The 51,845-nt window shown below is 72.6% G+C and carries 46 protein-coding genes, 1 rRNA gene and 1 riboswitch; of the genes, 30 read left to right on the top strand and 17 right to left on the bottom strand.

Annotated features, from left to right (window positions below; translation table 11 throughout):
* The 11 genes from rrf to ACIBIW_RS36430 form a co-directional block, all read left to right on the top strand.
* Positions 1–74: ribosomal RNA gene (rrf, locus tag ACIBIW_RS36480) — 5S ribosomal RNA — on the top strand; the annotation flags it as partial.
* A 148-nt stretch (positions 75–222) separates the two neighbouring features.
* Entirely contained in the window at positions 223–843 is a 621-nt protein-coding gene (locus ACIBIW_RS36475) for a CDP-alcohol phosphatidyltransferase family protein (protein ID WP_399342799.1), read from the top strand.
* Positions 844–946: 103 nt separating this feature from the next.
* On the top strand, positions 947–3,442 hold the full coding sequence (locus tag ACIBIW_RS36470; protein ID WP_399342796.1) for a sugar phosphate nucleotidyltransferase: 2,496 nt from the start codon (positions 947–949) through the stop codon (positions 3,440–3,442).
* An 87-nt stretch (positions 3,443–3,529) separates the two neighbouring features.
* Positions 3,530–4,459, top strand: coding sequence for a DUF881 domain-containing protein (locus ACIBIW_RS36465; protein WP_399342793.1), 930 nt, complete (start codon positions 3,530–3,532; stop codon positions 4,457–4,459).
* The gene (locus ACIBIW_RS36460; protein ID WP_019708255.1) at positions 4,456–4,788 is read left to right on the top strand and encodes a small basic family protein; all 333 of its coding nucleotides are present in this window, start codon (positions 4,456–4,458) and stop codon (positions 4,786–4,788) included. The genes ACIBIW_RS36465 and ACIBIW_RS36460 overlap by 4 nt, the downstream gene beginning before the upstream one ends.
* Positions 4,789–4,793: 5 nt before the next feature.
* Positions 4,794–5,858, top strand: a complete 1,065-nt coding sequence (locus ACIBIW_RS36455) for a DUF881 domain-containing protein (RefSeq protein WP_399342791.1) — start codon at positions 4,794–4,796, stop codon at positions 5,856–5,858.
* A 148-nt stretch (positions 5,859–6,006) separates the two neighbouring features.
* Positions 6,007–6,885: an FHA domain-containing protein gene (locus ACIBIW_RS36450; RefSeq protein WP_399342805.1), complete on the top strand. Its 879-nt coding sequence runs from the start codon at positions 6,007–6,009 to the stop codon at positions 6,883–6,885.
* A gap of 19 nt (positions 6,886–6,904) precedes the next feature.
* Positions 6,905–7,645: a MerR family transcriptional regulator gene (locus ACIBIW_RS36445; RefSeq protein WP_399342789.1), complete on the top strand. Its 741-nt coding sequence runs from the start codon at positions 6,905–6,907 to the stop codon at positions 7,643–7,645.
* A gap of 107 nt (positions 7,646–7,752) precedes the next feature.
* On the top strand, positions 7,753–8,226 hold the full coding sequence (locus tag ACIBIW_RS36440) for a bifunctional nuclease family protein (protein ID WP_399342787.1): 474 nt from the start codon (positions 7,753–7,755) through the stop codon (positions 8,224–8,226).
* Between the two features lie 192 nt (positions 8,227–8,418).
* Positions 8,419–9,048 (top strand): MerR family transcriptional regulator, encoded by a 630-nt coding sequence (locus ACIBIW_RS36435; protein WP_399342785.1) that lies wholly within the window; start codon positions 8,419–8,421, stop codon positions 9,046–9,048.
* A gap of 64 nt (positions 9,049–9,112) precedes the next feature.
* Positions 9,113–10,507: a DNA polymerase IV gene (locus tag ACIBIW_RS36430; RefSeq protein WP_399342784.1), complete on the top strand. Its 1,395-nt coding sequence runs from the start codon at positions 9,113–9,115 to the stop codon at positions 10,505–10,507.
* A gap of 28 nt (positions 10,508–10,535) precedes the next feature.
* On the opposite strand, the gene ACIBIW_RS36425 is transcribed toward ACIBIW_RS36430, so the two are convergent.
* Entirely contained in the window at positions 10,536–10,913 is a 378-nt protein-coding gene (locus ACIBIW_RS36425) for a PRC-barrel domain-containing protein (RefSeq protein ID WP_399342782.1), read from the bottom strand.
* Between the two features lie 113 nt (positions 10,914–11,026).
* A riboswitch (glycine riboswitch) is annotated at positions 11,027–11,122 on the top strand.
* Between the two features lie 169 nt (positions 11,123–11,291).
* Between ACIBIW_RS36425 and gcvP the strand changes: the two genes are divergently transcribed.
* The gene (gcvP, locus tag ACIBIW_RS36420) at positions 11,292–14,177 is read left to right on the top strand and encodes an aminomethyl-transferring glycine dehydrogenase (protein WP_399342780.1); all 2,886 of its coding nucleotides are present in this window, start codon (positions 11,292–11,294) and stop codon (positions 14,175–14,177) included.
* Between the two features lie 67 nt (positions 14,178–14,244).
* On the opposite strand, the gene ACIBIW_RS36415 is transcribed toward gcvP, so the two are convergent.
* Positions 14,245–14,451, bottom strand: coding sequence for a DUF5999 family protein (locus ACIBIW_RS36415; protein ID WP_399342804.1), 207 nt, complete (start codon positions 14,449–14,451; stop codon positions 14,245–14,247).
* A 383-nt stretch (positions 14,452–14,834) separates the two neighbouring features.
* On the bottom strand, positions 14,835–15,413 hold the full coding sequence (locus ACIBIW_RS36410) for a hypothetical protein (protein ID WP_399342778.1): 579 nt from the start codon (positions 15,411–15,413) through the stop codon (positions 14,835–14,837).
* 551 nt (positions 15,414–15,964) lie between these two features.
* Between ACIBIW_RS36410 and ACIBIW_RS36405 the strand changes: the two genes are divergently transcribed.
* The gene (locus tag ACIBIW_RS36405; protein ID WP_399342776.1) at positions 15,965–17,470 is read left to right on the top strand and encodes a glutamate--cysteine ligase; all 1,506 of its coding nucleotides are present in this window, start codon (positions 15,965–15,967) and stop codon (positions 17,468–17,470) included.
* A 101-nt stretch (positions 17,471–17,571) separates the two neighbouring features.
* Complete coding sequence (locus tag ACIBIW_RS36400) at positions 17,572–18,372, top strand: CPBP family intramembrane glutamic endopeptidase (protein WP_399342802.1); 801 nt, start codon at positions 17,572–17,574, stop codon at positions 18,370–18,372.
* 15 nt (positions 18,373–18,387) lie between these two features.
* Here the strand turns inward: ACIBIW_RS36400 and ACIBIW_RS36395 are convergent, their stop codons facing one another.
* A complete protein-coding gene (locus ACIBIW_RS36395; protein ID WP_399342774.1) occupies positions 18,388–19,197 on the bottom strand; it encodes a PhzF family phenazine biosynthesis protein in 810 nt (269 codons plus the stop codon).
* A gap of 283 nt (positions 19,198–19,480) precedes the next feature.
* Between ACIBIW_RS36395 and ACIBIW_RS36390 the strand changes: the two genes are divergently transcribed.
* The 5 genes from ACIBIW_RS36390 to ACIBIW_RS36370 all read left to right on the top strand — a co-directional run bounded on the left by ACIBIW_RS36390 (position 19,481) and on the right by ACIBIW_RS36370 (position 25,478).
* Positions 19,481–20,299, top strand: a complete 819-nt coding sequence (locus ACIBIW_RS36390; protein WP_399342772.1) for a VOC family protein — start codon at positions 19,481–19,483, stop codon at positions 20,297–20,299.
* Between the two features lie 2 nt (positions 20,300–20,301).
* Entirely contained in the window at positions 20,302–21,120 is an 819-nt protein-coding gene (locus ACIBIW_RS36385; protein WP_399342771.1) for an alpha/beta fold hydrolase, read from the top strand.
* 135 nt (positions 21,121–21,255) lie between these two features.
* Complete coding sequence (locus tag ACIBIW_RS36380) at positions 21,256–22,704, top strand: aldehyde dehydrogenase family protein (protein ID WP_399342770.1); 1,449 nt, start codon at positions 21,256–21,258, stop codon at positions 22,702–22,704.
* Positions 22,691–24,469 (top strand): thiamine pyrophosphate-binding protein, encoded by a 1,779-nt coding sequence (locus ACIBIW_RS36375; RefSeq protein ID WP_399342768.1) that lies wholly within the window; start codon positions 22,691–22,693, stop codon positions 24,467–24,469. Before ACIBIW_RS36380 ends, ACIBIW_RS36375 begins: the two co-directional genes overlap by 14 nt.
* A 16-nt stretch (positions 24,470–24,485) precedes the next feature.
* On the top strand, positions 24,486–25,478 hold the full coding sequence (locus ACIBIW_RS36370; RefSeq protein ID WP_399342766.1) for an ABC transporter substrate-binding protein: 993 nt from the start codon (positions 24,486–24,488) through the stop codon (positions 25,476–25,478).
* Between the two features lie 62 nt (positions 25,479–25,540).
* Here ACIBIW_RS36370 and ACIBIW_RS36365 read toward each other — a convergent pair whose 3' ends face one another.
* From ACIBIW_RS36365 to ACIBIW_RS36350, 4 genes are all read right to left on the bottom strand, one after another.
* Positions 25,541–26,368, bottom strand: a complete 828-nt coding sequence (locus ACIBIW_RS36365) for an IclR family transcriptional regulator C-terminal domain-containing protein (protein WP_399342765.1) — start codon at positions 26,366–26,368, stop codon at positions 25,541–25,543.
* Positions 26,369–26,472: 104 nt separating this feature from the next.
* Positions 26,473–27,183 carry a class II aldolase/adducin family protein gene (locus tag ACIBIW_RS36360; protein ID WP_399342763.1) on the bottom strand — a complete coding sequence of 237 codons (711 nt, stop codon included), beginning with the start codon at positions 27,181–27,183 and terminating at the stop codon, positions 26,473–26,475.
* The gene (locus ACIBIW_RS36355; protein WP_399342761.1) at positions 27,180–27,503 is read right to left on the bottom strand and encodes a 2Fe-2S iron-sulfur cluster-binding protein; all 324 of its coding nucleotides are present in this window, start codon (positions 27,501–27,503) and stop codon (positions 27,180–27,182) included. The genes ACIBIW_RS36360 and ACIBIW_RS36355 overlap by 4 nt, the downstream gene beginning before the upstream one ends.
* A gap of 3 nt (positions 27,504–27,506) precedes the next feature.
* Positions 27,507–28,748, bottom strand: a complete 1,242-nt coding sequence (locus ACIBIW_RS36350) for a cytochrome P450 (RefSeq protein WP_399342759.1) — start codon at positions 28,746–28,748, stop codon at positions 27,507–27,509.
* A 180-nt stretch (positions 28,749–28,928) separates the two neighbouring features.
* Here ACIBIW_RS36350 and ACIBIW_RS36345 point away from each other — a divergent pair, with 180 nt between their 5' ends.
* The 4 genes from ACIBIW_RS36345 (at position 28,929) to ACIBIW_RS36330 (ending at position 32,875) form a co-directional block, all read left to right on the top strand.
* Positions 28,929–29,675, top strand: a complete 747-nt coding sequence (locus tag ACIBIW_RS36345; RefSeq protein WP_399342757.1) for an IclR family transcriptional regulator — start codon at positions 28,929–28,931, stop codon at positions 29,673–29,675.
* Positions 29,676–30,064: 389 nt separating this feature from the next.
* On the top strand, positions 30,065–30,904 hold the full coding sequence (locus ACIBIW_RS36340; RefSeq protein WP_399342755.1) for an ABC transporter permease: 840 nt from the start codon (positions 30,065–30,067) through the stop codon (positions 30,902–30,904).
* A gap of 55 nt (positions 30,905–30,959) precedes the next feature.
* The gene (locus ACIBIW_RS36335) at positions 30,960–31,724 is read left to right on the top strand and encodes an ABC transporter ATP-binding protein (protein ID WP_399342753.1); all 765 of its coding nucleotides are present in this window, start codon (positions 30,960–30,962) and stop codon (positions 31,722–31,724) included.
* Positions 31,725–31,882: 158 nt separating this feature from the next.
* Complete coding sequence (locus tag ACIBIW_RS36330) at positions 31,883–32,875, top strand: ABC transporter substrate-binding protein (RefSeq protein WP_399342751.1); 993 nt, start codon at positions 31,883–31,885, stop codon at positions 32,873–32,875.
* A gap of 36 nt (positions 32,876–32,911) precedes the next feature.
* On the opposite strand, the gene ACIBIW_RS36325 is transcribed toward ACIBIW_RS36330, so the two are convergent.
* Positions 32,912–34,237 carry an MFS transporter gene (locus tag ACIBIW_RS36325; protein ID WP_399342749.1) on the bottom strand — a complete coding sequence of 442 codons (1,326 nt, stop codon included), beginning with the start codon at positions 34,235–34,237 and terminating at the stop codon, positions 32,912–32,914.
* Between the two features lie 74 nt (positions 34,238–34,311).
* Entirely contained in the window at positions 34,312–34,821 is a 510-nt protein-coding gene (locus tag ACIBIW_RS36320; RefSeq protein WP_399342747.1) for a DUF2199 domain-containing protein, read from the bottom strand.
* Positions 34,822–34,995: 174 nt separating this feature from the next.
* Between ACIBIW_RS36320 and ACIBIW_RS36315 the strand changes: the two genes are divergently transcribed.
* From ACIBIW_RS36315 to ACIBIW_RS36305, 3 genes are all read left to right on the top strand, one after another.
* Entirely contained in the window at positions 34,996–35,637 is a 642-nt protein-coding gene (locus tag ACIBIW_RS36315; RefSeq protein ID WP_399342745.1) for a PadR family transcriptional regulator, read from the top strand.
* Between the two features lie 270 nt (positions 35,638–35,907).
* Positions 35,908–36,423 carry a Clp protease N-terminal domain-containing protein gene (locus tag ACIBIW_RS36310; protein WP_399342744.1) on the top strand — a complete coding sequence of 172 codons (516 nt, stop codon included), beginning with the start codon at positions 35,908–35,910 and terminating at the stop codon, positions 36,421–36,423.
* Positions 36,424–36,671: 248 nt separating this feature from the next.
* Entirely contained in the window at positions 36,672–37,649 is a 978-nt protein-coding gene (locus ACIBIW_RS36305; RefSeq protein ID WP_399342801.1) for a DMT family transporter, read from the top strand.
* Between the two features lie 22 nt (positions 37,650–37,671).
* Here the strand turns inward: ACIBIW_RS36305 and ACIBIW_RS36300 are convergent, their stop codons facing one another.
* The 3 genes from ACIBIW_RS36300 to ACIBIW_RS36290 form a co-directional block, all read right to left on the bottom strand.
* A complete protein-coding gene (locus tag ACIBIW_RS36300) occupies positions 37,672–38,430 on the bottom strand; it encodes an SDR family oxidoreductase (RefSeq protein ID WP_399342742.1) in 759 nt (252 codons plus the stop codon).
* A complete protein-coding gene (locus ACIBIW_RS36295) occupies positions 38,427–39,161 on the bottom strand; it encodes a TetR/AcrR family transcriptional regulator (RefSeq protein ID WP_399342740.1) in 735 nt (244 codons plus the stop codon). The genes ACIBIW_RS36300 and ACIBIW_RS36295 overlap by 4 nt, the downstream gene beginning before the upstream one ends.
* Positions 39,162–39,313: 152 nt before the next feature.
* A complete protein-coding gene (locus tag ACIBIW_RS36290) occupies positions 39,314–39,979 on the bottom strand; it encodes a pyridoxamine 5'-phosphate oxidase family protein (protein ID WP_399342738.1) in 666 nt (221 codons plus the stop codon).
* Between the two features lie 111 nt (positions 39,980–40,090).
* On the opposite strand from ACIBIW_RS36290, the gene ACIBIW_RS36285 reads away from it, so the two are divergent.
* Positions 40,091–41,425, top strand: a complete 1,335-nt coding sequence (locus tag ACIBIW_RS36285; RefSeq protein WP_399342736.1) for an aminotransferase class I/II-fold pyridoxal phosphate-dependent enzyme — start codon at positions 40,091–40,093, stop codon at positions 41,423–41,425.
* Here ACIBIW_RS36285 and ACIBIW_RS36280 read toward each other — a convergent pair.
* Positions 41,416–42,399: a DMT family transporter gene (locus tag ACIBIW_RS36280; protein ID WP_399342733.1), complete on the bottom strand. Its 984-nt coding sequence runs from the start codon at positions 42,397–42,399 to the stop codon at positions 41,416–41,418. The genes ACIBIW_RS36285 and ACIBIW_RS36280 overlap by 10 nt on opposite strands.
* A 74-nt stretch (positions 42,400–42,473) precedes the next feature.
* Here ACIBIW_RS36280 and ACIBIW_RS36275 point away from each other — a divergent pair, with 74 nt between their 5' ends.
* Complete coding sequence (locus ACIBIW_RS36275) at positions 42,474–43,418, top strand: LysR family transcriptional regulator (protein WP_399342730.1); 945 nt, start codon at positions 42,474–42,476, stop codon at positions 43,416–43,418.
* Positions 43,419–43,469: 51 nt separating this feature from the next.
* Here ACIBIW_RS36275 and ACIBIW_RS36270 read toward each other — a convergent pair whose 3' ends face one another.
* Positions 43,470–43,910: a Rieske (2Fe-2S) protein gene (locus tag ACIBIW_RS36270; protein ID WP_399342728.1), complete on the bottom strand. Its 441-nt coding sequence runs from the start codon at positions 43,908–43,910 to the stop codon at positions 43,470–43,472.
* Between the two features lie 278 nt (positions 43,911–44,188).
* Positions 44,189–44,743 carry a hypothetical protein gene (locus ACIBIW_RS36265; protein WP_399342726.1) on the bottom strand — a complete coding sequence of 185 codons (555 nt, stop codon included), beginning with the start codon at positions 44,741–44,743 and terminating at the stop codon, positions 44,189–44,191.
* A gap of 216 nt (positions 44,744–44,959) precedes the next feature.
* Here ACIBIW_RS36265 and ACIBIW_RS36260 point away from each other — a divergent pair, with 216 nt between their 5' ends.
* Entirely contained in the window at positions 44,960–45,457 is a 498-nt protein-coding gene (locus ACIBIW_RS36260; RefSeq protein ID WP_399342724.1) for an AtaL-like protein, read from the top strand.
* Between the two features lie 132 nt (positions 45,458–45,589).
* Here ACIBIW_RS36260 and ACIBIW_RS36255 read toward each other — a convergent pair whose 3' ends face one another.
* The gene (locus tag ACIBIW_RS36255; protein WP_399342723.1) at positions 45,590–46,633 is read right to left on the bottom strand and encodes an FkbO/Hyg5 family chorismatase; all 1,044 of its coding nucleotides are present in this window, start codon (positions 46,631–46,633) and stop codon (positions 45,590–45,592) included.
* Positions 46,634–46,895: 262 nt separating this feature from the next.
* Here ACIBIW_RS36255 and ACIBIW_RS36250 point away from each other — a divergent pair.
* On the top strand, positions 46,896–51,845 hold a 4,950-nt coding region (locus ACIBIW_RS36250), incomplete at its 3' end, for a beta-ketoacyl synthase N-terminal-like domain-containing protein (RefSeq protein WP_399342721.1).

Below are 51,845 nucleotides of genomic sequence, written 5' to 3'. Positions count from 1 at the left end.
ACCCGGAAGCTAAGCCCTTCTGCGCCGATGGTACTGCGAGGGGGACCTCGTGGGAGAGTAGGACACCGCCGAACTCTTTGTGAAGAAGTGCCCCGTACGGGCCCCTGATTGGGGAGCCGGTGCGGGGCACTTCTGCGTTCGTACCCCTGCGCGAGGCCGACGCGGGTCGGCGGGTAAGGTCAGGGGGTATCGTCGGCCCGTTTCACAGCAGGAGGCCCCCGGGTGGAGGTCCAGGAGACAGAGGTTCAGACGGACCGGGTCCTCACCATCCCGAACATCCTCAGCATGGCGCGGCTCCTCGGAGTACCGCTCTTCCTGTGGCTGATTCTCCGGCCCGAGTTCGGCGGACCGACAAGCGACGGATGGGCGCTGCTCGTCCTCGCGCTCAGCGGCGTCAGCGATTATCTCGACGGGAAGCTCGCCCGCCGCTGGAATCAGATCAGCAGCCTCGGCCGGGTACTCGACCCCGCGGCCGACCGCCTCTACATCCTGTCGACCCTCGCCGGACTCACCTGGCGCGAGATTCTGCCGATCTGGCTCACCGCGGTACTGCTCGCCAGGGAACTCATGCTTCTCGTGATGGTCGACATCCTGCGCCGGCACGGCTATCCGCCCCCGCAGGTGAACTTCCTCGGCAAGGCGGCCACGTTCAACCTCATGTACGCCTTCCCGTTGCTCCTCCTGAGTGACGGACACGGATGGATCGCGTCAGTCGCAACTGTTTTCGGATGGGCCTTCGCGGGATGGGGTACGACCCTGTACTGGTGGGCAGGAGTCCTCTACGTGGTCCAGGTCCGCAGACTCGTCAAGGCGGACACCACTGCCGAACTCGCTCAAGGTTGAGCGGCCCGTAGGCAGGGTGGGATGGCCCGTACCTGCGCAGTGCGGGACAATCAGACGGGTGAGGTCGGCAAGACAGTCGTCTCTCAAGGAGGACGCTTCCGACATGAAGGCCGTCGTGATGGCCGGGGGCGAAGGCACCCGTCTTCGCCCGATGACTTCGAGCATGCCCAAGCCGCTCCTGCCGGTCGCCAACCGGCCGATCATGGAGCATGTGCTGCGGCTGCTGAAGCGGCATGGGCTCAATGAAACCGTCGTCACCGTTCAATTCCTGGCCTCCCTGGTCAAGAACTACTTCGGCGATGGCGACGAACTCGGCATGGAGCTGACCTATGCCAACGAGGAGAAGCCACTCGGTACCGCCGGTAGCGTCAAGAACGCAGAAGCCGCCCTCAAGGACGACGCATTCCTTGTCATCTCGGGCGACGCCCTCACCGACTTCGACCTCACCGACCTGATCAACTTCCACAAGGAAAAGGGCGCCCTGGTCACGGTCTGCCTGACCCGCGTGCCTAATCCGCTGGAATTCGGCATCACCATCATCGACGACGACGGCAAGGTCGAGCGTTTCCTGGAGAAACCCACCTGGGGCCAGGTCTTCTCCGACACCGTGAACACCGGGATCTACGTCATGGAGCCCGAGGTGTTCGACTACGTCGAAGCCGACGTCCCCGTCGACTGGTCCGGCGACGTCTTCCCCCAGCTCATGAAGGACGGCAAGCCGGTCTACGGCTATGTCGCCGAGGGCTACTGGGAGGACGTCGGCACCCACGAGAGCTATGTGAAGGCCCAGGCCGACGTCCTCGAAGGCAAGGTCGACGTCGAGATCGACGGCTTCGAGATCTCCCCAGGCGTCTGGGTCGCCGAAGGCGCCGAGGTCCACCCCGACGCCGTGCTGCGCGGGCCCCTCTACATCGGCGACTACGCCAAGGTAGAGGCCGACGCCGAGATCAGGGAACACTCCGTCGTCGGCTCCAACGTCGTCGTCAAGAGCGGTGCCTTCCTCCACAAGGCCGTCCTCCACGACAACGTCTACATAGGGCCCCACAGCAACCTGCGGGGCTGCGTCATCGGCAAGAACACCGACATCATGCGCGCCGCCCGCATCGAGGACGGCGCCGTCATCGGCGACGAGTGCATGGTCGGTGAGGAATCGATCGTCCTCGGCAGCGTCCGGGTCTACCCGTTCAAGACGATCGAGGCGGGCGCCTTCGTCAACACCTCCGTGATCTGGGAGTCCCGCGGCCAGGCCAACCTGTTCGGCGCCCGCGGCGTCTCCGGCATCCTCAACGTCGAGATCACACCCGAACTCGCCGTACGCCTCGCGGGCGCCTATGCGACCACCCTGAAGAAGGGCTCCACGGTCACCACCGCCCGCGACCACTCCCGAGGCGCGAGGGCGCTCAAACGGGCCGTGATCTCCGCGCTCCAGGCCAGCGCCATCGACGTGCGCGACCTGGAGAACGTACCGCTGCCCGTGGCCAGGCAGCAGACCGCGCGCGGCAGCGCGGGCGGCATCATGATCAGGACGTCCCCCGGGGTGCCCGACTCCGTCGACATCATGTTCTTCGACGGCCGCGGCGCCGACCTCTCCCAGGGCAGCCAGCGCAAGCTCGACCGCGTCTACGCCCGCCAGGAGTACCGGCGCGCCTTCCCCGGCGAGATAGGGGACCTCACGTTCCCGTCCAGCATCTTCGACTCCTACACCGGCTCCCTGATGCGCAACGTCGACATCACCGGCGTCGCGGAGTCCGGCCTCAAGGTCGTCGTCGACGCCTCCAACGGCAGCGCGGGACTCGTCCTGCCCAGCCTCCTCGGAAAGCTCGGCGTGGACTCCCTGACGATCAACCCGGGACTCGACGAGTCCCGGCCCACCGAGACCCCAGACAGCCGCCGCTCCGGGCTCGTACGGCTCGGCGAGATCGTGTCCTCCGCGCGCGCTGCCTTCGGCGTCCGGTTCGACCCCGTGGGGGAGCGGCTCTCGCTGGTCGACGAGAAGGGCCGCATCATCGAGGACGACCGCGCCCTGCTCGTCATGCTCGACCTCGTCGCCGCGGAACGCCGCAGCGGCCGGGTCGCGCTGCCGGTGAGCACCACCCGTATCGCCGAGCAGGTCGCCGCGTACCACGGCACCCAGGTCGAGTGGACGACCACCTCGCCCGACGACCTCACCCGGGTCGGCAGGGACGACGCCACGATCTTCGGCGGCGACGGCAGGGGCGCGTTCATCGTCCCCGAGTTCAGCAGCGTCTTCGATGGCACGGCGGCGTTCGTACGGCTCATCGGGCTCGTCGCGCGCACCCAGCTCACCCTCAGCCAGATCGACGCCCGCATCCCGCGCGCCCACGTGCTGCGCCGCAGCATGGCGACCCCCTGGGCGGTCAAGGGCCTCGTGATGCGGCGGATCGTGGAGGCCGCGGGCGACAGGTCGGTGGACACCACAGACGGCGTACGGGTCGTGGAGACCGACGGGCGCTGGGTCATGGTGCTGCCCGACCCGGCGGAGGCGGCCACCCACCTGTGGGCCGAGGGCCCCGACGACGCCTCCGCGCAACAACTGCTTGAGGAGTGGTCGGCGGTCGTCGACAGCGCGGGCAACTGATCCCGCGGCCCGCAGCGGCGGCCCTCTCCCGAGGGCCGCCGGGTGGCACGGGGGGCCATTCGGAGGATGCGCCCCCGACGTGCGAATATGTGCGGCATGCCACAGCCGCCCCCCGTTCGGAGTACGGCGCCCGCCCGTTCACGCCTCGACGCGTCCATGTCGCTGATCACCAACGTCATGGACCACAGCCTCGACGAGGGCTACGCCGAGGCCGCCGCGCGCAGACGCGCCGCCGTCGAGGAGGGCAGGCCGCTGCCGCGCACCGTGTCGGCGAAGCTGTGGCTGGCCGCCGGCCTCGTACTGGCCGCCGTCGTGGTCACCGTCGGCGCCGCCCAGACCAGGGTCGCCGCCCCCGCCGTCGCCAAGGAGCGCCAGGAGCTGATCGACCGCATCGACAGTGAGACGGACGCCGCTGACGAGCTGGAGTCCCGCGTCGACGACCTCAGGGACGATGTGACGGACCGCCAGCGCGAGGCGCTGAAGACGGCCGGTGGCGCCTCGAACGGCACGGACAGCCTGGTCGGACTGCTCTCCGGAGCAACCCCCGTGCACGGTCCCGGCGTCAGACTCGTTGTGGACGACGCGAAATCGGCCCAGAGCAGTGACGGCGGTCCACGCGAGAGCGACGACTTCTCCGACACCGGCCGGGTACGCGACCGCGATATGCAGCGGGTCGTGAACGGCCTGTGGCAGTCGGGCGCGGAGGCCGTCTCGATCAACGGCCAGCGGCTCACCGCCCTGTCGGCGATCCGCGCCGCGGGCGACGCCATACTCGTCGACAACAGGCCGCTGGTGCCGCCGTACACGGTGCTCGCGGTGGGGGACGGGAAGAAGCTGGCCGAAGCGTTCCAGAACAGCGCGGACGGCATCTACCTCCACACCCTCGAAAAGGACTTCGGCATCCGCACCGGCACCACGGTCCAGAGCGACCTGAAGCTGCCCGCGGCGCCGAGCGTCATCGTCCGCACCGCGCGACCCCGCGCGGCCACCCCGCCATCGCAGAAGGGCACATCGTGATCGCCGTACTGGGCCTCGTCGTGGGAGTCGTGGTCGGACTGCTCGTCCGTCCCGAAGTCCCGGCCGTGGTCGAGCCGTACCTCCCGATCGCCGTCGTCGCGGCGCTCGACGCCGTCTTCGGCGGCCTGCGGGCCATGCTGGACGGGATCTTCGACGACAAGGTGTTCGTCGTGTCCTTCCTGTCGAACGTGGTGGTGGCGGCGCTCATCGTGTTCCTCGGCGACAAGCTCGGCGTCGGCGCCCAGCTCTCCACCGGCGTCGTGGTGGTCCTCGGCATCCGCATCTTCTCCAACGCGGCCGCCATCAGGCGCCACGTCTTCCGGGCGTGACGCCGATGGACCCGAGGCAGCCGAGCGACCCGCCCGAGCCGGACGAGGGGGCCGGGCAGCGCCCCGAGCCCGAACCGAAGCACACGTCCGACCCCAAGCACTCCGCGGGCCCGCGCCACCCCATCGGCCGCAGGCACCCGCATTCCCCGCACCACGCCGCGGCGGCGCACCCCGAGGGCGAGGGCGCCCCGCGGCGCCCCCGGCCCGCCGGCGCCACCGGGACGGGCGCCGTACCGCACACCGGCCACCACCTGCGCAGGGAATTGCCCGCCGAGGTCGAGGTCGCGCCGTCGGGGGACGAGACGGACGAGACCCCGGCCGAGGAGCGGCGCGCCGCGCCGGACGGCGGAGGCGGCAGACAACGGCTGCTCCAGGCGCTCTGGCCGCCCCGGATCAGCAGGGCACAGCTCATCGTGGCGCTGCTGCTGTGCGGGCTCGGCTTCGGGCTCGCCATCCAGGTCGCCTCCACCAGCGACACCAGCCCCCTGCGCGGCGCGCGTCAGGAGGACCTGGTGCGCATCCTCGACGAGGTCGACGGCCGCACCCAGCGGCTCGAAGACGAGAAGCAGAACCTGGAGGACCAGCGCACGGAGCTGGAGAACAGCTCCGACCAGGCCGAGGAGGCCCGCAAACAGACCCAGGAGAAGGAACGCGAACTGGGCGTGCTCGCGGGTAACGTCGGCGCCGAGGGCCCGGGGATCACGCTCACCATCGACGACGCCAAGGGGCGGATCGGGGCGGATACCCTGCTTGACACGGTCCAGGAGCTGCGGGCCGCGGGGGCGGAGGCGATCCAGATCAACGACGTGCGGGTGGTGGCCAGTACCTATCTCACGGACGCCGACGGCGGCGGGGTCGCCGTGGACGAGCACGAGGTCGGGCGCCCGTACCACATCAAGGTCATCGGCAAGCCGGAGGATCTGGAGCCCGCCCTCAACATCCCGGGCGGCGTGGTCCAGAGCCTGGAGAAAGAGCAGGCCACCGTTGACGTGCAACGCGAGGAGAAGGTGGTTGTGGACGCCTTGCGACCGGCGAAGCGCCCTGGCTACGCTCGGTCGTCCTCACGGTGAAGAGAAGGTGCATGGAGGGTGCGGCCCGGGGGCATGAGGATGCGGGGGGTCGACGCACGGGAGAAACGGTGCGTGGTGGAAACTGTCTGGCAGGTACGGACGTTGTGAGGATGTCCGGATCAGCCGGTGTGTGCAATGAGGGTTCGTCCTGCCCCACGGGCGGGTCTGTTTCGGTCAAGGGGAATCGCCCGTGAAGTTGTTTTCGAAATTGTTCGGCAAGAGCACCCGCGACGGCGGTGGTGGCTCCGCCAGACACCGTGCCGCGCGCTACGGAGAGCCCGAGGGGCAGGAGGCCGAGCGGCCGCTGTTCCGCGACGAGGTCGCTGCTCCAGGCGGAGACAATTCGGGCGGGCGGGGCGCGCCCGCTGTTGACCCTGCCGTGCAGGGACGCATAGGTTTCCAGGAACCTTCAACCTCAAGTGGAGGTGGAGGGTTCGCACCCGATCCGTATGCGTCCCAAGCCCCTGGTGGGCAGCCACGGCAGGAGGACCCCTCGATGTCGTCCCTGGTGTGTACGAGGTGCGGCAACCGCAACGCGGAAGCCAGCCGTTTCTGCTCGAACTGCGGCGCGCCCCTGAGGGCGGGCGCCACGAGCGAGCGCCCGTCGGAGACCACGTCCACGATCTCCATCTCCGGCCTTGAGGCGTACGACGCCGAGGCCACCGGGCAGACCCAGATCCCGGCGCTCTCCCCGGAGGCGCAGGCAGCGGTGGACGCGCTGCCGCTGGGCTCCGCGCTCCTGGTGGTGCGCCGCGGGCCGAACTCGGGCAGCCGCTTCCTGCTCGACGGGGAGCTGACGACCGCGGGCCGCCACCCGCAGAGCGACATCTTCCTCGACGACGTGACGGTGTCGCGGCGGCACGTGGAGTTCAGGCGCGGCCCCGACGGCGCGTTCAGCGTCGCCGACGTCGGCAGCCTGAACGGCACGTACGTCAACCGCGAGCGGATCGACTCGGTCGCACTCGCGGGCGGTGACGAGGTCCAGATCGGCAAGTACCGGCTGGTCTTCTACGCCAGCCAGCACTGACCCGACAGGGAAGAGGCGGATGCTGCGAACATCGGGCGGCGCCGGCGACGGCGCCGCCGCGGCGGACGGGCGCCCGATGAGCATCGGCGCCGTGCTGAACGTCCTGCGCACGGAGTTCCCCGAGGTCACCATCTCCAAGATCAGGTTCCTGGAGTCCGAGGGCCTTGTCGAGCCCGAGCGCACCCCCTCGGGGTACCGGAAGTTCCGGCCCGCCGACGTGGAGCGGCTCGCGCGGGTCCTGCGGATGCAGCGGGACCACTACCTGCCGCTGAAGGTCATCCGCGAGCACCTGGACGCCCTGGAGCGCGGCGAGCCGCTTCCCGCGGCCCCGGGCGGCACGGCGGAGCAGCAGGAAGCGGGGCCGCCCGCCGCCGAAGCGCCCGAGCCGCCGCCCGCCCGGGTCGGCCGGGCGGAGCTGCTGACCACCGCGGGGGCCGACGGCGCCCAGCTCGCCGAGTGGGAGTCCTACGGCCTCGTCACACCGGTGGCCGAGGGGGAGTACGACGCCGGATCGGTGAAAGTCGCCGAGCTGGTGGCCGAACTGGCCAGGTTCGGCATCGAGGCCCGGCACCTGCGCGCCCTCAAGGCGTCCGCCGAGCGGGAGGCCGGCCTCGTCGAACAGGTCGTGGCGCCGCTGCGGCGGCACCGGAACCCGCAGACCAGGGCGCACGCGGAGGACACGGCCCGGGAGATCGCGGGCCTCACGGAGCAGTTGCACAGCGCCCTCGTGGGCGCCGCCCTCGGCCTCAGGCTGCCGTGACACACCCGCCCGCGCGCGCCCGGGAAGCCGGGATATCGACCGGGGAATCGCCGGTGTGCCGGGTGCCCGACTACCCAAAGGTGCCGGGCACGGCCTAGGGTTGCTGTGTGAACGAGCTCGACGTCGTAGGTGTCCGGGTCGAAATGCCCTCCAACCAGCCGATCGTGCTCCTGCGGGAAGTGGGAGGCGATCGCTACCTCCCCATCTGGATCGGCCCCGGGGAGGCGACCGCCATCGCCTTCGCACAGCAGGGCATGGCTCCGGCGAGACCGCTGACGCACGACCTGTTCAAGGACGTGCTCGAAGCCGTGGGCCAGGAGCTGACCGAGGTGCGCATCACCGAGATGCGCGAGGGGATCTTCTACGCCGAGCTGGTCTTCGCCAGCGGGGTCGAGGTGAGCGCACGCCCCTCCGACGCGATAGCGCTGGCGCTGCGCATCGGCGCCCCGATCTACGGCAGCGACGGAGTCCTTGAGGACGCCGGAATCGCCATCCCGGACGAGCAGGAGGACGAGGTGGAGAAGTTCCGCGAGTTCCTCGACCAGATTTCGCCGGAGGACTTCGGGACCAACAGCCAATAACGCGTCCGTCCGGGCGGTCCTGGCCGCCCTGAGTCGGTCTCGCCCGGCATATTCGGCTAGCCTTTCCCCGGCGACGGGCGCGGAAAACCACCCGCAGGGTGATTATCACTCGGCGTGCCGAGTGTGGCGATCGTTGACGCACCCCTGGTGACTGCCTACCGTCGACAAGGCAGGTCAAGGACGGAGGTCGGCGTGAGAAGCAGCGGCGACGGTACGGCGGGGGGAGCCGGACCCAGTCCGGTGGAGAGCGGTCCGTACCCGCTACACGGCCCATCGGCCGCCCCATCCTCGCACCCGGCCGTGGTCACGGCCGACGGCGGGCCGGGGGCGGAACAGATTGGTTATCGGGGCCCCGCGGCGTGCGCGGCAGCGGGCATCACCTACCGGCAGCTCGACTACTGGGCGCGCACCGGCCTGGTCGAGCCCAGCGTCAGGCCCGCCTACGGCTCGGGCACCCAGCGCCTCTACAGCTTCCGCGACGTCGTCGTGCTGAAGATCGTGAAGCGCTTCCTGGACACCGGCGTCTCCTTGCAGAACATCAGGACCGCCGTCCGCCATCTGCGCGGCCGCTCCCTCGCCGACCTGGAACGCATGACGCTGATGAGCGACGGCGCCACGGTCTACGAGTGCTCCTCGCCCGGCGAGGTCCACCAGCTCCTCCAGGGCGGCCAGGGCATCTTCGGCATCGCCGTCGGGGTCGTCTGGCACGACGTGCAGACCGCCCTCTCCCAGCTCCACGGCGAGCGGGTCGACACCGGTGAGACCCTCGTCGGCCGCCATCCCACCGACGAGCTGGCCCGCCGCCGCAACCGCGCCGTCTGACCGCCCCCGCCCGTTCGCGCGGCGGGCGGGCGCGATGTCAGTGGCATACGGCAGCATCTGAGGCGTGCGACGCGAGCCCACCATCATGCATCTCGACATGGATGCCTTCTACGCCTCGGCGGAGCAGGCGGCCAAGCCGAGCCTGCGCGGCAAGGCCGTGATCGTGGGCGGCCTCGGGCCCCGGGGCGTCGTCGCCACCGCCTCCTACGAGGCCCGCAGGTTCGGGGTGCACTCCGCGATGCCCATGGGGCAGGCGAGGCGCCTCGCACCACACGCCGCGTACCTCGTGCCCCGCTTCGGGCTCTACCGCGACATCAGCGAGCAGGTCATGGGCCTGCTGCGGAACCTGTCCCCGCTGGTCGAACCGCTCAGCCTGGACGAGGCTTTCGTCGACCTGGAGGCGTCGGGGGCCGCGGACGACGCCGCGTCGGCCCGCGCCATCGGCGAACGGCTGCGCGCCGACATCAGGGCCGTCACCGGCCTCAGCGGCTCCGTCGGGCTCGCCGTCTCCAAGATGCTCGCCAAGATCGCCTCCGAGCGCGCCAAGCCCGACGGCCTGGTGCTCATTGACGCGGGCAGCGAGCGCGAGCTGCTGGGACCGCTCCCGGTGCGCACCCTGCCGGGCGTCGGCCCCGCCACCGGCGACCATCTGCGGCGGGCCGGGATCACCACCGTCCAGGAGATCGCGGACGCCGGAAAGGACGAGCTGGTGCGGCTGCTCGGCAAGGCGCACGGCGCGGGGCTCTACGCGATGGCGCTGGCCAGGGACGAGCGGCCCGTCGTCGCCGAGCGCGACACCAAGTCCGTCTCCGTCGAGGACACCTACGACACCGACATCCACGACCGGGTACGGGTGCGCGGCGAGGTGCAGCGGCTCGCCGACCGCTGTGTGCGGCGGCTGCGCGAGGCGGGGCGCTCGGGGCGCACGGTGGTGCTGAAGGTCCGCCGCTACGACTTCTCCACGCTCACCCGCTCGGAGACGCTGCGCGGCCCCACCGACGACCCCGCGGTGGTGCGGGAGGCGGCCGCGCGGCTGCTGGAGTCCGTGGACACCACCGGCGGGGTGCGGCTGCTCGGCGTCGGCGTCACGGGACTCGCCGGGTTCACCCAGGAGGACCTGTTCGCACAGGCCGCTTCGGGCACCGCGGAGGAGCCGCACCCCGAGCCCGAGGACACCGGGGAGCGCCCCGAGGCGCCCGAGAAACAGGACGACACGCCGGTGCCGAGGCGCTGGCTCGCCGGGCACGACGTGCGGCACGCGCGGCACGGCCCCGGCTGGGTGCAGGGCAGCGGCCTCGGCCGGGTCACCGTGCGCTTCGAGACCCCGGGCTCGGCCCCCGGCCGGGTCCGCACCTTCGCCGCCGACGACCCCGACCTCACGGCCGCCGGGCCGCTGCCGCTCGTGCCCGACGGGGCGCGGGCCCCGAAGGACGCGCCGGGCCCGGAGACCGCCGGCTGACGGCACCGGGTGCCGCCGCGCCCCGGACTCAGTCCCGTTCCTCGCCCGCGATGTGCCCGAAGTCGCGGTCCGGGGGCCAGGTCTCGCGCACCCCCTCCACCATGATCCCGTAGTGGTGGCAGAGCTGTAGCTCCTGGGCGGGGGAGAGGTGGCGTCCGACCCCGAGGTCCGGCGCGTGCCGGATCAGGGAGCGGTCGAAGGGCACCCGCAGCACCCCGCCCACCAGCCTGCTCTGCTCCAGCGGCACGAAGGCGTCCCGGGTGAAGAATCCCGTCCTTATGGCCGCCCATTCGGGTGAGCCGGTGGCATCGTCGAGATAGACCTCGTCGATGGTCCCGATCTTCGAACCGGTGCGATCGAACGCTTTGCGGCCGATCAGGTGGCGCGGGTTCACATCCGTCTGCACGCTGTCTCCCGACTGCCGAAGAACCATCCGTCACCCCTACGAAAGGGTACGAACGGGGTGTCGGCCAGCCGAGTGCCGACCGCGGGGCCGCTGGTAGGCTTGCTGATGGCCGCAGAACCCGAGCGGGAGAGTCCTCCGGCGGCCGCCGGAGGCGCCGAAGGAGCAAATCCTCCCCGGAATCTCTCAGGCTCACGTACCGCGCGGGTGAGGCCACTCTGGAAAGCAGAGCGGGCATGGTCGGTCTTCCGCTCTCACCGACGGTGCAAGCCGGGCGTCCCCAGGGCGTGCCGGTGAAGCTCTCAGGTCGTATGACAGAGGGGGAGGCCGTCCGGGCACCCCGTGCCCTCACAGGTCGCAGCAGACCAGGAGGCCCCCGCCATGAACGCCCACCGCACGCCGCTGTCCCGTCTTGAGCGCGCCGCCCCCTTCGAGCGGCGGCACATCGGTCCGGGGCCCCAGGAACTCGCCAAGATGCTGGCGCACGTCGGCTACGGCTCCCTCGACGAGCTGACGGACGCCGCCGTGCCCGAGGTGATCAGGAGCACCGAGCGGCTGCCGCTGCCCGAGGCGGGCAGCGAGGCGGAGGTGCTGGCGAGCCTGCGGGGCCTCGCCGAGCGCAACACCGTCCTCGACTCCATGATCGGCCTCGGCTACTACGGCACCTTCACCCCGCCGGTCATCCTCCGCAATGTGCTGGAGAACCCCGCCTGGTACACCGCGTACACGCCCTACCAGCCGGAGATATCGCAGGGCCGCCTCGAAGCGCTGCTGAACTTCCAGACCACGGTCGCCGACCTGACCGGGCTGCCCACGGCCGGCGCCTCCCTCCTCGACGAGGGCACGGCCGCCGCCGAGGCCATGGCGCTCTCCCGGCGGGTCGGCAAGGTCAAGGACGGCGTCTTCCTCGTCGACGCCGACACCCTGCCGCAGACCCTCGCCGTGCTCAGGACCAGGGCGGAGCCCTCCGGTGTGGAGATCGTCGTGGCGGACCTCGCCGACGGGGTGCCCGACGCCGTCGCCGAGCGCGGCGTGACCGGCGTGCTGCTCCAGTACCCGGGCGCCTCGGGCGCCGTACGCGACCTGCGGCCGCTGGTCGAGCGGGCGCACGAGCTGGGCGCCGTGGTGACCGTCGCCGCCGACCTGCTCGCCCTCGCCCTGCTCACCCCGCCGGGACAGCTCGGCGCCGACATCGCCGTCGGCACCACCCAGCGCTTCGGCGTCCCCATGGGCTTCGGCGGCCCGCACGCGGGCTACATGTCCGTACGCGAGGACTTCGCCCGCAGCCTGCCGGGACGTCTCGTCGGGGTCTCCCAGGACGCCGACGGCAACCGTGCCTACCGGCTCGCGCTCCAGACCAGGGAGCAGCACATCCGCCGGGAGAAGGCCACCAGCAACATCTGCACCGCCCAGGTGCTGCTCGCCGTGATGGCCGGGATGTACGCCGTCTACCACGGCCCCGAGGGGCTGCGGGCCATCGCCGCCAGGACCCACAGGTACGCGACGCTGCTCGCGGCGGGGCTGCGCGCCGGGGGCGTGGAGGTGACCCACGGGACGTTCTTCGACACGGTGACCGCCCGGGTGCCCGGGCGCGCCGCGGAGGTCGTCGCGGCGGCCCGCGGCGGCGGGGTCAACCTGCGGCTGACCGACGCCGACCACGTCGGCATCGCCTGCGACGAGACCACCACGAGGGACCATCTCGGCACGGTGTGGAGCGCGTTCGGCGTCGAGGCGGAGGTCGCCGCGCTCGACGAGGACACCGACGACGCGCTCCCGGCCGGGCTGCTGCGCACCGACGCCTACCTCACCCACCCGGTCTTCCACGAGCACCGCTCCGAGACCTCGATGCTGCGCTACCTGCGCCGCCTCGGGGACCGGGACTACGCCCTGGACCGCGGCATGATCCCGCTGGGCTCCTGCACCATGAAGCTCAACTCCACCACCGAGATGGAGCCCGTGACCTGGCCCGAGTTCGGGGCGCTGCACCCCTTCGCGCCCAGCGAGCAGGCCCAGGGCTATCTGTCCCTCATCGGGGAGCTGTCCGGCTGGCTCGCCGCGATCACCGGCTACGACCGTGTCTCGCTCCAGCCCAACGCCGGCTCCCAGGGCGAGCTTGCGGGGCTCCTCGCGGTACGCGGCTACCACAGGGCGCGTGGCGAGGCCGGCCGCACCGTCTGCCTGATCCCGTCCTCCGCGCACGGCACCAACGCGGCGAGCGCGGTGCTCGCCGGGATGCGGGTGGTCGTGGTGAAGACCGCGGGCGACGGCGAGATCGACGCCGACGACCTGCGGGCCAAGATCGAGCAGCACCGTGACAGGCTCGCGGTGCTCATGATCACGTACCCGTCGACGCACGGCGTGTTCGAGGAGCACGTGTCCGAGATCTGCGCCGCCGTGCACGACGCGGGCGGCCAGGTCTACGTGGACGGGGCCAATCTGAACGCGCTGATGGGGCTCGCCAGGCCCGGCAGGTTCGGCGGGGACGTCTCGCACCTCAACCTGCACAAGACGTTCTGCATCCCGCACGGCGGCGGCGGTCCCGGCGTCGGCCCCGTCGCGGTGCGCGAGCACCTGGCCCCCTACCTCCCCGGCCACCCGCTCCAGCCGCTCGCGGGCCCCGAGACCGGCCCGGGCCCCGTGGCCGCCGCGCCCTGGGGCTCGGCCGGTATCCTCCCGATCTCCTGGGCGTTCGTACGGCTGATGGGCGGCGAGGGGCTGCGGCGCGCCACCCAGGTCGCGGTCCTGAGCGCCAACTACATCGCCAGGCGGCTCGAACCCCACTTCCCCGTGCTCTACACGGGGCCCGGCGGCCTCGTGGCGCACGAGTGCGTGATCGACCTGCGCCCGCTGACCAAGGCCACCGGGGTCAGCGTCGACGACGTCGCCAAGCGGCTCGTGGACTACGGCTTCCACGCGCCCACGATGTCGTTCCCCGTCGCCGGAACGCTCATGATCGAGCCCACCGAGAGCGAGGATCTTACGGAGATCGACCGCTTCTGCGCGGCGATGATCGCGATCCGGGCCGAGATCGAGAAGGTCGCGGCGGGGGAGTGGCCCCGCGAGGACAACCCGCTGCGCAACGCCCCGCACACCGCCGCCGTCCTCGCGGGCGACTGGGACCACCCGTACGGGCGCGAGACGGCCGTGTTCCCGACCGGGGTGCACGCGGCGGACAAGTACTGGCCGCCGGTGCGCCGCATCGACCAGGCGTACGGGGACCGCAACCTGGTGTGCGCCTGCCCGCCGCCCGAGGCGTACGACGACTGACCCGGGACGCGAAAAGGGGCCGGTCCGCAAACACGGGACCGGCCCTGGTGGCGCGTGGGGCGTGGCGCTAGGCGGCGGTGATCACCCTGGAGGTGCCCAGGGGGCGGTGCGGAGCGATGACCTTGCCGTCCGGCAGCAGTTCACCGGTGTCCTCGAAGAGGAGGACGCCGTTGCACAGCAGGCTCCAGCCCTGCTCCGGGTGGTGCGCCACCAGGTGGGCGGCCTCCCGGTCGGCTGAGTCCGCGGTCGGACACGGTGGTTGGTGCTGGCACATGTCGGGGATCTTTCGCTCTGTCGTGACGTCGGTGTCGGTCGATGGTGCGGTCTGTGTGCTGCGGCTGTTCATGGCCGCTCCCCCGTGGTCGGATCGGTGGGGTCCTGAGCCCCGCCGTTCAGTTGTGTGTGTCCAGTCTCACCCCCGCGGAGCGGACTCCGCAGGTATTTCGCGACAGTGCGTCTCACTCGTTGGAGACGCGTTACACACCTGTGCGGTTCACTGGCGCTCAGGGTCGCGCCCAGCTCACCCCGTGTGACACGGCGGGGGTGGCGGCTGCGGGCCGTGGTGGGGCGGTGGCCCGTGGTGGCCGGGCGCACGGGAGGCGCCGCCCCGTGCGGGACGGCGCCTCGGGCAGGGGTGCCAGGCGCGGTGCGCTCCGCTCACGCGGTCAGCAGCGCCGCGGCGGCGAGCCGGTCGGTCAGCGTGGGCAGCAGCTCGGCGGCCCGGTGCGGGCGGTGCGCGGCGATGCCGGGCGGCGCGGGCGCGAGCGGCACCAGCAGATCGTCCGGCGCCGGCTCCCCGGCCTCGGGGTCGGCCGACGGGTCGCCGTGCAGCCACAGGGTCAGCATGTAGAGGCCGGTGACGGAGAGCAGCCTGGGCTGGTACGGGGCGGCCAGGGTCTCGGCCTGGGCGAGCGCCCGCTCCGTGGCGGCGGCGTACGGGCCCTCGAAGAAGTGCGAGAACACCCAGCCGTCGGGGGTCGGCACCGCGTCGGCGGCGGCCACCGGGCGCCCGGCCGAGCGGATCACGAAGCGCCAGGCGGCGAGCCGCGGGGCGAGGGGACCCTCGGCCGGTGGACGGTCGATCACATGCACCGGCAGTGGCAGCTCCGCGGTGGGTGGCGACTGGGGGGAGCGCAGCGCCGGGATGCGCGCCTCTCGTACGGCGGACGGGGAGCCGAGCGCCGCGAGGACACCGCGCAGGGCGGGGGCGGGAGCCGGGGGAGCATGCAGGGGCATGATGGGGTCGCCTCTCATTCGACAGGCATGAGGAAGCGGGGCAAGTGCAGACGTCACTGTCGGCTGGCGGGGGTCGGGAAGGCGGAGATGTCCGCGAGCACCAACTCTCTGCCCCGTGGGCGGAGTTTATACGACATACGTTCTAGCCGCGTTTCGGCTAGCGGTCGTCCGTATTGCGGGCAAGAAACTATTCGGTCACCATGATGGGGCACGCCACCTCATTGCGCGCGAGGAAGCACGCCCTGACCTGTCGGAATTGGCACCGCCTGTACGGCTCGATTTAACCGGCGATTACCGGCACATACGCGGCGTGAATGTGCCGTTCTGGTGCCGCACCGCCCGCCTGCCCGGAGCCATTGCCGCCGCCGCCCCGTCCCCTGTGCCCCGTGAATGGGCCCCGTGAATGTGCTCCAGGACACCATGAGCGTACTCGGTCCACGTGCCCGCCGTGGCGTTACGGACACATTGTCCGGGGCACCCTCCCTGTCACGACGCAGCCACGACGGCTCCCGCCGAAGCGCGGAGCCCCGGAAACCGAGGAGGGTGCCGCGATGGGGGAGAAGGTCTCCGCGGGCGAGGGCACGATCAGCGGCCGCGATCGGCAGCGGTTCCGCGACAAGCTGGGGCAGTGCCTGACGGCGCTGGCCCGGCTGCTCGACGAGGGCCGCTTCGAGGGGCCCCGGAACCTGATGGGCCTGGAGATGGAGATGAATCTCGCGGGGTCCGACGGTATGCCGCGGATGCTCAATGAGCAGGTTCTCGAACGGGTCTCAGGTATGGATTTCCAGACCGAGCTGGGAATGTTCAACCTGGAAGTCAATATCCCGCCGAGGCGTTTTGAAGGTGCCGTTCTCGAAGAGTTGTCCGCGGAACTTGACGCGGCTCTCGCACATGCCCACGAGAAGGCTCAGGAGGTCGACGCCGGGATCGTGATGATCGGTATTCTTCCGACTCTCGCCAGACAACACCTGGTTTCCGCGAACCTCTCCGACATCGACCGCTTCGCGCTTCTCAACGAGCAGATTGTCGCCGCCCGCGGAGAGGACTTCGCGCTGGACATCGACGGTGTGGAACGGCTCAGCACCACGTCCGCTTCCATTGCCCCCGAGGCCGCCTGCACCTCCGTCCAACTCCATCTCCAGGTGCGGCCCGAGCGGTTCGCGGACGCCTGGAACGCCGCCCAGGTGGTCGCCGCGCCGCAGATCGCCGTCGCCGCCAACGCGCCCTTCCTCTTCGGCCGGGAGCTGTGGCGCGAGTCGCGCCCGCCCCTGTTCCAGCAGTCCGTGGACACCCGTCCGCCCGAGCTGAAGGCCCAGGGCGTGCGCCCGCGCACCTGGTTCGGCGAGCGCTGGATCGGCTCCGCGTACGATCTCTTCGAGGAGAACGTACGCTACTTTCCCGCCCTTCTGCCCCTGTGCGCCGAAGAGGATTCGGCACGCCTCCTGGCGGAGGGCGAGGTACCGCAACTGTCGGAGCTGGTTCTGCACAACGGCACCGTCTACCGCTGGAACCGGCCCGTCTACGGCGTCACCGACGGCGTCCCGCACCTCAGGGTGGAGAACCGGGTGCTGCCCGCGGGCCCCACCATCGCCGACGTCGTCGCCAACGCCGCCTTCTTCTACGGCCTGGTGCGCGCCCTCGCCGACGAGCCGCGCCCGGTGTGGACCCTGCTCCCGTTCGAGGCCGCCGCCCGCAACTTCGACGCCGCCTGCCGGTACGGCATCGACGCCCGGCTGGTCTGGCCCCGCAGGCGGCGCAGCGGCACCGAGGAGGTCGCCGCCACAGAACTGGTCCGCGAGGAGCTGCTGCCGCTGGCCGCGGCGGGGCTCGACGCCTGGGGCGTGAAGCCCGACGAGCGCGACCGCTACCTGGGCATCATCGAGCAGCGCTGCGACCGCAGGGTCAACGGCGCCTCCTGGCTCGCCGACACCTTCCACCGCGCCCTGGACGCGGGCGCGGACCGCGAGGACGCCCTCGCCGCCACCACCCGGCGCTACAGCGAGCTGATGCACCTCGGCGAGCCCGTGCACACCTGGCCCACCGGAGTGCCGGGGTGAGCCCCGGCGGCCCCGGCGACACCCGAGCCGGGGCCGCCGGGACCCATGCCGCACCGGGTGCGAGGATGGGGGCCGGGCAGCGCGGTCAGTGGGAGGCGTACGTGCAGGCGGAGGCGGGACCGGGGGCGCGGGAGCTGCCCGACGACGGGCCACGGCGCCGCACCTGGCGCCACGAGACCCTGCTGGTGCTCGCCCTCTCCCTGGGCGCGAGCGGCCTGTCGGCGCTGATCTCCTTCGTCGGCTCCGTCACCAGGCCGGGAGGGCTCAAGGACCAGGCCGCCACCCTCAACGCCTCCGCCGCCCCTGGCCGCCCCTGGCTCGACCTCGCCTGGCAGCTCTTCGACATCGCCACCGCGCTCGTGCCCGTACTGCTGGTGTTCCACCTGCTGACCCGGGAGGGCGCGGGGCCGCGCACCCTCGGCTTCGACCGGACGAGGCCCTGGCCCGACCTGGGCCGCGGCGCCGGGGTGGCCGCGGTGATCGGCGGCATCGGCATCGGGTTCTACCTCGCGGCACGCGGCCTCGGCTTCAATCTGACCGTGGTGCCCGAGGCACTGCCGGACGTGTGGTGGAAGTTCCCCGTCCTCGTCCTGTCCGCGGTGCAGAACGCCGTGCTCGAAGAGGTCATCGTGGTCGGCTATCTGCTGCGGCGCCTCGGCCAGCTCGGCTGGGGACCGATGGGCGCCCTCGCGGCGAGCGCCGTACTGCGCGGCTCGTACCACCTCTACCAGGGCGTCGGCGGGTTCCTCGGGAACGTGGCGATGGGCGTGGTCTTCGTGCTGCTCTACCGGCGCTGGGGCCGGGTGGGACCGCTGGTCGCCGCGCACTCCCTGCTCGACATCGGCGCGTTCGTCGGCTACGCGCTGCTCGCGGGCAAGGTGGGCTGGCTCCCGACCGCCTGACCCGGCCGCCGGGTTTCACACCAGCAGCTCGCCGTCGATGACGGTGACCGCGGTGCCGGTGAGCAGCGTCCGCTCGCCCCTGACCTCCGTACCGACCAGGCCGCCGCGCGCCGACGCCTGGAAGCCGACGAGCGAGGAGCGCCCCAGGCGGCCCGCCCAGAAGAGGCCGAGCGAGGTGTGCGCGCTGCCGGTGACCGGGTCCTCGTCGATGCCGACGTCGGGGAAGAAGCAGCGGGAGACGAAGTCGTAGCCGGCGCCGGGGTCGTCGGCGCGCGCGGTCACCAGCACTCCCCGCTTCGACGCCCCGCGGAGGGCGCGGTGGTCGGGGGCCAGCTCCCGTACCGTGCGCTCGTCGGCCAGCTCCACCAGGATGTCGTCGGTGGGGCCCGCGGTGGTGTGGGCGCTCAGCGGCGTGGCGCCGAGGGCGTCCGCGAGGCCCGCGGGCGGCGCCACCCCGGTCAGCGGGGCGGTGGGGAAGTCGAGGGTGATCCGGCCCCCGGCGCCGGCACGCGCGGTGAGGAGCCCGCCACGGCTGGCGAAGCGCACCGGCCCCCCGGCGCGGCCGTCCGCGGCGAGTACGTGCGCGGTGGCGAGGGTGGCGTGCCCGCACAGGTCCACCTCCGTACCCGGGGTGAACCAGCGCAGCGCCCAGTCGGCCTCGCCGCCGGGCGGCAGCGGGTGGGCGAAGGCGGTCTCCGACAGGTTGACCTCGGCGGCCACCCGCTGGAGCCGGTCGTCAGGGGGGAACGCGTCGAGCAGCACGACCCCCGCGGGGTTGCCCCCGAAGGGCCGGTCGGTGAAGGCGTCCACGATCCGAATGCGCATGCCGGAAGCGTAGAAGCCGCGCCGTGGCGCGACCAAGGCCAATCCGCTCCGACTGGCCCTTTCCCGGTCCGCCGCCGCGCCCCCGGCGCCGGAGCACCCACCGCCCCGATGCACGTACCCCAAGTCCCTTTTTCCCGGGGCCCGATGGGTGGCGGTGCGCCCACCGGCGAGGCCCGCCACCTCCCTTGACGGTGTCAGCCGCCTGTGCCACGCTGACGTTCGCATGGTGGACTTAAGTTCACCTAGTGCACTGAAGGGGTCCATCAGCAACAGGAGCGCGCCCATGGCCACCCGTATCAACCACATCGCGATCGTGAGCGACCAGTTCGCGCTGATGGGTACCTTCTACGCCGCGGTCTTCGGGCTCCAGGGGCCCAGCGACCTGAAGAAGTCCGCCGCGGCCGCCAACCTCACCGACGGCTACGTGGGCCTCAACATCAACCCCCGCAAGCCCGGCAGGCAGGCCGGGCTCGACCACTTCGGCTTCGAGGTGGACGACCTCGACGCCACCCTGGCACGGGCCCGCGAGCTGTACCCCGACCTCGACGCGGTCAAGCGCCCGAGCAACCGCCCCTTCGCCGCCTACAGCGCCCACGACCCCGCGGGCAACGTCTTCGACCTCTCCCAGGCGGGCCTGAGCAACCGCGGCGGTGTCTACGCCGAGGAGCACGAGCAGTCGGGCCCCAGCCGCTTCAGCCACTTCATGCTGCGCACCATGCGGCACACCGAGGTCGCCTCCTTCTACCAGGACGTCCTGGAGCTGAAGCGGGTCGAGCCCCCGCGGGCCGCGGGCGACGCCGTCACCCTCACCGACGGCACCATCGAGATCGTCATCGTGCCCTGGACCATCGGCCACTTCCTCGGCACCGGCATCGCCCGCCCCTCGATGGACCACTTCGGCTTCGTGGTCGACTCCCTCGACGACTTCAAGGCCGAACTGGCCAAGCGGATCAAGGCCAACCCCTCCCTCGCGCCCCGTACCTACGAGGTGAGCCCCGAGGCCAACCGCCGGGTGCGCGACATGGCCGACTGCCCCGCCGGGTCCGACTACCAACTCGCCGACCCGGACGGCATCCTGCTCGACGTGCGTGCCGCGGCGTAACGGTGCACACCGACGTCGCGGGCGCCCGCACCCACTGGGTCGAGGCCGGGACGGGCGGGACGCCGGTGGTGCTCGTGCACGGCGCCTCGCTCGGCTCGTCCCTCGCCACCTGGGAGCGCTGCCTGCCCCGTCTGGCCGCACGGGGGCTGCGGGCCGTCGCCTACGACCAGCCCGGGTTCGGCGGCACCGACGCGTCCCCCGGCCACTCGCTGCCCGAACGCGCCGCGTTCCTGGGGCAGTTCCTCACAACCCTCGGCATCCGGACGGCCCATCTCGTCGGACACTCCCAGTCCGGCGGCATGGTGGTCGGGCACGCCCTCGAACACCCGGACACCGTACGCACCGTCACCGCCGTGGCCACCGGGAGCCTGCTGCCGCCCGCCACCGGGCCCGCACCCGCGGGCCACGCCGAGGGCCACCAGGGCGACCCGGGGCGCGAACCCACCCTCGACGAGGTACGCGCTCAGCTCGAAGCCAACCTCCACGACCCCGCCCTCGCCACCGACGAGGCCGTGCGCGCCCGGTACGCGCTCAGCACCGGCGCCCACTTCACGGCCTTCCAGGAGCGCGACAGGATCGCCCGCGCGGGCGGCGGAGGCAACAAGGGGCTCCGCGCCCGCCTCGGCGAACTCACCGTCCCCGCCCTCTTCCTGTACGGGGCGGCGGAACCCGGCCGGGTCGGCGAGCGCGTCGAGGCCGCCCGCGCCGCACACCCCGGCGGGCACTACGCGCTCGTGCCGCACGCGGCACACCTGCTGCCCTGGGAGGCGCCGGAGGAGTTCGCCCGTGTCGTCGGGGACTTCGTCACCGGACACGGCTGAGCCGCGCCCGGGCCGCCACGGCCCGGTGCACCGGCACCCCCCGGGGTCCCGCGTCGGCGCCCCGGGGGAGCGGGGCGCCGACGCACCCACACCGGCGCACACACCGCCGTACGCGAGAACGAACGAGGAGCTTCAGTGAGTGCACCTGCCCCGTACCCGATGCTGATCGGTGGCGAGCTGACCGGCAGCGACTCGGGAGAGTGGCTCGACTCGGTGAACCCGGCCGACGAGCAGGTCATCGGACGCACCCCGGCGGGCACCGCCACCGACATCGCCCGCGCCGTCGGCGCCGCACAGGACGCCTTCCCCGGCTGGCGGGCGCTCTCCGCACAGGAGCGCGCGGGACACCTGCGGGCGCTCGCGGCGAAACTCGCCGAACGCGGCGAGGAGATCCTCGAACTCGAAGTGCGCGACACCGGCAACACCATCCGCAAGATGCGCAGCGACGTCAGCCGCGCCATCGAGAGCCTGGAGTACTACGCGGGGCTCGGCCTCGAACTCAAGGGCGAGACCGTGCCCGCCACCGCCTCGGGCCTGCACTACTCGGTGCGCGAGCCCTACGGGGTGGTCGCCCGGATCATCCCCTTCAACCACCCCGTCCAGTTCGCCGCGGCCAAGCTCGCCGCGCCCCTGGCCGCGGGCAACACCCTCGTCATCAAGCCGTCGGAGCAGTCGCCGCTGTCCGCGTCCCTGCTCGCCGAGGTGTGCCGCGAGGTGCTGCCGCCCGGCGTGGTCAACATCGTCACCGGACTCGGCGCCGCCACCGGCGAGCCGCTTGTGCGCGACCCCCGGGTCCGCCGTATCGCCTTTATCGGCTCCGCCGCCACCGGCATGCGCATCCAGCGCACCGCCGCCGAGTCCGGCGTCAAGAACGTCACCCTGGAACTCGGCGGCAAGAACCCGATGATCGTGTTCCCCGACGCCGACCTCGCCAAGGCGGTGCCCGCCGCCGTCGCGGGAATGAACTTCGCCTGGGCCGGGCAGTCCTGCGGCTCGATGAGCAGGCTCTTCCTCCACGAGGATGTCCACGACCGCGTGGTCGAGGAGATCACGTCGCTCGTCGAGGGCCTGCGCATCGGCGACCCACTCGACGAGGCGTCTGACATGGGCCCCGTCAACTCCCGTGCCCAGTACGACAAGGCGCTCCACTACATCGAGGCGGCCCGCGAGGACGGCGCCCGCATCGCCACCGGCGGCCGCGGTCTGAGGGGGGATCAGTTCCCCGCCGGGTACTGGGTGGCGCCCACCGTCTGCACCGAAGTGAAGCCCGGCATGCGGGTGTTCGGGGAGGAGGTCTTCGGGCCCGTGCTCTCCGTCGTGCGCTGGTCGGACCCCGACGAGGTCATCCGCATGGCCAACGACGTCGAGTACGGCCTCACCGCCTCCGTCTGGACCCGCGACCTCGACACCGCCCTCACCACCGTGCGCCGGGTCGACGCCGGATACGTCTGGGTCAACGACGTCTCCAAGCACTTCACGGGGACCGGCTTCGGCGGCGTCAAGAACAGCGGCCTCGGCAGGGAAGAGGGCATCGAGGAGCTGTACAGCTACACGGAGAGCAAGTTCGTCCATGTCAACATCTGAGCAGCGCGGGACCACCGCACGCCCCGGCACCGCACCCTCCGAGATCCCGGCAGGAGAGCCCGCCACCGCCCAGGAGTGGGCGAGCGACGTCGTCGCCGACACCCTGCGCGCGCTGTCGCTCCGCTACGTCGCGCTCACCCCCGGGGCCACGTTCAGGGGCCTGCACGACAGCATCGTCAACCACCAGGGCAACCACCACCCGCAGCTCGTCCTCTGCCTCCACGAGGAGCACGCGGTCGCCGTCGCCCACGGCTACGCCAAGGCCGCGGGGCGCCCCATGGCCGTCGCCCTGCACAGCAACGTCGGCCTGATGCACGCGAGCATGGCCCTGTACAACGCCTACTGCGACCAGGCGCCCCTGCTCGTCCTCGGCGCGGGCGGCCCCGCCGACACCCACCACCGCAGGGCCTGGACCGACTGGGTCCACACCTTCACCGACCAGGCCGCCCTCGTCCGCCCCTTCCTGAAGTGGGACGACCAGCCAGGCTCCCTGCCCGCGGCGGTACGCTCCCTGCTGCGCGGCGCCCAACTCGCCGCCGGGGCGCCCAGGGGACCCGTCTACGTGTCCCTGGACAGCGAACTGCTCGAAGAGCCGCACGACGGCAGCGACCTGCTGGCCGACGCCCACCGCTTCCCGCCGCTGCCCGCACCCGTGCCCGCCGACGCGGAACTCGACCGCGCCGCACGGCTGCTGGCCGGGGCCGAGCACCCCGTCATCCTCGTCGGACGCACCTCCACCAGCGGGGAAGCCTGGGACCAGCGGGTCGCGCTCGCCGAACTCCTCGGCGCCGAGGTGGTCACCGACCTCAAACAGACCGCGTCCTTCCCCACCCGGCACCCGCTGCACCACCGCGACACCGGCATCAGGCTGACGGCGCGCGGCCGGGCCGCGGTGGCCGCAGCCGACGTCGTCCTCTCCCTCGACTGGCTCGACCTGGGCACCGCGCTGCGCGACGCGGGACAGGAGCACACCACGGTCGTCCACGCCACCCTGGCCCACCAGAACGTCCGCGGCTACACCCAACTCGACTTCTGGCCGGGCCCCGTCGACGTCACCCTCACCGGACACCCCGACGACGTGGTCGGCCCGCTCCTGGAACGGCTGCGCACACTGCGCACCCCCGCCACGCCGCCGTACCCGACACATCCCGAGCCTCGGCCCGAGCCGGAGACCGAGCGGCCGGACGCCGCCGCGCCGCTCACGCTCGACGCGCTGGCCAGGACCGTGCATGAGGCGTGCGCCGCGCAGCCGGCCACGCTCATCAGGGCCACCCTCAACTGGCCGGAGGACGCCTGGCCGTTGACCGGGCCGATGGACTACCTCGGCATGGACGGCGGCGGCGGTCTCGGCTCCGGGCCCGGCATGGCCGTCGGCGGCGCGCTCGCGCTGCTCGGCAGCGGGCGCCTGCCGGTGGCCGTGCTCGGCGACGGCGACTACTCCATGGGCGTCACCGCGCTGTGGACCGCCGCGCACTACCGGCTGCCGCTGCTGCTCGTCGTGGCCAACAACATGGCCTATCTCAACGACGTCACCCACCAGTCCAGGGTCGCGGCCACCCGCGCACGGCCCGACGCCAACCGGGGCATCGCCACCACCCTCGTCGACCCGCCGCTGGACGTCCTCGGCCTGGCCACCGCCCAGGGGGCGCGCGGCTTCGGCCCGGTGGAGAGCGTCGGCACCCTGCGCACCGCGCTGGGCGAGGCCATCGCCGAGGTCAGGGCGGGCGGCGTGGCCGTCGTCGACGCCCGGATGCCCCGGCCCTGACGAATCGAGCCGAACCATGACCGACCTTGTTGTGACCATGGGCCTGGGCCACTACGACCATGTGATGGACCTCGCCTCGGGCGCCGTGCGGTGCGAGGGCGTGCGCATCCGCCATCTTGACCTGCCCGTCGAGGAGGTGTTCCACCGCTTCATCAAGTACCGCGAGTGGGACGTCTCCGAGATCTCGCTCGCCAAGTTCTCCGCCCTGGTCTCCCAGGGCGACACCTCCCTGGTGGGCATCCCGGTCTTCCCCTCCCGGATGTTCCGGCACTCCTCCGCGTATGTCCTCGCGTCCTCCGGCATCCGCACCCCGGGCGACCTGGCGGGCAGACGGGTCGGGGTGCCCGAGTGGGCGCAGACGGCCGCCGTCTACAGCAGGGGCCTGCTGACCCACGGCTACGGCGTCGCACTGGAGGACGTCGCCTGGTTCCAGGCGGGTGTCAACGAGCCGGGACGCGCAGAGAAGGTGCGGGTCAGCCCGCCGGACGGGGTGGAGCTGACCCGGGTCGCGGACCGCAGCCTCAGCGGCATGCTCCTCGACGGCGAACTCGACGCCGTGCTCAGCGCGCACCCGCCGCGCTGCTTCGAGGAGGACCCCGGGCGGGTGGTACGGCTCTTCCGCGACGCGGGTGCCGCGGAGGCGGCGTACTGGCGGGAGACCGGGGTGTTCCCCATCATGCACATGGTGGTGGTGCGCGCCGACGTCGTCGAGCGGCACCCCTGGCTGCCCACCACTCTCCTCAAGGGCTTCGAGCAGGCCAAGGAGCGCAGCGTCGAGCGGCTGACCAACATGTCGGCGTCGCTGTACCCGGTGCCGTGGCTCCAGGACTACACGGCCGTCACCACCGCGGGCTTCGGCGCCGACGGGCCCTGGCCGTACGGGGTCGCGGCCAACCGGCACACACTGGCCACCTTCCTCCGCTACGCGCACGAACAGGGCGTACTGCAAAGGGCGTTGGAACCCGAGGAGCTGTTCTGGCCGAGCACCCTGGACACCGTGCGTATCTGACGGCGCACGGACACGGGGGCCGCGACCTGCCGGGTCGCGGCCCCTCGTGGTGTGCGGCCGGGTCAGCCGGTGGAGAGCGGGGGCAGCGCGGGCACCCGCTTCAGGTCCTCGCCGAGCTGGCGGGCGGCCTCCCGCAGCGGCGGCAGGATCTCGCGCTTGGCGGCGGCGAGGGAGCCGAGGACCGTCGGCAGCGAGATGTTCATGGCCGCCACCGTCGCGCCCGTGCGGTCGTGCACCGGCACCGCCATGGAGCGCAGACCGGTCTCGAACTCCTGGTTCACCAGCGCCACTCCGCTGCTTCTGACCTGGTCGAGCGCGGTCCGCAGGGCGTTCTCGTCGGTGACCGTCTTGGGGGTGCGCGCCGCCAGCTCCACCTTGGCGAAGTAGCCGTCGAGCTGTTCGGGGGAGAGCGCGGCGAGCAGCACCCTGCCCATCGAGGTGCAGTACGCGGGGAACCGGGTGCCGACGGTGATGCTCACGGCCATGATCCTGGCGTGCGCGGTGCGGGCGACGTAGACGATGTCGGTGCCGTCCAGGATCGCCAGCGAGGCCGAGCGGTGCACCTGGTCGACCAGTTTCTCCAGGTGCGGCTCGGCGAGGCGGGGCAGCGGCACGCTGGACAGGTACGCGTACCCCAGTTCGAGTACCCTGGGGCGCAGGCGGAACAGCCGTCCGTCGCTCTGGATGTAGCCCAGCTCGATGAGGGTGAGCAGGAAGCGCCTGGCCGCCGCGCGGGCGAGTCCCGTGCGGCGTGCGACCTCGCTCAGCGTCATCTCCGGGTGCTCGTCGTCGAACGACCGGATGACCGCCAGACCGCGTGCGAGCGACTGCACGTACCCCTGGCCGGGAGCGGGCTGACCGGTCCCCGCGTTCTCGCCATCGTCTGCCATGGCGCGACGATACACCAGATGAACTTTCGTTCACAGTACGGACGTGGGGTCAAGTTTTCGTCAGGTCTCGGGGGTTGTACGTCCGCCGCCGCGGCCCGTGGCGGCTACCGTCCCATGCGTCCCGTGCGCTCCGCGAGGCGGCACAGATACCGGTAGCCGGCGTGGAGTTGGGACGCCGGCCAGGTCTCGCGGAGCTTGCGGGCGATCTCCTCGTCGTCGGACCAGCGCCGCAGCGGGCCCGCCGCCATCGCGGTCAACTGGGTGCGGCAGGCCCGGTCGAGCAGCACCGCGTACATCACCGCGCTCGCCGCGTCGGGCCCCACCGTGACGAGCCCGTGCTGCGGCACCAGGCACCCGGCCGCCTCGCCCACCGCCGCGGCCAGCTCACCGCCGAGCGCCCGGGTCATGACGAGGCTCCCGGTGCCGGTGAACCGCGGCACATCGGGGCGTACGAAGGGCACCGCGTCGTGCGAGAGGGCGCGCAGCGGCACGTCGAGGGCGGCGAAGGCGACCGCCGCCGTCGAGTGGGTGTGCACCACCGCCCCCGCGTCGGGCCGCGCCGCCAGCAGTTCGGTGTGGATGGGGTACTCGATATGCCGTCTGCCGCCGCCGGAGAGGACCTCCCCGTCGGGCGAGACCAGCACCACCCGGTCCGCGTCGATCTCCTCGAAGCCCCAGCCCGACGCCTTCATCCACACCCCGCGCCCCTCCGGGTCACGCACCGAGGCGTGCCCCCACACCATGTCCGACTGGCCCGCGGCGGCGAGCGCGGTGTTGGCGCGCACGGTCTCGCGCACCGGGTCCACCTCGTTCACTGCTGGCACTCCGGGGTGTCGACCACGATGCCGTCGGTGTCGGCGCCGAGGACGATCTGGCAGGAGAGGCGGCTGGTGGCACGGCGCGGCGCGGCGGTCGAGTCCAGCATCTCGTCCTCCACCTCCTCGATCGGCGGCAGCCGCGCGGCCCATGCGTCGGCCACGTAGACATGGCAGGTGGCGCACATCATGGAGCCGCCGCACTCGGCCACGATGCCCTCGACCCCGTGGAGCACGGCGGCCTGCATGACGCTGGTGCCGGTGACCGCGGTGTGGGTGACGTGGGAGCCGTCGGGCTGCCGGTAGGTGACCTCGGGCAATGCTCAGACCTCCATGGCGGGGGCGGGGACGGAAGGCGCCGGGGCCGTGGCGGGCTCGACGCGTACGGGCAGCCTGGCGAGGCCGCGCAGGGTGTTGTTCAGCCGCACCTCGGGCTCGCCGTCGAGGTGCCAGCGCGCCACCCGGGACGCCAGCGCGCCGAGCACGGCCTCGCCTTCGAGGCGGGCCACCATCTGCCCGACGCAGCCGTGGATGCCGGACCCGAACCCGGTGTGCCCGACGGCGCGGCGCCTGATGTCGAAACCGTCCGGGTCCTGCCAGCGGCGCGGGTCGCGGGCGGCGCCGGAGAAGAAGACCAGCATCTTCGCGCCCCGGGGTATGCGGGCGCCGCCCACCTCGGTGTCGGCGACCGCGGTGCGGAAGAAACCGATCACCGGTGACTCGATCCGCACCACCTCCTCGAAGGCGGAGCGCGCGAGTGAGGGGTCGGCGCGCAGCAGGTCCCACTGGTCGGGGTGCTCCGCGAACCGGCGCACCGCGAAGCCGAGCGCGCCCACCGTGGTGTCCACCCCGGCCGAGAGGAACGAGCGCACCAGCAGCGCGGCCTCCTCCTCCGTCAACTCGCCTGCGTCCACGGCGTCGTAGATCCGCGAGCCGAGCCCGCCGGGGGCGAGCGCCGAGCGCGCGCACCGCCCGGTGATCCACTCCCTGACGTCGTCGGCGCCGCTCATCGCGGCCTCGAAGAGGTGGTTGCGCGGGCCGTGCCCGTTGAACGTCATACCGCCGTACACCAGCAGGTTCTCCCGCCCCTCGGCGGGCAGTCCGACCGCGTCGGGGAACACCTTCAGCGGATACGCCTCGCCGAGGTCCTTGACCGCGTCGAACCGGCCCCGGGCCACCAGGCGTTCGGCGAGCGCGGTCGCCTCACGGGTGAAGGTCTCCTTCATCTCCCGCAGCGCACGCGGCGCCAGCAGCCGCGACAGCACGCCCCTGGTCCTGGTGTGCAGCGGCGGGTCGGCCTCCAGGATGAGGCTCGGGGTGCGCCAGGGCCGCTCCCTCGCGAGGTGGGTGTATCCGACGCCGTACCCGGAGGAGAAGGTGGTGTGGTCGGCGAGGACCGCCCTCACCTGGTCATGGCGCGCCACCCCCCACACGTGGTACTTACGCAGATAGCAGACCTCGCCCAGCTCCCGCAGGTGTGCGAGCGGGGGAAAGGGGTCGGCGAGGAATCCGTCGGAGAACGGGTCCACGTCCGAGACGGGGCAGTCCGTGGGTGCGTCAGCCACTCGGGCCTCCTGTGCTCGCGCCTGTTCAAGCGACCGTCACAAGAGAAGACATCGCCTTCGCCGGGACATTCAACGCGGCTTCCATATGTCGGAAGCCGGGTGTGGCGGCGGTGGGTGTGGCGCACCTCGGCGCCGCCCGGCGCGGTCGGGTGCGGCGGCGACACCCGATGGGAGAGCGGAATGCCGACGAAGAACGCCAAACTGCTGTCCGTGCTCGCCGCGTTCAGCCACGAGCGGCCCGCCCTCACCCTCTCCGAGATCAGCCGCGCCACCGGCCTCCCGCTGTCCACCGCACACCGGCTCGCCGACGAACTGCGCTGCTGGGGCGCTCTGGAGCGGGACGGGCGGCAGCGGTACACGGTCGGCCTGCGGCTGTGGGAGGTGGGCTCGCTCGCGCCGCGCGCGTACGGACTGCGCGACAGTGCACTGCCGTTCATGGGGGACCTCTACGAAACCACGCGGGAGAACGTGCAGTTGGGGGTGTTGGACGGCGGCGAGGTGCTGCTCATCGAGGTGCTGTCGGGACACCGCGCGGTGGAACTGGTCGCGGGGATGGGCGGCCGGCTGCCGCTGCACGCGAGCGGCCTGGGACACGTGCTCCTCGCCCACGCGTCCGCGCAGTTCGTGGAGCGGGTGCTGAGCGGTCCCCTGCCCGCGTACACCCCGCACACCCTCACCGCACCCGCTCGGCTGCGCTCCGCGCTCGCCGCGATCCATGAGACCGGGGCCGCCGTCTCGCGCGAGGCGCTCGGCCTCGGGTCGATCTCGGTGGCCGCGCCGATCACCGGGCGCCGCGGCGCCGTGGTGGCGGCGTTGTCCCTGGTCGTGCCGGTGGACGGGGCGCACACCGCGGCGCTTGTCCCGGCCGTGCGCACGGCGGCCAACGGCATCTCACGGGTGCTCGCGTCGGGCCCGGGTGAGCGCTGAGGGACACCCTGCCACACCTCCCAACACCCCCCGCGCGCACCCCCCGTGCCCCTCGGGACGGGGGCTGACCGGCGGCCGGGCAGGGCTTGCGCCGGGGCCTTGACGCGCTCAGTGCGGCGTGCAACGGTGTCGTTCACCTAGCGGACCCCCGTTCGTCAGTCGTACACACGCTCCGCACAGATCGAACGTGCGGGCGAGGCGGACGGGGTGCGTCGGCACCGGAGGCGCCGAGAGCGCCGGGTCGGGACGCGACCGGTCCCGACGGGTCCTCACATGCGCAGGGAGAGAACGATGAAGACCGTAGTGGCGGCCACCGCCACGAGCGAGGCGGGGCTGGCGTCCCGCCGCCACCGGGGGCACCGCAGGTGAGCGGCAACGGGACCCGGGCCATGAGAAAGCCGGCGGGCGCCCCGGCCGCGCGCCCGGGTGGCGGCGGGGGAACGCCGCGGCGCGCACGCACCCGGCGGCGGGGGAGCGCGGCGGGGCCGCTGACCGGGGTCGCCACCATCGTCGTGGTGCTCGTGGTCTGGGAGATCTCCTCACGGACCGGCGCCGTCGACCCGGCGTTCGCGTCGCGGCCCACCAAGGTCGCCCCCGCCGTCTGGGACTACGTGACGTCCAGCCAGTTCGCCACGGACGGCAAACACAGCGGGACAGCCTTCCTGTTCGGGCTGCTGCTGTCCGTCGCGGTCGGCGTCGTCCTCGGCATCCTCATGGGCTGGTTCCGCTGGGTGCACCGCGCCCTCGACTACTCCGTCAGCCTCGCCTACGCCGCCCCGCGCATCGCGCTCGTGCCGATCCTGGTCCTCTGGTTCGGCATCGGGACGCAGACCGAGGTCTACGTCATCTTCCTGATGTCGGTGTTCCCGGTGCTGATCAACACCATCTCGGGCATCCGCACCGTCGCCCCCGAACTCATCGAACTGGCAAGGGCGTTCAACGCCAGGCCGTGGCAACTGCTGTGGACCGTGCTGCTGCCCAGCTCGCTGCCTTCGATCCTCGCCGGGGTCCGCATCGCCATCGGCACCTCGCTCATCGGCATGGTGGTCGCGGAGTTCCTGGCCTCCACCTCGGGCGTCGGCTACATGATCAACAGCGCCGCGAGCAACTTCCAGCCGGACCAGGTGTTCGCCGGGGTGGTCATCGTGACCGTGGTCGGCCTGCTGCTGAGCGAGCTGCTGAAGTGGGTGGAGTCCCGTGCCGAGCGGTGGCGCCCGGCCAACCACTGAACCCAAGGCCCACCCTCACGAGAGCCCGGCAGAGCGGCCGGGCGAAGGACGAACCATGGACAAGCTCGTCGCGCAGAACGTCGCGATCCGCTACCACAACAAGCACAGCGCGACCGACCACCTCGCCGTCGGGAACGCCTCGTTCGCGGTGCAGGAGGGCATGTTCGCCTCCATCATCGGGCGCAGCGGCTCCGGCAAGTCCAGCCTGCTGCGCGCCATCGCGGGGCTCATCCCGTACTCGGGGGGCAGCCTCAGCCTGGCCGGGAAGCCGATCTCCCGGCCGGGCCCCGACCGTGCGGTCGTCTTCCAGTCGGCCCGGCTGCTGCCCTGGCGCACCGTCAGCCGCAACGTGTCCTACGGGCTCGAACTCCAGGGTATGAAGAAGGAGACGAGCCGGGAGCGGGCCGCCCGCGCCATCGACCTCGTGGGTCTGACCGAGGTCGCCCACTCCTACCCGGCCACGCTCTCCGGCGGTATGCAGCAGCGGGTCAACCTGGCCCGCGCCCTCGCCTTCGACCCCGATCTGCTGCTGCTCGACGAGCCGTTCTCCGCGCTCGACGCGCAGACCCGCGAGTCGATGGGCAACGAACTCCTGCGCGTGTGGGCGATGACCCGCAAGACCAGCGTCTTCATCACCCACCAGATCGACGAGGCGGTGTTCCTCTCCGACCGCGTCATCGTGCTCTCCGCCGGCCCCGCGAGCACCACCACCAGGGTCATCGACATCGACCTGCCGCGGCCGCGCACCCCCGGGACCAGGGACCTGCCGCGCTTCACCGAGTACGTGCACACCCTGCGCGCCGAGATCTCCGGCGAGTAGGTGGACGCGCCCACGCGGGCGGCGGCAGTCAAGGCCGCCGGGACCACCCGACGCAACCCGAACGAACCGACCCTCACATGACACCGTCCTTACCGCATTCAGCCAAGGGGAAGCCTGTGCACTACCTCCGGACCACTCCCGCAAGAACCGGACGCGTCGTGGGGGTGGGCACCGTGGCGGTCGCCCTCGTCTCCCTGGTCTCCGGCTGCTCGGACAGCGACTCCGACTCCCCGTCGAGCGCCTCCGCCGACGTGGAGGTGAGCAAGATAAACATGGGGGCCATCGAGGGCGCCGACTGGGCGTGGCTCTACGTGGGTGTGGACAGCGGCATCTTCAAGAAGAACGGCCTCGACGTCACCATCTCCACCCCGTCGCCCTCGACGATCCCGGCCGCGGTGATGCGCGGCAGCCTTCAGGCGTCGGCCCAGGTCGGCACCTGTGAGCGCGCCCACGGGGAGGGTGTGAAGGTGATCGACGTCGGTGTGGCCGGTATCCGCGACAGTCACACCCTGCTGGCCCGCAAGGGCATCGGCTCGGTGAAGGGCCTCGCGGGCAAGACCCTCATCGTGCCGCAGGGCAACTCCAGCCCGACCGCCCGTATCAAGGCCATTCTCAAGGAGCAGGGTGTCCTCGACGACGTGAAGCTGCTGCCGGTCGCGGCGGCCAACAGCCAGGTCGCGCTCTTCAAGTCCGGTCAGGGCGACGCCATCTGGGAGCCGATCGACGTGATCGCCAAGACCCAGAAGCTGGTGTCGGGTTCCGACATCGTCCTGGACTCCAAGGAGGCCGGGCAGGAACTGCCGAACACCGGTCTGTGCATCTCCGAGGCGTTCCTCAAGAAGAACCCGAAGACGTCGAAGGCTCTCATCAAGTCCATGGTGCAGTCGGTGCAGTTCCTGCTCAAGGGCTCGCCCGACGCGATGAGCAGCATGGAGAAGCAGCTCAAGCTCACCTCCGACGAGGCCGACCTCACCCTCGCCACCCTGCACGACGACCTCACCTCCGACCCCGTCGTCAACGACACGCTGCTCACCGCGCAGGCGGACCAGGACAGCAAGTCGTCCGGCAAGAAGGTCACCCTCGAACAGGTCCGCACCGCCTACGACATGGCCCCCGCCACCCAGGTGGCCGGCGACCTCGGCACCGGTTGACACCCCCGCCCGTGACCCGGCCCTGGCCCGGCCGGGTCACGGCGCCGAGTCCTCCCGCTCCCGCGGACCCTGCACCGCGCCCCGCCGCGCGGCCACACCCACGCCGCCCGGCGCGCCGCCGCGCGCGGTACCCACCGCGTGTGCCGCCGCGGCCACCGCCGCCAGGGCCACCGTCACGGTGCCGGACAGCGCCAGGGTGCGGCGCGGCCCGAGCGCGGCGGTGAGCGGGCCGCCGAGCGCGGTCCCCAGCGGCGCCGCGGCCAGCAGCGCGGCGCCGCGCACCGCGAGCACCGTGGTCAACTGGCCCGCGGGCGTACGGTTCTGGAACAGCGTGAACGACAGCGGGTTGAACGGCCCGTAGACCAGCCCGCCCAGCGTGAAGCAGACCAGCAGCACCGCGGCGGGCAGCGGGAACCCGAACGGCACGAGCACCGCGCCCCACCCCGCGACGATGCTGATCAGCACCGGCCACAGCGGCAGCGCCCGCAGCGTCCCCGAGGCCAGCCCGCCGAGCACGGCACCCACCCCGAACAGCGCCCAGAACACCCCGAGCAGTCCCGCGCCCGCGCCGTGACGCTCCGCCACCAGCAGCGGAAGCGCCGTCTCGACCGGCCCGTAGACGAAGTAGAACAGCCAGGTCAGGGCGAGAATCCCGAGCAACTCCCGCTGCCCGCGCAGCAGTCGCAGCCCGCCTGCGGCACGCCCAGGGCCCTCGGGCGCGCTGTCGCCGTCCACTTCCGCGTGCGGTTCGGGCAGCCGCGCCACATACACCGCGAGCACCGCGAACGACAGCGCGTCGAGTCCGATCACCCACGCGGGCTGTACGGCCGCCACCAGGAAGCCCGCGACCGCGGGGCCCGCGATCACGGCGACGGAACCGCTCGCCGACAGCAGCGCGTTGGCCGGCAGCCGCCGCCCGCCCGGCAGCATCTGCGCCACCAGCGCGTACTTGCCCGCGCCGCCCCAGGCGTGCAGCAGCGATGACCCGCCGAGCAGGCATACATACGGCACCGGGTGCAGCACACCGGTGGCGTACGCGAGCGGGATCGAGCCGAGCAGCACGGCGCGCAGGGTGCTGTCAGCGGCCAGCAGCCGGCGCGGGGGCAGCCTGCGCAGCAGCCGTGCGAACACCAGCGCCCCGAGGGCGCCGGGCAGCGCGTAGGCGGCGACCGCGGCGCCCAGCCACAGGCCCTGCTGCCCCGGCGGCGCCACCAGCAGCGCGAGCCAGGCGACCGTCACCGCGCTCATGCCGTCGCCCAGGTCGGAGGCGGCGAAGGCGGCGAGCAGCCGGGAGAAGCGACGGTCCGCGAGGAGGGGCCGGTAGGCCGGCGGCAACAGCCGGGCGGGGGAGGCGAGGCGCATTCCCACAGCCTCAGGGGTGAAGCGCGGTTGAGGTCAAGCCGTCCCCTGACCGGGTTCGTGCGGGCGCGTGCGGGTCAGCCGCCGTGCAGGGTGGACTCCGCGATCTCCCTGACCCGCTCCCTGGACATCCCCGAGCGCTGCTCGACGGCGAGGGGGTGCTCGGTCGGCTCCAGCTCGACATAGGGGCGCTGCCCGACGGGGCGGGTGTGCACCCGGGTCCTGAGGTTGAGGGTGCTGGGGGAATAGGCGGCGAGGTCGGTGGTCAGCCAGCCGAAGTACGGCTGCTCCGCCTCCCGCCCCGTGACGTTCCAGAGGTCGGCGGCGCGGCTGAAGTTCTCCCTGCTCAGCGAGGTCCACACGCCCCAGGAGAAGATCTCGTCGGTGCCGGTCACCGGTATCTCGATCATGCCCTTGAGGAAGTAGTGCTCGCCCCGGATCACGCACTGGTCGGACGAGAGCATGCTCTGGGGGTCCCGCTCGTACGCCGGGTCCCACACGTCGGGCGCCAGTGCCGTGTAGGCGAAGGGCAGTTCGTCGTGGCGCTCCCCGCAGCGCGAGCAGATGAACCCGTCGTGAGTGTCCATGACGAGACCCTACCGACCCCGCAGCCGAACGGGGACGCCCTCGGCCACCTCGGACCGGGACGGGGCGGCCGCCGGGACGAGGGGGCTTGCTCTCCGACTGTTTCCGATATATCGTCGAAGCATCGTGATCGGTCAACGATGGGATGTTGATCGATCTTGTCGAGGAGGTAAGCCATGAGTGCGTACGGACACGAACACGGACGCGGACACCGTCACGGTCAGCCCGGCTGCGGCCCCAAGTCCTGGGGCGGGCCCGAGGGTTCGGACGGCCCCGGGGTCTTCGAGGGGCGCCGCGGCGCCTTCGGGCCCTTCGGGCCCGGCTTCGGCCCGCACGGGCCCTGGGGCGGCGGACGCGGAAGGGGCGGCGGCAGGGGGAGGGCGCGGCGCGGCGATGTGCGCGCCTCGATCCTGGCCCTGCTCAAGGACCGCCCCATGCACGGCTACGAGATGATCCAGGAGATCGCGGAGCGCAGCGGCGGCGCGTGGAAGCCGAGCCCAGGCTCGGTCTACCCCACCCTCCAGTTGCTGGAGGACGAGGGGCTGATCAGCAGCGCCAACGAGGGCGGCAAGAACCTGTTCTCGCTCACCGACTCCGGCAGGGCCGCGGCGGACGAGGGCCCTGAGGCCCCCTGGGAGGAGGCCGGGCGCGGCGTCGACTGGGAGGTCTGGAACGAGGTGCGGCAGGCCGGCGTCGGGCTGCTCGAAGCGTTCGGCCAGGTCTGGAAGACCGGCAACCAGGAGCAGCGCGACAAGGCGGTCGCCGTCATCAACGAGGCCCGCAAGCGGCTCTACCGCATCCTCGCCGACGAGGACTGAGCCCAACGCCGCGAGCCGCCCGCCCCCACCGGCCCCGATGCCCCGTGCGTACGCGCGCGGGGCATCCGACGCGTCACCGGTACGCCGCCCCGGCCGCCGGGCGCGCAGACGGGGCGAAAATGCGACCCCCTCGGGGACGAGTCTTCGAAAGTCATCCCCAAGGAGGAGAAACGTCCGGGAATGCCCACCCAACGTGGCAGTCGAGAATGCTTCCCGGCGCGGATGCCCGCAAGCACCGGTGGCTGATGAGGTGAATGAGTGCCATCCCGTATGCCGCAGCAGCCCGCCGAAGGGGCCGCTCGCCCCGCCGGTCCTGAGGCGGGTCTGAGCCCCGCCCTGCTGTCGGTCGTGTCCGGGGCCAGGCGGCGCGCCGTGCGGGACGGGGACCGCCAGATCGACACCGCGCACCTGCTGCACTCCCTGCTCGAATCCGACCCCGAGGTGCCCGGCCTCGTCGCCGACGGCACCCAGGTGGTGCGGCTCCTCGGCTACCTGGTGCAGCGCAGCATCGGCTACGGACTGCGCTGGCAGACCTCCGTGGAGGACTCGGGCTCGGTGCCCGCCGTCGCCGACCCCGGCTGGTCACCGGCCGCCGCCACCGCGATGGAGCGCGCCGTCGAGGCCGCGGGCCGCCGCGGCGAACCCCTCGCCGAGGGGGTCGACCTGCTCGCCGCCCTCCTCGGGGACCCCGAGTGCCGCGCCGTCGAGGTGCTGGAGCGCGCGGGGGTCTCCGTGCCCGAGGTGGAACTGCGGGTCGCCGCACACCACGCGGCCCGGGAGCGCTGAGCGCGCCGAAGGGCTCTGCTCCGGCCCCGCCGCCGCGTTCCGTACACGGTGCATCTCCCGTTCCCCCCAATCCCGTTGCGCGCCAAGTCGCCCGGGCTTACTGTCGCCGCGTGTCACCGATCAGCGCTGTCCTTCCCCCGCCCGCCCGCTGAGGCGGGCCCCCTTCGCAGCCCGGCGTGCCGTCGCCGGGCCGGACGGTGCTGCCCGCAGACGACGTCAAGGCCCTACGGGGCCGCTTCCACGACTCGCTGCGGAGAACTCCCGTGTCCTCGACCGCGCACTCCCATGCCTCCGGCCTGCCCGTCGGGCGTGGCCTTGTCCTCCTGTCCCTCGCCGGTGTCGCCTGGGGCACCGCAGGCGCCGCCGCCTCCCTGCTCTACCGGGTCAGCGCCATGGGCCCGTTCGCCCTCTCCTTCTGGCGCTGCGCCGGCGGCCTCGTGCTGCTGCTGGCGGCCGGGCGGGTCCGCGGGCCCGCGCCCCGTACGGTGTCCCGAAGCCGCGCCGTGGGCCGCGCGGCCCTCACCGGTGTCTCGCTCGCGCTCTTCCAGACCGCCTACTTCGCCGCCGTCCACCTGACGGGCCTCGCCGTCGCCACCGCCGTCACCGTCGGCGCGGGGCCCGTGCTGATCTCGCTCGGGGCCCGCGCCACCATGGGCGAACCCCTCGGCGGAAAGGGCGTGGCCGCCGTCGCCGGAGCCCTCGTCGGCCTCGGCGTGCTGGTGCTCGGCGGCGGCACGGGCGGGGGCCCGGTGCGCCCCGCGGGCATCGCGCTCGCGCTGTCCTCCGCCGCCGGGTACGCCACGATGACCCTGCTGACGAGGCGCTGGGGGCGCGGCGGCAGCTTCGACGCGTCGGCCGCCACCACCGGCACCTTCGCCGCGGCCGCCCTCTGCCTGCTCGGACCCGCCGCGGCCGAGGGGCTGCTGCCCGCCGCGCCGCACCCGGGGCAGACCGCGGCACTGATGGCGTACCTGGTGACGGTGCCGACGGCGCTCGCCTACACGCTCTACTTCGCGGGCGCCGCCGCCGTACGGTCCGCCGCCGTCTCCGTCATCATGCTGCTCGAACCGGTCAGCGCCGCGGTGATGGCGGTGGCGCTGCTCGGGGAGGACCTGACGGTGCCGGTGGTGGTGGGCACGCTGCTGCTGCTCGCGTCCGTCACGGGGCTGGCGGCGACGGAGGCGGCGTCCGCGCGCGCCGCCGCGCTCCCGGGCTCGCCCGGGTAGCGACGCGGCGCCGGGGCCCGCCTCAGGCGAGGCCGCCGTTGCTGAACAGGATCTGGCCGTTGACCCAGCGGGCCGGGCCCGCGAGGAACGCCACCGTCTCGGCGATGTCCTCCGGCCTGCCGAGCCGTTCGAGCGGAACCGCGTGGGCGAGGTTGTCGACGGTCTGCTGGTCCTTGCCGTTCAGGAACAGCGGGGTGGCGGTGGGCCCCGGCGCCACCGCGTTCACGGTGATGTCCCTGCCGCGCAGTTCGCGCGCGAGGATCAGGGTCATGCCCTCGACCGCGGCCTTGCTCGCCACGTAGCCCGCGTAGTTCGGGAACTGGGTGCGGGTGACGCTGGTGGAGAAGTTGACGAGGGCGCCGCCCTCGCGCAGGCGGCGGGCCGCCTGCTGGGAGACGACGAAGGTGCCGCGGATGTTGGTGCGGTGCATGCGGTCGAGGTCGTCGAGGCTCATCTCGGCGACCGGGGCGAGGATCATGATGCCCGCGGTGTTGACGACCACGTCGATGCCGCCGAACACGGTCTCGACCGCGTCGAAGGCGGCGCGCATCGCGTCCTCGTCGGCGACGTCGCCGCCGACGGCTATCGCCCGGCCGCCCCGCTCGGTCACCTTCGCGACCAGGTCGTCCGCCCTCTTCTTGTTGCCCGCGTAGTGGACGGCGACCGCGAAGCCGTCACGGGTCAGCCGCTCGACGACGGCCCGGCCGATGCCCCCTGAGGCTCCGGTGACCAGGGCGACGCGCGGGGTGTCGGTGCGGGCTTCGGCAGGGGTCTCGGTCATGGGTGGTCAGGTCCCTTCTGGGCGTGGTCGTGGCGCTCCAGGCGGGCCAGCCACTCCTGGAGCATCGCCTTCTCGGTGGGGGTGAGCGTCTCCGACTGGCTGCGGCGTAGCTGGGCGCTCAGGGTGGTGGCGGTCGCGGACACGGCGGCCGCCGGGGCGGGTGCGGCGGCGGGGCCGTCGCTGTCCGCCGCGTGGGTCGTGACGGAGGCGAGGACGGCGTCCCGGACGAGCGGGGAGAAGCCGAGGTCGGCGTTGGTCTCGGGCCGGTAGAGCGCCGACAGGGCGACGCCCACATTGGCCGCCATGATCATTTGGGCGGCGACCGGCACCGGCACCGTCAGCCGCCCCGCGGCGGCCACCCGCCCGACGATCTCGGTGAGCATCCGGTGCGCCTCCGTCGCCGCCTCCGAGCGGCCCTTGACCACCGGGGAGTACATGAGCTTGTACGCGTTGGGGTTGGCGAGGGCGAAGGCGACATGGCTGTCCCAGCCGTTCCGCAGGTCGCGCACCGGGTCACCGGAGGGCACCGCCGCCCGCTTCGATGCCAGGTAGCGCTCGAAGCCGAAGTCCACGACGGCGGTCAGCAGGCCCTCCTTGTCGGTGAAGTGCCGGTAGAGCGTCGGGGGGCCGACGCCCGCCGCCTCGCACACGGCACGCGTCGAGATGTCACCGCTCCCCGACTTGGCGAGCAGCTCGGCCGCCGCCTCCAGTATCCGTGTTTTCGTTTCCATGGAAGCGATAGTACGCCAGCGGTAGCGTGATTATCGAGTGGGGTTAATCGCTGTTATTGGCCGGGTGTTCGGCGCGTACGGCAAGGGGCCCGGCCATGGTGCGGCCGGGCCCCTCCGGGTCCCTGTGGTGTCGGCGGCGCGCGCCGCGCGGGTCAGCCTCCTGGCGTGAGGTACGCGGGCAGCGGTGTCCCGTCCGCCAGGTCGTCGGACGGCACCGGCGCCCCGTAGCCGCCGCGCACCGGGAGCACGCCCGCCCAGTGCGGCAGCCCCAGGTCGGCCGCGTCGTCGTCGGGGCCCCCGGTGCGCACCTTCGCGGAGACCTCCGCCAGGTCGAGCGCGAGCACCCCGGTCGCGGCCAGCTCCTTGGCGGTCGGGGGCCTGGAGTCGGCGGCCCTGCCCCGTACGACGTGGTCGACCACCGCGTCGAGCGCCGCGCGCTTCTCCGCGGCGTCGGTCACCAGGCGCGCCCTGCCGTGGACCACCACCGAGTGGTAGTTGACCGAGTGGTGGAACGCCGACCTGGCCAGGACCACGCCGTCCACCTGGGTCACCGTCACACACGCGGCGATCCCGTCGGCCCCGCCCCGCGCGCCCGCGACCGGCCGCGAGGCCGACGAGCCGTGCAGGTACAGGCGCTCGCCGACCCGGGCGAACAGGGTCGGCAGCACCACGGGGGCGCCGTCGCGCACGAAGCCGAGATGGCACAGCCAGTTGGCGTCGAGCACCCGGTGCACCAGCGCGCGGTCGTACGACGCGCGGTCGCCCGAGCGGGTCGGGACCGTGCGCGCGGTGGGGGTGTAGGCGGTTGGGTCGGACATGGCCGTCTCCCTCCGGGCCCGTCGGGACACGCGCGGGACCGCGGCGGTTTCGGCGCGGCGCGCCGGTGTCCCGACTTGCCGATATTTTTGCGCTAGTACAAAATAGAGTTTGTGCTAGAAGAATATCCCATCACGGGGCGGCGTGCCGCGGAGATCGCGCAGAGCGTGGAGCGCGCGGTGGGCGCGGGCTCCCTCGAACCCGGCGCCCCCCTGCCGCCCATGCGCGAACTGGCGGCGCGGCTCGGCGTCAATCCGCACACCGTGGCCGCCGCGTACCGCACGCTGCGCGAGCGCGGCGTGGTGGAGTCCGCGGGCCGCCGCGGCACCCGGGTGCGCCCCCGCCCCGTCACCACCGCGCGTGAGATGCCGATGCCCGAAGTGCCGCCGGGCGTCAGGGACCTGACGAAGGGCGGGCCCGACCCGGTGCTGCTGCCACCGCTCTCCGAGGCGTTCGCGCGGGCGGCGGCCGCCTACGACGCACGCCCCGTCGAGTACGGTGACGCCCCGGTCGACCCCGGCCTCGCGGCGCACGCGCGCGCGGAACTCGACGCCGACGGGGTCCCCGCGGGACCCGTCGCGGTGACCTCGGGGGCGCTCGACGCGATGGAGCGCGTCCTCGCCGCCAGGCTCAGGCCGGGCGACGCCGTCGCCGTGGAGGACCCGGGATGGAGCAGCTTCCTCGACCTGGTGCCCGCACTCGGCCTGGTGCCCGCCCCGTTCGCCGTCGACGACGAAGGGCCGCTGCCGGAGTCCGTGGACCGCGCGCTCGCCTCGGGCGCCCGCGCCCTCGTGGTGACGTCCCGCGCCCAGAACCCCACGGGCGCCGCGGTCACCGGGCCCCGCGCGAAACGGCTGCGCGCCGTGCTCGCCCGCCACCCCGGGGTGCTGCTCGTCGAGGACGACCACGGGCACGGCATCGTGGACGAGCCGCTGTGCTCTCTCGCGCCCGCCGCCGAGCGCTGGGCGCTCGCCCGCTCCACGTCCAAGGCGTACGGACCCGACCTGCGGCTCGCCGTGCTCACGGGGGACGCGGTCACCGTCGACCTGGTCGAGGGGCGCCAGCGGCTCGGTCCCGGCTGGGTCAGCAGGCTGCACCAGCGGGCGGTACTTGAGGTGTGGCGCGCCCGCGCGGGTGCCGCCCCCACCGTGGCCGCGTCGTACGGGCACCGCAGGAACGCGCTGATCCGCGCGCTCGCGGCGCGCGGCATCCCGGCGCGCGGACGCACCGGGATGAACGTGTGGGTGACGGTTCCCGACGAGACGGCGGCGGTGGCCCGCCTCCTCCACGCGGGCTGGGCCGTCACACCCGGCGCCCGCTACCGCTCGGGCGGCGGCGGGCACGCGGTGCGGATCACCGTGTCACCGCTGACCGCCGTCGATATCGAGCCGCTCGCGGACGCCGTGGCCGCCGCGGTGAGCAGCGCGCCCGCGCGCCGCTACGACTGACGCGCGGCCCCGCGCCCGGACCGTGTCTGGGTGAGCGCGGCCCCGGCGATCACCACCAGTGCCCCCACAGGTGTCGACCAGTTCAGCGGCTCGCCCAGCAGCGTCACCCCCGCGGCGGTGGCGATGACCGGCACGAAGTACGTCACCATCTGCCCCGTCGTCGGACCCACTTCGGAGACGAGACCGTACTGCACGAGCATCGCGAACCCGGTGCCCAGCGCCCCCAGGGCCGCCACCGCGAGCAGCGGCAGCACCGGGAACTCGTCGGGCACCGAGGTGAAGAAGGGCGTGACGACGGCCAGTTCGACGGTCGCCAGCAGCAACTGGCCGCCCGCCAGGGACAGGTGGGAGTGCCCCGAGCCGCCCAGGGTGCGGCGCACATAGATCCAGCCGACCGGGTAGCTCAGCGACGCCAGCAGCGCGAGCGCGGTGCCGCGCGGGTCGACGCCGCCGAAGCCCTGCCAGACGCCGAGCACCGTCAGCACACCGAGGAAGCCGAGCCCGAGACCCGCCACCCGGCGCCTGGTGGGCCGGTCCTCGGAGAGCGCGACCACCGACAGCACCATGCCCCACAGCGGCGACGTGGCATTGCAGATGCCCGCCAGCGTGGACGGGATCGTCAGCTCGGCGAAGGCGAAGAGCGAGAACGGCAGCGCGTTCAACAGCAGCCCCGCCACCGCGAGATGACCCCAGGTGCGCGGCTCGCGCGGCAGCCCCTGGCGCTTCGCCGCCATCGCCGCCGCGAGCACCAGGGTGCCGAAGAGCAGCCGCCCGAACGTCACCTGGAGCGGTGCGTACGCGCCCGTCCCCACCTTGATCAGCAGGAAGCTGAACCCCCAGATCAGCGACAGCAGCGCGAACCTCAGCCGCCAGTCGATAGCCTGCCCCACGGCACGGGTGGCGGGCCCGGCGGCGGGTGCGGTGGCGGACGCGATGGCGGGTGCGGCGGCACTGGTGGTCGGCGAGGTCGTCATGTGCCCCAGCGTCGGCCACCCGTTCTCTTAGTACAAGCGAGACTTTTTTCCTGGTACCGCTTAGCATTGCTTACATGTTGAATGTGGAGCGCCTGCGAGTCCTGGACGCCCTGGCCCGGCACGGCTCCGTCAGCGGCGCCGCGGCCGGTCTCCATGTCACCACCTCCGCCGTCTCCCAGCAGATGGCCAAGCTGGAGCACGAGGCGGGGCAGCGGCTGCTCGCCAAGCACGGCCGCGGTATCCGGCTCACCGACGCGGGCCAGCTCCTCGCGCAGCACGCCGCCCGTATCCTCTCCCAGCTCGAACTGGCCCAGGCCGACCTGGAGGCCCAGCGCGGCCAGGCCGTCGGCGAGCTGCGTATCGCGGCCTTCCCGACCGCGGCCCGCGGCCTCCTGCCCACCGCGCTCGCCACCCTGCGCGAGCGCCACCCCGGGCTGCGGGCGCGCTCCCGGGAGGAGGAGCCGCAGCGCGCGGTCGCCGGAGTGGTCCGCGGCGACCTGGACCTCGCCGTCGTACTCGACTGGTACAACAAACCGCTGCCGCTGCCCGCCGGGCTCGCCAAGGCCGCCGTGCTCGACGACCCCACCGATGTCGCACTGCCGGAGAAGCACCCGCTGGCCGGCCTCGCCGAGATCGACCTCGAACAGCTCGCCGACGACGACTGGATCACCTGGCCCGAGGGCGAGTTCTGCGACGAGTGGCTGCTGTTCACCCTGCGCGCCAGCGGCGTCGAGCCGTGCGTCGCACACCGCGCGGGCGAGCAGCACACCCAGCTCGCACTGGTCGGCGCGGGACTTGGGGTGTGCGTGGCCCCGCGGCTCGGCCGCGACCCGGTGCCACCCGGGGTGCGTACGGTGCCGGTGCGGCAGCGCGTCAGGCGCCAGGTGTACGCGGTGTGGCGCGCCGACGGCGACCGCAGGCCGTCCGTCAGGGCCGCCGTCGAGGCGCTGCGCGGGGCCGGGGAGCACTTCGCCGCACAGCAGCGCGGGGCGGAAGCCACCGCGGACGCCGCACCCTGAACCCGCGCGCGGCGGTGGGCCGGGGCCGCCCGCCCCCACCCCGCGCCCGGGTCACACCGTCTTGATGCTGCTCCCCGACACCTGGATCTTCTCCGTGGCCAGGCCCTCGGGCGCCGGCGGGTGCTTCACACTGCCGTCCTCGATGGAGAACTTGCTGCCGTGGCAGGGGCAGTTGATGGTGCCGCCCGCCACATCGGCGACGGTGCAGCCCTGGTGGGTGCAGGTGCTGGAGAACGCCTTGAAGTCGCCCTTCTTCGGCTGTGTGACCACGACACCGTCGTCACCGAACACCTTCCCGCCGCCGACCGGGATGTCCGACGTCTTCGCCAGGACCTTGCCGCCCGACCCGCCGGAGTCCGATGCGGCGGACGAGGAGCCCGAGTCGGAGCCGCCTCCCGAGCCGCACGCCGCGAGACCGAGGGCCAGGGGGACGGCGCCCGCGGCCGCGACGACCGTGCGACGGGTGGGGGTGGGGACGTGCGGAACACTCATACGTGCTTGCCTCCGTGCTGGTAGGGGCCGTGCGGCCCTGCTTGGCGGTGTGCCGGTGGTCGCGGGCGCCTGACCCGCAGGGCCGCGGGCGGCGGTGCCGGGCCCGCGCGGCACCTGTCGGGGTGTCGTACGCACCGGCCCGGCCGCCTGTTCAACGCCCGCCCGCCGATTCGGCTCCGGGACCGCGCCCCGCGCCACCCGGATGTGTCAACGACCCGCTCGCCTCACCCCGTCGGCCTGCGACGACGCCCCACGGAGGCTACCGCGCCCCCGCCCGGTCACCGGCGGCCCGCGCCGTCCCGCCCGATCCAGCCGGTGGCGGCGACCGTGTCGCGCGCGATGTCCCCGACGTCCCGCCCGTCCGTCGCCACCCGTACCGTCCCCGCGGCCGCCCGCCGGTCAAGCAGCCGCGCGCTGCGGACGCTGCCCGCCAGCTCCCGGTCCAGCTCCGAGCCGATCTCCCGGCGGCCGAGCCGCTCACGGACCGTGGCGTCCGACGCCGTGAGCAGGACCCGCACGATCCGCGCCTCGTCCGCCATGGCGCGCTCGAACATCCCCGTGGCCTCCGGCAGCACGCTCCGGGTGTTCGTGTAGACCAGCCGCCGGTAGCCGTGTCGCGCGAAGTTCGCCCACACCGCCGTCAGGTTCTCCTCCGTGATCCGTGCCCGGTCCCGGTCGCCCTCGGGGGCCGGATGCACCTGCCCCATGAAGTCCCCGTCGACGACCGCGTGCGCGACCTCGGCCGCCCGCAGCAGCACCGACACCTCCCACCCCACCGTCGTCTTGCCGACCCCGGCCCGGCCCCCGATGAGCAGTACCTCCGTGTGATCCATGGCGGCAGCCTGCCAACCCTCCGCTCCCCGCGCGAGCGGGTTTCCAGCGGGCGGGGCACGTGCCCGGCCACGGGGTTCCCGCCCAGTGGACGGGCGGTGGAACACCGGCCCTTCTGCGGGGTGCGCCCGCGGTGTACGTTGCCCGGGATTCTCCCCTCCCCGACCTCGGAAGTGTCGCTTCGTCACGCTGCCGACACGGAAAAGCGAGAGTATGAGATGCCGATCGCGGTGACCCACACGGTCGTGATCAACCAGACGGAAGACGACCCCGGCGGCGAAGTCTTCAGCTACGACAAGCTGTTCGACTGGCTGGTGCGGAAGGCAGAGTTCCCCATCGACTACGTGCCCGCGATCACGGATTGCAGGATCGTGGAACGCTACCCCGACGGCTTCCTGCGCGAGGCCGTCTTCTACGGCGAGGACGCCGTCCTCGAACGTGTCACACCCCGCCGCGACCGCTACAGCGTGCGCTTCGAGGTGGTCGACGACCCCAAGATGACCGAGGTCCGCAACGAACTGGACCGGGACGCCGAGGGCCGCTACACCTACACCCTCGTCAACGTGCTCTCCGACCGCACCGTGACCCGTATCCGCGAGGTGGCGGGGGTACTGGAGCAGGTCGAACAGGCCGTCCTGGAGACCGCGGTGTCCACCGCGGCCACCCTCCGCAAGGCGGTACTCGGCGAGACGGTGCCCGCCTCCGCCCCCGCCTGACGCGGCCCTGGGCGACACCCACCGCGGACGCACACGGACGGGGCGGGCCGAGGACAACGGCGTCCTCGGCCCGCCCCGTCGCCGACGCAAGCCCGGCCGCCCACCGCGCGCGACACGGTGGACGGCCCCGGCTCAGAAGGCGATCCCCTCGATCTCCACCAGCAGCTCGCGCCGGCACACGTCGACGTTGAGGTACGCCACCTCGGCCTCCGGCGCGAACACCGCCTCGCACCGCTTGCGCACCAGCGGCATGTCCTCGTCCCTGCGCACGTACACCTTGATGTTCCGCAGGTCCAGGATGCTCCGCCCGGCGACACCGTAACGGGTCAGGTTCTCGGGGCCGACGAGATGGGAGATGTTCCGCAGCGCCAGCTCGCACTGCGCGTCGACGTCGTCCTCGTGCCTGCTCTCGTGCCCCAGGATGCTCGCGGTCCCCGACACGTAGATCCGGCCCCGCTCACCCAGGTCGCGGCTCTTCAGCAGGGTCGCCCGCGCGAACTTCGGCGATTTCGGCCCGTAACGCGGCGGATAGTTGAACGCCGAGATCTGCCGTGAATTCTCGATGTTCGCATGCCCGCCAGAGCGCCGCCCCAGCATGTAGAAACCGATGCCCTCACCCCGCGAACCGATACCGGTGGCGGCGGGCGACTGCTCGCCCGTGAGCGCGCACTCCCGGAAAGCCTCCGCCCTGCCCCGGCAGAAGTCCCGGTATATCTCAAGGCCCTCCGCGTTCTCCTCGTTGATCCTGCCTATGAAGTTCCACATACGGAACACGCTGGTGCAGCCGAGTTCCGCGAGGATGTCGAACGCGGCCAGATAGGCCGTCCGCGTGCTGCGCGTGTAATTCCCGGTGGGCTCGATCCGGCCGGCGCAGAACACGTGATCGCCGTCGTACGCGTAGGCGACCCCGCCCCGCTGCCCGACCTCCACCGGGGCGTCGGTCAGCCACACCTCCGCGAACGACTCCCGCGTCGAGCGCGCCATGTGCAGGCTCAACTCGGGGAATCCGGAACGCAGTCGGGGAGCCGCGTCGGCCACGGTGTAGTTGACGGCCCCGAGGACGTTCGCCCCGAGTCCCGCCGCCGTGTCGTGATACGGGTCACCGGCACCCAGGGGCGCGGCGATATCCCAGAAATAGGGGGTGAGTTGGCGCGTCGCAGAAGAAAGACCAGCCATTTCGGTTCCTCTTGTGGTATCGACGGAGGCCGACGCACGCGACCCGGGAAAAGGGCCGCCCTCGCGGGCCAATCACAAGCTACCGCCCCACCGCCACCCACCATTCGAGCCGCACCATCCCACCGCCGAAACCTAGGGGGACTAGGGGGGTCGCCCGGCCGATAGGGGGGCCGTTCCTCCCCGTTTCCACGCCCGTGGCACCAGAATCGAAGTGCTGCCGCGAGCAGTGCCCCCCCATTGTTCCGAGAGGCGTGATGGCGACGTGCGAACCGAACTGATCCGACCGCTTCCCGAACTCATCAAGGAACACGCCGAACGACAGGGCGACAAAATCGCCTTCGGCGACGGGCGGCGCTCCGTCGACTACCGCGGCCTCGAACGCCGCACCCGGCGCCTCGCGGGCCACCTCGGCGCCCGCTGGCTGCAACCGGGCGACCGCGCGGCCATGTACCTCGGCAACTGCGTGGAGGCCGTGGAGAGTTACCTCGCGCTCACCCGCGCGAGCGCCATCGGGGTCCCCCTCAACCCGCTCTCCTCCGACACCGAACTCGCCCACTTCCTCGACGACAGCGGCGCCCGCGTCATCATCACCGACCACGCCCACCTGGAACAGGTGCGCCGCCTGCTGCCCGCCCGCGACCACCTCGCCGTCCTCGTCACCGGCGACACCCCCGTCCCCGCGGGCACCCACTCCTACGAGGCGCTCGCCGAGTCGGAGCCCGCCGCCGACGCCCGCGACGACCTGCGCCTCGACGACGCCGCCTGGATGCTCTACACCTCCGGCACCACGGGCAACCCCAAGGGCGTGCTGTCCACCCAGCGCAGTTGCCTGTGGTCGGTCGCCGCCTGCTACGCCGCGATCCTCGGCCTGTCGGAGTCCGACCGCATGCTGTGGCCGGCCCCCCTCTCGCACAGCCTCGCGCACATCCTCTGCGTCATCGGGGTGACCGCCGTCGGCGCCACCGCACGCGTCATGCCCGGATTCGACCCCGACGAGGTGCTCACCATCCTCCGCGAGGAGCCCCACACCTTCCTCGTCGGCGTCCCCACCATGTACCACAGCCTGCTGCGCTCGGCCCGCGACGGCGAGGGCGCCGTGTCAGGGCTGCGCGTCTGCCTCACCGCCGGGGCGTCCAGCGGCTCCGCCCTGCGCACCGACTTCGAGAGCGCTTTCGGCGTCCCGCTCCTCGACGGCTACGGCTCCACCGAGACCTGCGGACTCATCGCCGTCAACTGGCCCGACGGCACCCGCGTCGACGGCTCCTGCGGCCTGCCCGTGCCCGGCCTCGGCGTCCGCGTCGTCGACCCCGACACCGGCACCGACGCGCCTACCGGGGGCGAGGGCGAGGTGTGGGTCAGCGGCCCCAGCGTCATGGTGGGCTACCACAACAAGCCCGACGCCACCGCCGCCGCGCTCACCGGCGGCTGGTACCGCACCGGCGACCTGGCACGCCGCGACCCCGCCGGCTACCTCACCATCACGGGACGCATCAAGGAACTCATCATCCGCAGCGGCGAGAACATCCACCCCGGCGAGATCGAACAGGTCATAGCGGCCCTCCCAGGCGTCGCGGACGCCGCCGCCACCGGCAGGCCCCACGAGATCCTGGGCGAGGTCCCCGTAGCCTTCGTCGTCCGCGGCGACCGCGACCTCGACCCGGCGCACATCCTCGCGGCCTGCCGCAGGGAACTCGCCCCGTTCAAGGTCCCCGAGGAGATATACGAGACCGACTCCATCCCCCGCACCGGCTCGGGCAAGGCCATCAGGCACGCACTCCTCGAACGCCCCGCACGCCTCCTCGCGACCGGCGCAGGACACCACGAGAACCTCTTCCGCGTCACCTGGACCCCACTGCCCGCCACCACCGCCCCCGCCACCACACCACCCACCACCGTGGCCGTACTCGGCGACCCCACCGCATACGAGCCCACCACGGAACACACCGCCACCCACCCCGACGCCGACGCGCTGCGCACCGCCCTCGACACCGGACAGCCCGCCCCCGCCCTGGTCCTCCTCTGCTGCCCACCCACCACCGGCCTTCCCGACGACGAGGCGGCGCCCCGGCTCGCCCACGACCTCACAGACCAGCTCGCCACCCTCCTCGCCACCCCCGCACTCGCCGCCTCCCACATCGCCGTCCTCACCCGCGGCGCCGTACCCCCGGCCGCGACCGACGACATCGCCGACCTCGCCCACGCCGCCGCCCGGGGCCCCGTACGCGTCCAGCAGGCCGCACACCCCGGACGTGTCACCCTCGTCGACACCGACGGCGACCCGGCCTCCACCGAGGCCCTGACCACCGCGCTCGCCGCCGCCACCGGCGAAGCCGAACTCGCCCTGCGCACCGGCATCGCCCTCGTCCCCCGGCTGACCGCGGTGTCCTCCACCGTCCGCCGCGACGGCGCCACCCTGAACGCCCCGCGGCGCGCGGTGCTCATCACCGGTGCCGACCGCCCCGAGACCGCCGACATCGCCCGCCACATCGCCGCCGCGCACCGCGTCCGCACCCTCCTGCTCGTCAGCCCCCGCGGCCAGGCCGACCAGGAGGCGGCACGCCTCGGCGCCGAACTCACCGCCCTGGGCGCCCGCGTCCTCTTCGCCGCCTGCGACCCCGCCGACCGGGACGCCCTCACCACCCTGCTCCATGGCCTCAGGCACCCGGTCACCGCCGTCGTCCACACCGTCGACCCGCGCCCCGACACATCCGCGCACACCGACGACCCGGAGCACACCACCCACCGCGCCATCGCCGCCGCCACCCACCTCCACGAACTCACCGGACGGCTCACCGCCTTCGTCCTGCTGTCCACCACCTCGCCCTCGACACCGGCACCGGGTCACGACACCGCGGCCACCGCCTACGCCCACGCACTCGCCCAGCGCCGCAGGGCCCGCGGCCTGCCCGCCGTCTCCCTCGTCTGGGGGCGCCTGACCACCGCGCAGCGGCTCGCCGCCTTCGACGCGGCACTCGGCGCCGACGACGCCCACCTGCTCGCCCTCCACCCCGACGACGCCGCCCACCACACCGCCACCGACCCCACCACCCCGGGCACCGCCGCCTCCCCCGCACCGCTCACCGCGGACTTCGGAGAACGCCTCTCCCTGATAGCACCCGCAGCACGCCCCGGCTTCCTGCTCGACGTCGTCGCGGCCGAGACCGCCGCCGTCTACGGCCATGACTCCGCGGCGGCCGTGGACACCGCACGCTCCTTCCGCGACCTGGGACTCAGCTCGGCCAACGCCCTGCAACTGCGCAACCGCCTGGTGGCCGCCACGGGACTCGCCCTCCCCGTCACCCTGGTCTTCGACCACCCCACCCCGGCCGCCGTCGCGACCCATCTCGCCGCACTGATCGAGGGACACACCGCCACCACCGACGACACCCCCGTCGCCATGGCCCCCGACGAGCCGATCGCGATCGTCGGCATGGCCTGCCGTCTGCCCGGCGGTGTGACCTCCCCGGAGGACCTGTGGGACCTGGTGGCAGCGGGCGGCGACGCCACCACCGACTTCCCCGACGACCGCGGCTGGGACCTCGACGGCCTCTACGACCCCGACCCCGACCACCCCGGCACCTCCGCTGTGCGCCGCGGCGGATTCCTGCCCGACGCCGCCGAGTTCGATGCCGGATTCTTCGGTATCTCGCCGCGTGAGGCGCTGGCGATGGACCCCCAGCAGCGGCTGCTGCTCGAAGTGTCCTGGGAGGCGCTTGAGCGGGCGGGGATCGATCCGGCGTCGCTGCGCGGCAGCCGCACGGGCGTCTTCACCGGGGTGATGTACCACGACTACGCGGCCCGGCTGCGCTCGGTCCCCGACGACCTCGAAGGGTACGTGGGCCAGGGCTCGGCGGGCAGCGTGGCATCGGGCCGGGTCGCCTACGCGCTCGGCCTCGAAGGCCCCGCCGTCTCGGTCGACACGGCCTGTTCGTCGTCCCTCGTCGCCCTCCACTGGGCGGTGCAGGCGCTGCGGTCGGGCGAGTGCACGCTCGCCCTCGCCGGGGGCGTCGCGGTCCTCTCGACCCCCGGCGTCTTCGTGGAGTTCTCACGCCAGCGCGGCCTCGCGCCCGACGGCCGCTGCAAGTCCTTCTCCTCCTCGGCCGACGGCACCGCCTGGGCGGAGGGCGTGGGCGTGCTGCTGGTGGAGCGCTTGTCGGACGCCCGCCGCAACGGGCACCGGGTGCTCGCGGTGGTGCGCGGCAGCGCCGTCAACCAGGACGGTGCGTCCAATGGCCTGACGGCGCCGAGCGGCCCTTCGCAGCAGCGGGTGATCCGGCAGGCGTTGGCGAACGGCCGGGTATCGGCGTCCGAGGTCGACGTCGTGGAGGCACACGGCACGGGAACGCGCCTGGGCGACCCGATCGAGGCGCAAGCACTGCTGGCGACGTACGGCCAGGAGCACCCGGCCGAACGGCCGCTGCTGCTCGGCTCGTTGAAGTCCAACATCGGCCACACCCAGGCCGCCGCCGGGGCGGCCGGTGTGATCAAGATGGTGATGGCGATGCGGGCGGGCATGGTGCCCGCGACCCTGCACGTGGACGAGCCGACGGAGCACGTGGACTGGTCGGCGGGCGCCGTCGGACTGGTCACCGAGGCGTGTGGGTGGCCGGAGGTGGGGGAGCGTCCGCGCCGTGCGGCGGTGTCGTCGTTCGGGGTGAGCGGGACCAATGCGCATGTGGTCCTGGAACAGGCTCCGTTGGCGGCCGAGCCGGTCGTGGCGGCCTCGAGTGGTGACGGTCCGGTGCCGGTGGTGTTGTCGGCGCGTGGCCGTGAGGGGCTTGCCGGGCAGGCGGGGCGTTGGCTTGCGGCGCTGGAGGGTGGTGCGGTCCCGGTCGGCGCGGTCGGCTCTGCGGCGTTGGCGCGGTCGGTGTTCGAACACCGGGCCGTGGTGGTGGCCGCAGACGACGGCGAGCTGACGGCGGGGCTCGCAGAACTGGCCGGGGAGGGCACGCCCGTGGGTGGCGTGGCCGCCGTGTCGGGGACAGTCCTGGGCGCGGCGGGTCGGCGGGTGTTTGTGTTCCCCGGGCAGGGGGCGCAGTGGGTGGGGATGGCGGTGGAGCTGCTTGAGTCGTCGGCGGTCTTTGCGGAGGTGATGCGTGAGTGTGATCGGTTGGTTGGGGAGTTGGCTGGTTGGTCGGTGTTGGAGGCTCTTGGGGATGGGGGTTTGTTGGGTCGGGTGGATGTGGTGCAGCCGGTGTTGTTTGCGGTGATG

Source organism: Streptomyces sp. NPDC050560 (assembly GCF_044457285.1).
Taxonomy (GTDB): Bacteria; Actinomycetota; Actinomycetes; order Streptomycetales; family Streptomycetaceae; genus Streptomyces.
This window is presented reverse-complemented; position numbering and strand designations above follow the sequence as displayed.

Bases quoted from the DNA above. Each gene is read 5' to 3' on its own strand.
- ACIBIW_RS36470 (WP_399342796.1), top strand. From the start codon at position 947: ATGAAGGCCGTCGTGATGGCCGGGGGCGAAGGCACCCGTCTTCGCCCG.
- ACIBIW_RS36465 (WP_399342793.1), top strand. From the start codon at position 3,530: ATGTGCGGCATGCCACAGCCGCCCCCCGTTCGGAGTACGGCGCCCGCC.
- ACIBIW_RS36455 (WP_399342791.1), top strand. From the start codon at position 4,794: ATGGACCCGAGGCAGCCGAGCGACCCGCCCGAGCCGGACGAGGGGGCC.
- ACIBIW_RS36445 (WP_399342789.1), top strand. From the start codon at position 6,905: ATGCTGCGAACATCGGGCGGCGCCGGCGACGGCGCCGCCGCGGCGGAC.
- gcvP (WP_399342780.1), top strand. From the start codon at position 11,292: ATGAACGCCCACCGCACGCCGCTGTCCCGTCTTGAGCGCGCCGCCCCC.
- ACIBIW_RS36415 (WP_399342804.1), bottom strand. From the start codon at position 14,451: ATGTGCCAGCACCAACCACCGTGTCCGACCGCGGACTCAGCCGACCGG.
- ACIBIW_RS36410 (WP_399342778.1), bottom strand. From the start codon at position 15,413: ATGCCCCTGCATGCTCCCCCGGCTCCCGCCCCCGCCCTGCGCGGTGTC.
- ACIBIW_RS36405 (WP_399342776.1), top strand. From the start codon at position 15,965: ATGGGGGAGAAGGTCTCCGCGGGCGAGGGCACGATCAGCGGCCGCGAT.
- ACIBIW_RS36395 (WP_399342774.1), bottom strand. From the start codon at position 19,197: ATGCGCATTCGGATCGTGGACGCCTTCACCGACCGGCCCTTCGGGGGC.
- ACIBIW_RS36390 (WP_399342772.1), top strand. From the start codon at position 19,481: ATGGCCACCCGTATCAACCACATCGCGATCGTGAGCGACCAGTTCGCG.
- ACIBIW_RS36375 (WP_399342768.1), top strand. From the start codon at position 22,691: ATGTCAACATCTGAGCAGCGCGGGACCACCGCACGCCCCGGCACCGCA.
- ACIBIW_RS36370 (WP_399342766.1), top strand. From the start codon at position 24,486: ATGACCGACCTTGTTGTGACCATGGGCCTGGGCCACTACGACCATGTG.
- ACIBIW_RS36365 (WP_399342765.1), bottom strand. From the start codon at position 26,368: ATGGCAGACGATGGCGAGAACGCGGGGACCGGTCAGCCCGCTCCCGGC.
- ACIBIW_RS36345 (WP_399342757.1), top strand. From the start codon at position 28,929: ATGCCGACGAAGAACGCCAAACTGCTGTCCGTGCTCGCCGCGTTCAGC.
- ACIBIW_RS36340 (WP_399342755.1), top strand. From the start codon at position 30,065: ATGAGAAAGCCGGCGGGCGCCCCGGCCGCGCGCCCGGGTGGCGGCGGG.
- ACIBIW_RS36335 (WP_399342753.1), top strand. From the start codon at position 30,960: ATGGACAAGCTCGTCGCGCAGAACGTCGCGATCCGCTACCACAACAAG.
- ACIBIW_RS36325 (WP_399342749.1), bottom strand. From the start codon at position 34,237: ATGCGCCTCGCCTCCCCCGCCCGGCTGTTGCCGCCGGCCTACCGGCCC.
- ACIBIW_RS36320 (WP_399342747.1), bottom strand. From the start codon at position 34,821: ATGGACACTCACGACGGGTTCATCTGCTCGCGCTGCGGGGAGCGCCAC.
- ACIBIW_RS36315 (WP_399342745.1), top strand. From the start codon at position 34,996: ATGAGTGCGTACGGACACGAACACGGACGCGGACACCGTCACGGTCAG.
- ACIBIW_RS36310 (WP_399342744.1), top strand. From the start codon at position 35,908: ATGCCGCAGCAGCCCGCCGAAGGGGCCGCTCGCCCCGCCGGTCCTGAG.
- ACIBIW_RS36300 (WP_399342742.1), bottom strand. From the start codon at position 38,430: ATGACCGAGACCCCTGCCGAAGCCCGCACCGACACCCCGCGCGTCGCC.
- ACIBIW_RS36295 (WP_399342740.1), bottom strand. From the start codon at position 39,161: ATGGAAACGAAAACACGGATACTGGAGGCGGCGGCCGAGCTGCTCGCC.
- ACIBIW_RS36290 (WP_399342738.1), bottom strand. From the start codon at position 39,979: ATGTCCGACCCAACCGCCTACACCCCCACCGCGCGCACGGTCCCGACC.
- ACIBIW_RS36280 (WP_399342733.1), bottom strand. From the start codon at position 42,399: ATGACGACCTCGCCGACCACCAGTGCCGCCGCACCCGCCATCGCGTCC.
- ACIBIW_RS36275 (WP_399342730.1), top strand. From the start codon at position 42,474: ATGTTGAATGTGGAGCGCCTGCGAGTCCTGGACGCCCTGGCCCGGCAC.
- ACIBIW_RS36270 (WP_399342728.1), bottom strand. From the start codon at position 43,910: ATGAGTGTTCCGCACGTCCCCACCCCCACCCGTCGCACGGTCGTCGCG.
- ACIBIW_RS36265 (WP_399342726.1), bottom strand. From the start codon at position 44,743: ATGGATCACACGGAGGTACTGCTCATCGGGGGCCGGGCCGGGGTCGGC.
- ACIBIW_RS36260 (WP_399342724.1), top strand. From the start codon at position 44,960: ATGCCGATCGCGGTGACCCACACGGTCGTGATCAACCAGACGGAAGAC.
- ACIBIW_RS36255 (WP_399342723.1), bottom strand. From the start codon at position 46,633: ATGGCTGGTCTTTCTTCTGCGACGCGCCAACTCACCCCCTATTTCTGG.